Origin of the sequence: Nonomuraea sp. NPDC048882 (genome assembly GCF_040649755.1) — a bacterium.
GTDB classification, from domain to species: domain Bacteria; phylum Actinomycetota; class Actinomycetes; order Streptosporangiales; family Streptosporangiaceae; genus Nonomuraea; species Nonomuraea maheshkhaliensis.
On the sequence record NZ_JBEZGB010000007.1, the window covers coordinates 239,528 to 295,831 of the forward strand.

Consider the following 56,304-nt stretch of genomic DNA (forward strand, 5'->3'; position numbering starts at 1 on the left):
CCCGCGCCGCCGGTCGCCGACGACGTCCACGACGCGGTCCTGCGCCGGCTGACCGAGCTCGGCCGGCTGCACCAGTCCGGGGTGCTGACGGACGAGGAGTTCACGACGGCCAAACAAGCCATGATCCGCCGCCTCCAGGAGTCCTGACCCGCCTCCAGGAGTCCTGACCCGCCCGCACGGGCCATGATCCGCCGCCCCAGGAGTCCTGACCCGCATGTTGTGGGCCTCTCGTGGCAGTCTGGTCCCCTCACGGGCAGAACCGTGAGACCCGGATCCACCCCGAGGAGCGAACGACACCGTGACCCACGACGAGGAGAAGCTGCTGCACCGCGCGATCGAACTGGCCGCGCAGGCCAGGGCCGGCGGCAACCCGCCGTTCGGCTCGCTGCTGGCCGGCCCCGACGGCGCCGTACTGGCCGAGGAGCGCAACAGCTCGCTCACCGACCGCGACATCACCGCCCACCCCGAGCTGAAACTGGCCCGCTGGGCCGCCCGCGAGCTCACCCCTGAGGTGGCGGCGGCCACCACGATGTTCACCAGCTGCCAGCCCTGCGGCATGTGCGCGGGCGCCATCGCCCGCTCAGGTCTCGGCCGCGTGGTCTACGCGCTGTCCGGTGAGCAGCTCGACGGCCTCAAGCCGCCCGGCACCGGCTTCACCGACGCCCCGGCCGAGGGCCCGGCCCTGTACGACGAGGCCCGCATCCCGGTCGAGGGTTACTACAGCGAATAATCGATTTCCCCCTGGCGACTCTCCGCGTACGATCGGCAACGGAAAGTGATCGTCGATCTCTGGTCCAGGAGGGGCAATGTCCAAGGGAATGCGCATCACGGCGGCCGTGGCCGGGTCCGTCGCACTGCTGTCGGCGGGGCTCACCGCACCCGCCACAGCGGCGGCGGCCACGGTGCTGCACTGCGACACCTTCGTCCACCACAACGACAACTACGTCGGCATCGCGATGTGCTCCAACCCCACCGGCCAGACCTGGAGGTTCCGGGCCGTCGTCACCTGCGGCTGGGCGCCGGACGTCGTCGGCGAGTGGGTGACGCTGCGGCCACGTGACTCGGGGCAGTCGCAGGGCGCCTGCGGCCGCCTCGGCACCGGCGTCGGGGCCGTCGGCGTCGACGAGCGCCTCGTCTGAAGCTCGTCTGAAGCGGCGGGAACGACAACGGGCACTGTCCAGAAATTGGACAGTGCCCGGTGGCGATGATGGGTGCGCCGCCAGGGACTCGAACCCCGGACCCGCTGATTAAGAGTCAGCTGCTCTGACCAACTGAGCTAGCGGCGCAACAAGGGAAACTCTATCAGCCGCCAGACAGTGCCCGCACCGCGTCAGCCCGATCGCTCGGCTCGCGCGAACGAGCGTCAGCCCAGGCGCACCGCCAGCTTCTCGTACGCCCCCACCACCAGGTCCCAGAACGCCGGCACGTCCACGGCGGTCGCCACCAGCGCGTTGGCCGTCCGGTCCCCGACCTTGAAGTCGGTCACGGTCATGCCCCTGGTGAACTGCCCGGCGGTCTCCACGTTCACCACCGCAGGCACGCACGTGAACAGGGACGGATCGACCACGTACGCCACCGCGCACGCGTCGTGGACGGCCGGCCCGCTCACCTCGGTGACCACCCCGTAGGACTGCGCCGCGGGCACGAGCAGCTCGGACAGCCGGCCGAGCGGCCGCATGCGGTCCAGCACGGCCGAGGTCACCGCCGCCGTCAGCGTCACGTCGAGCCCCAGCATGGTGACCGTCCACCCGGCCTCGAACACGATCGCGGCGGCCTCGGGGTCGGCCAGCATGTTGAATTCGGCCGCCGGGTTGTGGTTGCCACGGGTGTAGGAGCCACCCATGATCACCAGGTCGCGGGCCCATTCGACGACGCGGGGCTCACGGCGTACGGCGAGGGCGAGGTTGGTCAGCGGGCCGACGGCCACCAGCGTGATCTCACCGGGGGCGGCCCGCAACGTCTCCACGAGGTAGTCGACCGCGTGCCCGTCAGCCGGGCCCCGCTCAGGAGCGGGCAGCACCACGTCGCCGAGCCCGGTGGCTCCGTGAACATGGGTGGCCCTGACCGTGTGCCGCAGCAGCGCGCCCGCGCTGCCCGGCGTCACCGGCACCTCGCCCAATCGCAGGAACTCGCGCAGCGCCAGCGCGTTCGCGGTGGTCAGCTCCAGGTCGACGTTGCCGCCCACCGTGGTCACACCGACGAGGTCGAGGGTGTCGGAGCAACCGGCCGCCAGGGCGAGGGCGAGCGCGTCATCGATGCCGGGGTCGCAGTCAATAACTATCTTCTTCACATAACCGGAGGATACGCATGGATCGGGCCGGGCAGTTCCCCCAAAGCTGCCCGGCCCGATCGGCGGCGGTCCAGGTCGGCGCTTTCCCCCAAAAGCACCGACGGGCCCGCACTCGCGAACCGCGGTCCCCCTCCGCGTCCGCTTCGGTGAAGGTCTCTGGGCCAGTCGCAGTGCTCCTGACCTGCTACAACGCTACCGAGACGAATGCAACGGTCGCGTCATAACGGGGTCGAATATCTGTTTAATCCGCCTACGGAAGCTCCAATCGAACCTCCGTGCCCTCTTCCAGCGACCTGCTCACCGTGCAGTACTTCTCGTGCACCCGCGCGGCCACCGCCCGGAACACCTCGTCGGCCTCCTCCGACGGCAGCTCGACGTCGTAGGTGACCGTGACCGGGCCCAGCCGGTTCGGCTCGACCTTCTCCGCGCCGACCGTCATGGCCAGCCGCACCAGCCGATGCCCTCGTTTGGCGGTCAGCGGCTCGACGGTCACGATGTTGCACCCGCCCACCGCCGCCAGCAGCAGCTCGACCGGGGTGAACACCCCTTCCTGGTCGCCGCCACCGATCGCCACCTCGGCGCCTCGGGCGTTCGTAGCCCGGAATCCGCCCTCTTCAGTCCGCTCGACACGCACGTTAGCCATGTTTCAGACCCTACTCAGAATGCTTTCATGTTCGTTCAGCAAGGTAAAAGCATGGCTAGCGAGGCGAATGCTCATCAGGGTCCGATCCTCTTCTGGTCCGGGGTCGCGGTCGCCGAGTTCGGCGCGATCCAGCCGGGTTTCGGCTATCCGCAGACTCCGGCCGCCTACGCGGCCGTGGCGCTCGTCGTGGCGCTCGGCTGGCTCAGCGTCAAAGCGGCCGACCTCCTGCGTACGGAGGAGGCCGGGCAGCGGCTGCGGCTCGGGAGCTACCTGGCGGGCGCGCTGCTGGTGGCACACCAGTTCAGCTCGACCGCCTCGATGAACAGCCCGCTCCGGGTGGGCGCGCTCGTGCTGTACACGCTGGCCGCCGTGATGGCCGTACGCAGCCACCGCGCCCCCGTCACCGGGCGGCCCGTCCTGCTGATCGCCACCGGGCTCGACCCGCGCGCGTTGCGTGAGCGCCTGGTCCCGCAGGCCGGGGCCACGTCGGACATCGTGGCGGTCTACCGCGCCGACCGCGCCACCGCCGAGCTGCGCGAGCTGGAGTCCCGCTTCGGTCTCATCCTCGTCGTGGGCGACGAGCATGATCCCGCGGTCAAGGAACGGGTGAGCGCCTCCGGGCTGCGCCGGCAGATCCCCGACATCGCCGAGCGCGAAGTGGTGGTGGCCGGGCCGCGGCAGTTCAAGCGGTACGTGGCCGGGGCGTTGTCACGCCTGGCCATCCCGAAGTCACAGATTCATTTCGAAATCGGCCACCGGGTTTAGGCCCACCATACGGCCGGTCTGAGAGCGTGGACGCCGGACAAGGAGGCACGATGACGATCTCTCATGACGCCGGGTCCACGACGACCGCGTCCATAGCGAGTTCCGACGTCGCGGAGCCCGCGACGGTCTTCCCCGGCAGTGCCCGGGTGGAAATGGTCATGGGTATGCCGGTCAGCGTCGACATCCGCACGGCCCTGCCGGCCCGCGAGCTGATCCCCCTCCTCGACGACGCGTTCGCCTGGCTGCGCTGGGTGGACGACACCTTCAGCCCGGTCAAGGAGGACAGCCAGATCGGCCGGCTCAACAGCGGCCGCACCATCAGGCAGATTCCCGAGCTGGTCGAGGTCCTGCACCGCTGCGACGAGCTCAGCGAGGCCACCGAGGGCTACTTCGAGGCCCGCATCAACGGCATGATCGACCCGTCCGGCTACATCAAGGGCTGGGCTCTCGAACGGCTCTCCCGCGCTCTGTCCAACGCCGGCGCCGGCGACCACCGCATCACCGCGGGCAACGACATCAGGGTGCGCGGCTCGGCCAGCCCCGGCATGCGCTGGCGCGTCGGCGTGCGTGACCCGCGCGACGGCGTCGTCCGCAAGGTCGTCTGCGCCCACGACCTCGGCATCGCCACCTCGGGCGGCGCGCCGGTGGTCAACCCGCGCACCGGCGAGGTCCAGGACGGGCTCCGCGCGGTCACGGTCATCGGCCCCGATCTCGGCCTGGCCGACGCCTACGCCACCGCCATCTTCGCCATGGGGCCCATGCCCGGGCGCCGCTTCGCCGCCGACCTGGCCCGCTCGGGGCCGTACGAGACGATGATCGTCCTTCCGGACGGGCAGGAGGTGACGACGCCCGGCTTCGCCGACCACGGCGGCGCACAATCCCGCCTGGCCGGCTGACCGCCCGCGCGTACGCCACCGGGGATCTCGGGACGCGGGAGGGTCAAGCGTCGGGATGCTTGCGCAGATAGTCGATGTAGATCGGCCGCAGCGCCTCGCCCAGCTTGCCCTCGCCGGCCGCGAGCGCGTCGCTGAGGAGCGCCGAGACCTTGCTGAGGTCGTTGGCGCTCTCGTTGGGGTGACCGCTGGCGGCCTCGGCGGCCGGGATCACCTTCAGCAGCTCCCACAGAAACCCCAGGTCCCCGTGGCGTACGGCGTAGCGCACCGCCCGATCGTGCAACTCGGCGGCCGGCATCGTCTCAAGCCCGTTGGCGTCCATCTCACTCCTCCCCTGCAGCCTCTTCCCCGATGGACCCACCATAACCAGCGACTACGCACGGTAACCGATGGGCATCGTAGTGACGGCACCCCTATCGAGCGGCGAGCTCCAGTGGGAGGATCATCCAGCGTGAGATTCATCATCAGAACCATCGCAGCGGCAGTGGCCCTGTGGGTGGCCATCCAGTTCATCGACGGCATCGACGTGAACGCCCCCACCAACACGGCCAGATACTGGGGCGTCCTGCTGCTCGTGGCCTTGATCTTCGGCCTCATCAACGCGATCGTCAAACCCATCGTGAAGGCGCTCGGCTGCGCGATCATCGTCTTGACGCTGGGCCTGTTCCTGCTCGTCATCAACGCGGCCATGCTGCTGCTGACGAGCTGGATCGCGGGCGAGCTCGACATCCCCTTCCACGTCGACAACTTCTATCCGGCCGCGTTCTGGGGGGCGGTCATCATCAGCGTCGTCAGCTGGCTGCTCGGCCTGTTCATCCCCGACAACGACTGATCCTCCAGTGGAGCTCGACGGCGCCGGCCTGACCTGCGCGAAGGTCCACCAGGCCGGATACGACGGCGCCCGGGTCACGATCGCCTCCCTCGATCGGGCCCGGGCCGCGTGGGCCGTCGCGCAGGGGCTGACCGGCCCGGTGTACGGCAGGAGCACCGGGGTGGGCGCCAACAGGGACGTGGTGATGGAGGGCGCGGGGCTCGACCTGCTGCGCAGCCACGTGTGCGGGGCCGGGCCGCCGATCGAGCCGGCCAGGGCCAGGGCGATGCTCGTGGTCCGGCTCAACCAGCTGCTCGCGGGTGGCTCCGGCGTGGACCCGGCCGTCTGCCGGGCGCTGGCGTACGCGATCAACCACGGCTACACCCCGCCGCTGCGTACGTACGGCGCCATCGGCACCGGCGACCTCACCGCCCTGGCCACCACGGCCCTGTGCCTCCACGGCGAACTCCCCTGGCACCACGAACCCCCGGCCCCCACCACCCCGCCCGGCACCCCGCCCGGCACCGCCGGCCCGCCCGAGCCTGTCCATCCCGGAGAGCCCCGCCGGCCCGGCGGGACGGCCGGCCCTTCCGCGTCCGGCTGGGATGGCGGGGCGCGGCATCACACGCCTGGCCGGCCCGGTGAGGCGCGGCATCAGACGCCCTCCGAGCCGCCGCACCATGCCTTCGCCTCCGGTGACGCGCTGCCGTTCATCAGCTCGGGGGCCGCGACGCTCGCCGACGCGGCCATCGCCTGCCACCGGCTGCGCCGGCTCCTCGACGCCGCCATCGACGTGGCCGCGCTGTCGTTCACCGCCGTGGACGCCTCCGCCGAGCCGCTGGCCGCCGTCGTCCAGGAGGCCCGCCCGCATCCCGGTCAGGCCGTCGTGGCCGCACGGCTGCGCGGGCTGCTCGCCCACGAGCCGACCACCCGCGTCCAGGACCCGTACGGCTACCGTGCCTTCGCCCAGGTGCACGGCGCGGCCATGGACGCGCTCGACCGCGCCACCACCACGGTGGAGATCGACCTGAACGCCTCCACCGAGAACCCGCTCTTCGCCGAGGGCCTGGCCTGGCACAACGGCAACTTCCACGCCGCTCCCGTGGCGCTGGCCCTGGACGCGCTGCGGGCCGCGCTCGTGCAGACGGCCCAGCTCAGCACGGCCCGCCTGGCGACCCTCATGGACCCCGCCTACACCGGCCACCTGCCGTTCCTGGCCGACCGCCCGGGGGCCTCGGGGGTGCTGATCCTGGAGTACGTGGCCCAGGACGCCCTGGCCGAGCTGCGTCACCTGGCGAACCCGGTGACGACGGGCACGGCGGTGATCTCGCGTAGCGCGGAGGACCACGCCGGTTTCGCCACGCAGGCCGCCCGGCACGCGCTGCGCTGCCTGGAGCCGCTGGAGATCGTGCTGGCCTGCGAGCGTACGGCCGCCACCCGCGCCCTGCACGCCTCGGCCCCCGACCGCCCCCTCACCGCCGACCTGGAGACCTCCCGCCAGGCCCTGACCCGCCACCTCTGACCGGCCACCTCTGACCGGCCCAGCGGGTTTCGGAGCGGAGGGTCAGGAGGTCAGGCGGGTGACCGAGCCCCGTTCGCGCAGTGTCGGGGTCTGCATGACGCGCCGCCGGCGGGTGCCGCCGTCGGCCGCCGCCGAGATGAGCCGGACCGCCGCGCGGACGATGCCGTCGATGTCCCAGTCGACGGTGGTGAGCCCCGGCGTAAGCAGGCCCGACATCGGATGGTCGTCGTAGCCCATGACGGAGACGTCGTCGGGCACCGCCAACCCCAGCTCCTGCGCCGCCGCGTAGACCCCGTAGGCGATCGAGTCGGCGAAGCAGAAGACGGCGCTCGGCCGCTCGCGGGTCAGCAGCTCGCGGGCCGCCGCAGTGGCTCCGGCCAGCCCGTGGGGCGCGGTGGCGACCTCGATGTCGAGCCCCAGCCGGTCGGCCTCGGCCGTGACGTGCACGTCGGCGGGCCGGTCGGGCGTGCTGGCCCCGGTGGAGGTCAGGACGGAGATGCGCCGGTGACCGGAGGCGCGCAGGTGCTCAAGGGCGAGCGTCACCCCGCGCCGGTTGTCGAAGACGACCTCGCCCGCCGTGCCGGCGATGGAGTCGCCGATCGCGACCACCGGCACCGACTCGCACAACTCGGACCAGAACGCCGCCGCCGGATCGATCGACTGCACGATCAGCCCGTCGACACGCTGGTCACGCAGTTGCTGGGCCAGCGCCCGCTCCCTGGCCGGATCGCCGACCGCGTCGAGGATCAGCGCGTAACGGTCCTTCTCCCGCAGGCTCCGGCTGATGCCGACGGCCAGCGCCTGCTGCCACAGGTCCTCAAGGGAGCCGCAGAGCAGGCCGATCATCCCGGTGCGTCCGCTGGCCAGCGCCCTGGCGATGGGGTCGGCCTCGTAGCCGAGCTCGGCGGCCGCCGCGCGCACCCGCTCCATGGTCTCCTCCGACACCTGCAGTCCGCGTAGCGCGTAGGAGACGGCCGCCGGTGACAGGCCGGTGGCCTGGGCCACCTCACGAATGGTGGCTCTCTTGCGAGGCATTACGCCAGCTTATTGCGTGGCACCGACAGAAGCCGATTTCCCGTCACCCGGCTGTCGGGTTTCCGAGCTGGGCCGGCCGTTGACAAGACCCTTGTGAAGCGGTTCACTGAACCGTATCAGTGAAACGGTTCACCTCCAAAGCGACACAGCGTAGAGCGTTTACATGTATTGTGAGTAGGAAATAGCGGAAGAGGGGAGGCCGCCATGAGCATCGACGTGCATCAGCACCTGTGGACCAGCACGTTCGTCGATGCTCTGCGCGCCCGTACCAAGCCGCCCTACCTCGACGGCTGGACGCTCATCCTCGACGGCGAGCCCCCGTACGAGGTCGATCCGGTCGATCACGAGCACCGCGACACCACCGGGCTGGAGCTGGCGCTGGTGTCGCTGTCGAGCCCGCTCGGCATCGAGTTCCTGCCGCCCGAGGAGTGCTGGCCGCTGATCGACGCCCACCACGACGGCGGCCTGTCGCTGGGCGACCCCTTCGGGGTGTGGGCGGCCACCTGCCACAGCGAGCCCGACCCCGACCGCCTGGCCAAGGACCTCGACCGCGGCCTGGCCGGCCTGCAGATCCCGGCCACCGCGACGCCCGACGACCGGCTCCTCGAAGTGCTGACCGCCAGGGACCTGCCGCTGTTCGTGCATCCCGGCCCGGCCCCCGCACCGGCCTTCGCGCCGGCGGGGACGCCGTCGTGGTGGCCCGCGCTGGTGCCGTACGTGCAGCAGATGCACGCCTCGTGGCACTACTTCCACGCCGTCGTCCGGCCGCGCCATCCCCGGCTGCGGGTCTGCTTCGCGCTGCTCGCCGGGCTGGCGCCGCTGCACTCCGAGCGCCTGATCGCCCGTGGCGGCGGGGGGCGCGGCCTGGTGGACCGCGACTTCTTCGTGGAGACCTCCTCGTACGGGCCGCGCGCGATCGACGCGATCGTCCGCGAACTCGGCATCGACGTCGTCGTCAACGGCTCCGACGCCCCCTACGCCACCGCCCCCGACCCCGGCCTCGGCGCGGCCGCCGCCCACGCCATCAGGACCGTCAACCCAGCCCGCTTGCTTGGCGAGGGAGTGCCGTCGTCTGGAGGAGCGGAGGGAGCGCAGCGACCGGAGCGGGGGAAGACGGCGGCATCTGGCGACCGAGCCCGCCGCCCGCAGGGCGGCAAATCAGACGCTGACAGCAAACGCGAAGGGAGACTCCGTAAGTGAGCACCACCACTGACCAGATCCAGGGCGGGAGTACCTGTGCGGGGCTCCCTGAGCGCACTCTCGACCGTCGCGAGCTGCGCGACCTGGTGAACGACCTGGCCGCGCACCCCGAGGAGTGGCGTGACCAGGTGGACTTCCCCGCCGACGGCGGACGTCACTACGCCTCGCTCTACCGCGACGCCTACGTGGACGTCTGGCTGCTGTGCTGGCGTCCCGAGGACGACACGGGCTGGCACGACCACGACATCTCCTCGGGCGCCGTGCACGTGGTGCGGGGCGCGCTGCGGGAGTGCAACCCGCGGATCGGCGGCGAACATCTGGAGACGGTGGTGCCGGCGGGGGAGTCGTTCTCGTTCGGGCCCGACCACATCCATCGGCTGACGGGCGCGGTGGACGAGAGCGTGTCGATCCACGCCTACTCGCCGCCGCTGTGGCGGCTGGGGCAGTACTCGATCGACGGGACCGGCGTCATGCGCCGCGTCTCGGTCAGTTACGCCGACGAGCTGCGCCCGATGGACGACCCGATCGGCTCGGTGGCCTGAGGTTTTGCCGCTCTACCGCTCGCGATGGGGCGGCAGCAGGACGCAGCAGCTGCCGCAGGGCTCCACGTCGGGCAGGGTGATCCACAGGCAGCAGGTCCTGCGGAAGTAGTCGTCGCCGGCGGGCTCGATGAGCCCGTCGACGGGCCGGCCGAGCTCGTGCAGCAGTCTCATGTAGTCGCCGGGCACGATCGAGGTCAGCGGGTGGGCGATCGCCTCCGCCGTGGAGCCCCACAGCGTGCGCTCGCCCACCTTGGCCAGGGCTCCGATGGCCTCGACGAGGGGCCGCTGCGACTCCTCCAGCGCTCCGGAGATCGCGGCGGCGCCGGCGTCCCAGCGCACGCGCGTGGCCGCGATCGTGACCCCGGCGCCGGACTCCTTGAACCACGTGTCGGCCAGGCGCATGATCGGCACCCGCCCGTCGAGCGCCCAGCCGAGCGCCATCGGCAGCGTGTGCCAGTAGCTGTAGGTCTTCCAGAACAGCGCCGCGCCGACGTGCCGTGGCGCGTTCCAGCGCGCGGCGGTGTCGTCGATGAGCCGCCCGAGCAGCGGGTACGGCTCCCGCAGCAGCTCTTCGGCCCGGGTCCAGCTCTCGTCGGGCGAGATGACCAGGCCGGGCTCCACGCCGAGCACCCCGCCGCGCGAGTCGGCGAGCCGCTGGAGCGTCTCGGTCAGCACGCTGCGTCTCCCGGGAAGGCTAGGGGGCGGACCTGATCAACGTACCAGGGCGTCCGGCGAACCAGCCGGCCACGAGCTGCACCCCGACCACCCCGAGTCCCACGACGAGGGGCATCGTCCAGGACCCCGACACCTGCCGCAGAAACCCGAACAGCAGCGGCCCCAGCGCGGCGATCACGTACCCGACCGACTGGGCCACGGCCGACAGCGCGGTCACCTCTGTGGGGTCGGCCGGGCGCAGCGCGATGATCAGCAGGGCCAGCGCGAACGAGGCCCCCTGGCCGATCCCGAGCACGATCATCCACAGCCACGGCACGGTGGTCGGGGCCAGCAGCACGCCCAGGTACCCGAGGACGGTCAGCACGCCTGCGCCCATCACGTACGGCACCTGCGAGGCGCGCCGCCCGGCCAGTACGGGCACCGCCAGGGAGGTGCCGACCTGGACCAGGTTCGTCAGGCTGAGCAGGTAGCCGGCCTGGTCGGCGGCGAGGCCGGCTTCGAGGTAGATCGTCGGCAGCCAGGCGAGCATGACGTAGAAGGTCAGGGACTGCAGGCCCATGAGGGCGGTGACGTACCAGGTGACGCGGCTGCGCAGCACCGCGCCGAAGGGGCGGGGGCCGTTCTGCCCGCCGGGCCGCCCGCGCAGCGCCTGCGGCAGCCAGAGCAGCGCCGCCAGCAGAGCGGGGACGGCCAGGAGCGCGGAGACGCCGCGCCAGCCGTACCCGGTGGTGTGCTCGATCGGGACCACGAGAGCGGACGCGGCCGCGGCGCCGGCCACCACGCACGAGACGTAGACGCCGGTCATCAGGTTGATCCGGTCGGGGAAGTGCTGTTTGACGATGCCGGGCATGGAGACGTTCATGACCGCGATGGCCGTGGCGGCCAGGGCCGAGCCGAGGTAGAGCACGGGCGCACCGTCAAGGCCGCGTAGCGCCAAGCCGGCCGCGATGACCAGCAGCCCGGCCAGCAGCGTGCGGTCGAGCCCCACGCGGCGGGCGAGCACCGGCGTGAGCGGCCCGAACACCCCGAGGCAGACCACCATGACCGTGGTGATCGCGCCGCCACCGGCGGGGGTGAGGCCCACGTCGTCCATGATCTCGTCGAGGAGCGGCGAGAGCCCCGCGATGGCCGGTCGCAGGTTGAGCGCGGCCAGGGCGAACCCCGCCACGAGCAGAGCGGATCTGAACGACATAGAGGACCACTCTCGCATAACCTGTTGACAACGTTGTCTATCGGCCCTGATTAGGGAATGATCCAGGCGTGAGACCGACGATGAAGGACGTGGCCTCGGCGGCGGGCGTGGCGCTCAAAACCGTCTCGCGCGTCGTGAACGGCGAGCCGGGCGTGCATCCGGAGACGGCCGAGCGGGTGCGGGCGGCCATCGACCGGCTGGGCTACAGCCGCAACGAGAGCGCTCGGGTGCTGCGCAGGGGCACGACCGCCACGATCGGGCTGGTCATCGAGGACGTGGCGGACCCGTTCTACGCGGGGCTGAGCCGGGCGGTGGAGACCGTGGTGATCGACCACGGCTGCCTGCTGCTGAGCGGGTCGTCCGGGGAGCAGCCCGGCAGGGAGCGCGAGCTGGTCGAGACCTTCTGCGCGCGCCGCGTGGACGGGCTGATCATGGTGCCGGCCGGGGACGACCACACCTACCTGCGCCCCGAGCTGGAGGCGGGCACGCCCGTGGTGTTCGCCGACCGGCCGCCGGGAGCGGGCATCGACGTGGACACCGTGCTCAGCGACAACGTGGGCGGCGCCAGGCAGGCGGTGCGCCACCTGCTGAGCCACGGTCACCGCAGGATCGCCTTCCTCGGCGACGATCCGGCGATCTTCACCGCGGCCGGGCGGCTGCAGGGCTACAAGGAGGAGCTGGGCGGGCTCTTCGACCAGCGGCTGGTCTCGATGCGGACGCCCACGCCCGAGGCGGTGCGGGCGGCCGTGGACCACATGTTCGACCTGGACGACCCGCCGACGGCGGTGTTCACCGGCAACGGCCGCTGCACCGTCACCACCCTGCGGGTGCTGGACGGGCGGCGGCCCGCGCTGGTGGGGTTCGACGACTTCGAGCTGGCCGACCTGCTCGACCCGGGGGTGAGCGTGGTGGCGCAGGATCCGTCCTGGATGGGGCGGGTCGCGGCCGAGCTGCTGTTCCGCCGCCTGCGCGGCGACACGGGACCGTCGGAGCACATCGAGCTCCCGGTACGCCTCATCCCGCGCGGCTCGGGCGAACTCACCCCCGGAGACCTGTAGACACCCGCACGAGCGCCGACCGGCGCCACCGCACAGGCGTCGCGCACGGGCTTCAGGCCGGGAGCCGCACCGGCGCTAAGCGGGGAGCCGTGCGGGCTCGGGTGCCGGGCGCAGGACGCGGGCCAGGGCGAGCGCGACCACCACCCCCGCCGCCCCCGACAGGGCGATGGCCTGCCCGGGCGCGACCACCTCGCCCAGCACGCCCACCACCGCGGCCCCCGCCGCCTGCCCCGTCATCAGCCCGGCGGACTGCAGCCCGAACGCCTGCCCCCGCACCTCCTCGGGCACCGCGTCCACGAACCGCCGCTGCAACCCGAGCTGGTACGACAGCCCGGCCGCCCCGATCGCCGCCAGCACGGCCGCCCAGGCGACCCCGGGCGAGAGCGCGAACGCCAGCCAGGGCACCCCCAGCAGCACCGCCAGCGGCAACGACAGCCGCTCCCGCAGTCCAGGGGCCGCGAACCGCCCCACGGCGAACTCGCCGGCCGCCATCCCGCAGGCCGCCACCGCGAGCACCACCCCCGCCTGTCCCTGCCCGCCCATGTACGGCACCACCATGGCCTCGGCCCCCGCCAGGCACACGCACGGCAGCCAGCCGGCCAGCAGCAGCCCGCGCACCCGGCCGTCGGCCAGCAGCCGCCGGTTGACCCGCAGCGTCTGCCGGACCGCGCCACGCCGGGCCCCGCCCCGCGCCGCCCGGTACGGCAGCCCGAACCGCAGCACCAGCGCGGCCACCACCGACAGCCCTGCCGTGACCGCGAGCGCGCCGCCCGGCCCGGCGAAGGCGAGGAACGCGCCCCCGGCCGCCAGCCCGACGACCTGCGCACTGGCCGAGGCCACGTTGAGCATCGAGCGCCCGAGCACGAACGCGTCCCCCGGCAGCACCTCGGGCAACATCGCGGCCCGCGCCGCGAAGAACACCGGCGAGAACACCCCCGTGACCAGCACCAGCGCCAGCATCGCCCAGACCGGCAGCCCGGCGTAGGCCAGCAGCAGGCACGTGACGGCCCTGATCAGCTCGCCCGCCACCATCAGTGCCCGCGGCGCCAGGCGGTCGGCCAGCGAGAGCAGGAACAGCCCGCCCACGATGAACGGCAGCCACCCGGCCATGTACGCCGCCGCCGACAGCCCGGGTGAGCCGGTCCGCGTGTAGACCAGCACCGACAGGGCCAGCATCTTGATCGAGTCTCCGCCGACCAGCAGCACGAAGCTGCCGAACAGCACCCGGAACTCCCTGACGGCGAACACCTCACCGAACGTCGCACCCTTCACAAGGCCCGATGGTGCTGGCCCCCTCCCACCCGACGCGACTTATTCGGATATAACCGAAACATGGTGACGATTGACGTCGTACCTCAGGACGTGATGGCGAGCAGGTTCGCGATCTCACCGCTCATCGAGACCATGCACTCCCAGTGGGTGCTGGCCGGCCGCTACCCCGCCGGCGCCAACGGCCCGTGGGCGGCGCGGTGGCGCGAGACGTACCACGGGCTCGTACGGGAGCATCCCGTGCTGCGGGCGGCGGCCACGATCAGCGGCAACAGGGGAGACGCCAACGTCGACTTCATCGCGCCCCCGCCGACGGCCGTGGACGTGCCGTTCGAGACGGAACTGGCGGCCATGCGCGCGACGCCGCTGGAGACCGCGCACGGCGAGATCCGGCAGGCGCTGGCCGGCCGGCCGCCCGTGGCGGACTGGATCAGGGAGCTGCTGCTGGGGCCCGAGGTGGTGTGGCTGTTCGCGGCGGCGTACGAGGCGTTGTGGCGCGAGATCCTCTCCCACGAATGGCCCCGCTTCCGCGCGGTGCTCCAGCGCGACGTGGCGCAGCGGGCGGGGCGACTGGCCGCGTACGGCTGGCAGGCGGCCCTTGAGGACCTGCGCCCGAACGTGCGCTGGCACCGCAGCGGCCGGATCGAGGTCAAGCTGACCAGCAGGGGCGGGACCCACCGGCTCGACGGCAAGGGCCTGCTGTTCCTGCCGTCGGCGTTCATGAGCACCATCGGCTGCTATCTGGAGGACGCCTGGCCGTACGCGCTGGTCTACCCCGCCAGAGGCATCGCGGCCGCTCCCCCCACGCCTGACGCGGACCTGGCGGCGCTGATCGGCCGCAGCCGGGCCCGCATCCTCGCCGAGCTGGCCGAGCCGGCGACCACCACCCAGCTCGCCGCCCTGCTCGGGCAGAGCCTGGGCACCACGGGCGGCCATCTCGCGGCGCTGCGCAGGACGGGCGTGATCGCGGGCACCCGCGTCGGCCGGAGCGTCCTGTACGCGCGCACCCCTCTGGGCGAGGCCTTGATCAACGGCTAGCCTGGGCACGCAGGTATAGTCATTGGGCATCAGTTCTGCAACTTTGTTCACAAGCCGTATCAGGAGCGCGCGCATGAATGCCGCCGACGTCGCCCCCGAGGCACAGCCGAGGTTCCCTCCCGAGCTGATGTACGCGGCGGCCCAGCAGTACTACATGGAGGACGCCACCCAGGGCGACATCGCCGGGCGCCTGGGCGTCAGCAGGGCGACCGTGAGCCGGCTGCTCACCGAGGCGCGCAAGCAGGGCATCGTCGAGATCAAGGTGCACCGGCCGGCCGCGCTGGCGGAGGGCCCGCTGGCCGACGAGGTGGCGCAGGCACTCGGGCTGGAGCGCGTCTACCTCGTCCCCAAGGTCAACGGCCCCACCCTGGGTCCGTGGCTGGCTCCCGGCGTGACCCGCGCGCTGGCCGCCGTCGGCCTGGAGTCGGGCGACGTCGTGCTCGTCTCCTCGGGCACCACGGTGTACGAGTGCGCCCGCGAGGGCCTGGGCCAGTATCCGGGCGTCACGATCGCCCCCGCTGTGGGCGGCCAGGAGGAGCCGCAGCCCTGGTTCCAGACCAACGAGACCACCCGCATCCTGGCCGAACGCTCGGGCGGCGTGCCCGCCTACCTCTACGCCCCCGCGCTGCCCGGCCCCGAGCTGTTCTACTCGCTGCAGCACGAGCCGTCCGTACGCCGGGTGATGGACCTGTGGGCGCACGCCAAGTGCGCGATCGTGGGCGTCGGCTCGGCCCCGCTGATGCGGCAGATGGTGCCCTCCCTCATGCCGCGTGACGCCGAGAGCCTGCGCCAGGCCGTGGGCGACGTCTGCATGCGCATCTACGACCGTGACGGGGCCCCGGTGACCTATCCGGGCAGCGAGCGCCTGGTCGCCGCGAAGCCGGAGGACCTGCGCCGCATCCCCCACACGATCGCCGTCGCCGTCGGCGCGGAGAAGGTGCTCTCGATCGTCGCGGGAGCCAGGGGCGGCTACTTCAACCAGCTCGTCACGGACACCCCGACCGCGGAGGGCCTGCTCGCGGCAGCTCACCAGCTCTGAACACTTTTGCTGGACAAAGTTTCTGAACGCGCGCTAACGTGAGCCGCACCACGGGACATGCCCTCCCGTGAGGGCGTGTCCCCGTCTCGGGGGCCAGCGAGCGTCAAAGAACCTAAGGAACACCCGTGAACAGAGCTAAGATGCGGACCTCCGCGTTCGCCGTGGCAGCAGTGCTCGCAAGCTCGGTGCTGGCCGCGTGCGGCGCAGGCTCCGGCGGCAGCGGCGGGAGCACCACCGCCGGCGGTGGCGGCGACCTGCAGAACGCCAAGGTCGCCTTCCTCATGCCCGACCTCGCCTCGACCCGATACGAGCTGCAGGACAAGCCGCTGTTCGAGGCCAAGATGAAGCAGCTCTGCCCGACCTGCGAGGTCATCTACCAGAACGCCGACTCCGACGCGGCCAAGCAGCAGCAACAGGCTAATTCCGCGCTCGCCCAGGGCGTCAAGGCGATCGTGATCGACCCGGTCGACTCCGCCGCCGCGGCCACCATCGTCAAGTCGGCCCAGGCACAGCAGGTGCCGATCATCGCCTACGACCGGCCCATCCCGGCCACGCCCGCCGACTACTACATCTCGTTCGACAACGAGAAGATCGGCTCGCTGATCGCCCAGTCCCTCGTGGACCACCTCAAGGCCGAGAAGGCCGAGGGCGGCATCCTCCAGGTCAACGGCTCCCCGACCGACGCGGCGGCCCAGCTGATCAAGAAGGGCATCCACAGCGCGGTCGACCCGAGCGGGTTCAAGCTGCTCGCCGAGTACGACACCCCCGACTGGCAGCCGGAGAAGGCCCAGACCTGGGTCAGCGGCCAGATCACCCAGTTCAAGGACCAGATCGTCGGCGTGGTCGCGGCCAACGACGGCACCGGCGGCGGCGCGATCGCCGCGTTCAAGGCCGCGGGCGTGAAGGTGCCGCCGGTCACCGGCAACGACGCCGAGATCGCCGCCGCGCAGCGCATCATCAACGGCGACCAGTACAACACGATCTCCAAGCCCATCAAGATCGTCGCCGAGGCTTCGGCCAACGTGGCCTGGGAATTCATGCAGGGCAAGAAGCCCGCCGGCAAGACCACGCTCTACGAGACGCCCTCCGAGCTGTTCGTCCCCACGGTCGTGACCAAGGAGAACACCAAGGAAGTGCTGTTCGACAGCGGCATCATGAAGGCCGCCGACGTGTGTACGGGCGCGTACGCCAAGGGCTGCGAAGAGCTCGGCATCAAGTAGGAGCATCCGATGACCGTCCTGTCGCTGCGCGGCATCAACAAGACCTTCGGCGCCGTAGCCGCGCTCACCGACATCGAGCTCGACGTCGCGGCCGGCCAGGTCGTCGCCGTCGTGGGCGACAACGGCGCGGGCAAGTCCACGCTGGTCAAAATCCTGTCGGGGGTGCATCCGCCCGACTCGGGCACGATCACGTTCGAGGGCCGTGAGGTGGAGATCCCGACGCCGGCCGCCGCCCACAAGCTCGGCATCGCCACCGTCTTCCAGGACCTGGCGCTCTGCGAGAACCTCGACGTGATCCAGAACCTCTTCCTCGGTCAGGAGATCCGCCCGCTCCGGCTGAACGACGTGGCCATGGAGACCCGCTCGTGGGAACTGCTGCGCCAGCTCTCCGCCAAGATCCCGAGCGTGCGGGTGCCGGTGGCGGCCCTGTCGGGCGGCCAGCGGCAGACGGTGGCCATCGCCAGGTCGCTGCTGGGCGACCCGAAGGTCATCATCCTCGACGAGCCCACCGCCGCGCTCGGCGTGGCCCAGACGGCCGAGGTGCTCAACCTGGTCGAGCGGCTGCGTGAGAACGGGCTGGGCGTCATCATGATCAGCCACAACATGGCGGACGTGAAGGCCGTCGCCGACACCGTGGCGGTGCTGCGGCTCGGCCGCAACAACGGGGTGTTCGCGGTGGACCAGGTCTCCACCGAGGACATCATCGCCGCCATCACCGGTGCCACGGACAACGTGGTGTCCCGCCGCAACCAGAGGGGGCAGCAGTGAGCGCCGTGACCACCGACCGCCAGGACGAGCGGTTGAAGAACCGTGACGGATGGCGCGGCGCGATCACCGACGTGGTCGAGCGGGCCCGTGGCGGCGATCTGGGAGTCATCCCGGTCGTCGTCGGGCTCATCGTCATCTGGTCGGTGTTCCAGGCGCTCAACCCGATCTTCCTGTCCAGCGCGAACCTGGTGAACCTCACCCTCGAATCGGCCGCCGTCGGCGTGATCGCGCTCGGCATCGTGTGCGTGCTGCTGGTGGGCCAGATCGACCTGTCCGTCGGCTCGGTCAGCGGGCTGTCGGGCGCGGTGCTGGCCGTGCTGTTCGTGAGCGAGGGGCTGCCGGTCTGGGTGGCCGTCCTGGCCTCGGTCCTCATGGGCGCGGTCATCGGCTGGCTGTACGGGCAGCTGTTCAACCGGTTCGGGGTGCCCAGCTTCGTCATCACGCTGGCCGGCCTGCTCGCCTTCCTCGGGCTCCAGCTGTACGTGCTGGGCGCCAAGGGGTCGATCAACCTGCCGTTCGACTCGGGGCTGGTGAACTTCGCCCAGCTCGACTTCGTCCCGGCCCCGCTGTCGTACGCGTTCGCCGTGATCGCCTCCGCCTGGCTGTTCCTCAGCGGCTACCTGCACGCCCAGGAGCGGCGCAAGGCCGGGCTGTCGGCCAAGAGCCTGTCGACGCTGGTCGTCAGGAGCGTGGCGCTGCTGGTGGTGCTGGCCTTCGTGGTCTGGTACCTGGGCCAGACGCGCGGCGTGGGCTGGATGTTCGTCTTCTTCGTGGCGCTCGTGCTGATCATGCACTACCTGCTGTCGCGGACGAAGTGGGGCCGCGCGGTCTACGCCGTGGGCGGCAACGTGGAGGCCGCGCGCCGGGCCGGCATCAACGTCAAGGCGATCTTCACCTCCGTGTTCGTGCTCTGCTCGACGTTCGCCGCGGTCGGCGGCATCCTGGCCGCGGCCCGGCTGGCGGCGGCCAACCAGAGCAGCGGCGCGGGCGACGTCAACCTCAACGCCATCGCGGCGGCCGTGATCGGCGGGACGAGCCTGTTCGGCGGGCGCGGCACCGCGTTCGGCGCGCTGCTCGGGATCATCGTCATCCAGTCCATCTCCAGCGGCCTGACCCTGCTCAACCTCGACTCCTCGATCAGGTTCGTGGTCACGGGAGCCGTGCTGCTGCTCGCCGTGATCGTCGACTCCGTCTCACGCCGGTCGCGAACGTCCCACGGCAGGGCCTGATGGCGATCATCTGCGTGGACGCGGGCACGACGGTCATCAAGGCCGTCGGGTACGACTCCTCCGGCGCGGAGACGGCCGTGGCCCGGCGCGAGACCGTCGTGTCCAGGCCCGCTCCCGGCCACGCCGAGCAGGACATGGGCGCGGTCTGGGACGCGGTCACGGCCACCGTGCGCGAGGTCGCCGCCCAGGTGGGCGGCGCCGACCTGGTGGCGGTCACGGCCCAGGGCGACGGCTGCTGGCTGGTGGACGCCGCCGGCCGGCCGACCGGCCCCGCGATCCTCTGGAACGACGCCAGGGCCGCCTCGTACGTGGACGCCTGGACGCGCGACGGGCTGGCCGAGGCCGCCTTCCGGCGCAACGGCTCCGCCGCGGCCTCCGGGCTCCCGCACGCCATCCTCACCTGGCTGCGCGCCCACGACCCCGACCGGCTCGCCCGCTCTCATGCGAACCTGACCTGCGGCGGCTGGATCTTCTCCCGGCTCACCGGCGAGGTGGTGGCCGACGAGTCCGACGCGTCGGCGCCGTTCATGGACCTGCGGACGCGGGCCTACGCGCCGGAGCTGCTGGCCATGTTCGGCCTGGAGCAGGCCGAACGGCTGCTGCCCCCGGTCCGGCCGTGCCCGGTCGCCGAGCTGACCCGCGAGGCCGCCGCCGCGCTCGGCCTGGCCGCGGGGACGCCGGTCGTCATGGCCCCGTACGACATCGCCTCGACCGCGCTGGGCTCGGGAGCGGTGTCGGCGGGGCAGGCGTGCGGCATCCTCGGCACCACGCTGTGCACCGAGGTCGTCGTGGACGCCCCCGACCTGGACGGCGCGCCGACCGGCATCACCATCGCGCTGCCCGGCGGCTACCTGCGGGCCTTCCCCACGTTCGCCGGCACCGAGGTGGTGCAGTGGACGTGCCGCCTGCTCGGGCTGGGCGGCCCGGCCGACCTGGGCGAGCTGGCGCTGGAGAGCGAGCCGGGGGCGGGCGGGCTGGCGTTCCTGCCTTACCTGTCGCCCGCCGGTGAGCGGGCGCCCTTCTCCGACCCGCTGGCCAGGGGATCGCTGCTCGGCATGTCGTTCGAGCACGGCCGCGAGCACGTCGCCAGGGCCGTGCTGGAGGGGCTCACCATGGTCATCCGCGACTGCCTCACCGCCACCGGAGCCGCACCCACGGAGCTGCGGGTGTGCGGAGGCGGCTCGGCCAGCGCCACCTGGCTCGCGCTCATCGCCGACGTCACCGGGCTGCCCGTGCGGCGCTCGGCCGACACCGAGGTGGGGGCGCGCGGGGCCTACCTGGTCGGGCTGGCCGCCACGGGCGCCGCGCCGTCCATCGCCGCGGCGGCCGGGCAGCACGTACGACTGCGCGAGGCGGTCGAGCCCGACCCCGCGCGGCGAGCCTTCTACGACCGGCTGTTCGCGGACTTCCTGACCTTGCGCGCCAACAACGCGGGCACCTGGCCGCTGCTCGGCGCGATGAGAGGCCGTACATGAGCGTGTGGATCGGCATCGACCTCGGCACGCAGAGCGTGCGCGCCCTGGCCGTCACCGGCGAAGGGCGGGTAGTGGGCGCCGCGAGCCGCCCCCTGACCAGCCACCGCGACGGCCCCCGCCACGAGCAGGACCCCGAGCAGTGGTGGCGCGAGCTGGCCGCGGCGACCCGCGAGGCGCTGCGCGGCGTGCCGGCCGGCGAGCGGGTCGAGGGCGTCGCGGTGGACGCGACCTCTGGAACGATCCTCCTCACCGACCCCTCGGGCCGGGCTCTCACCCCTGCTCTCATGTACGACGACCGCCGCGCCGACGCGGACCGGGCGAACGAGGCGGGCGCGGCCGTGTGGGAACGGCTCGGCTACCGGCGCATGCAGCCCAACTGGGGGCTGCCGAAGCTGCTGTGGCTGCTGCCCGGCGCTCCCGCCGGCGCCCGCCTGGCCCACCAGAGCGACTTCGTCAACCGCCGCCTGGTGGGGCGCGAGGTGGCCACCGACATGAGCAACGCGCTCAAGACCGGTGTCGATCTGATCGGCGAGCGCTGGCCGGCGGAGGTGTTCGACGCGCTCGGGGTGCCCGCGGAGATGCTGCCCGACGTCGTACGTCCTGGCGCCCGCCTGGGCGAGGTGTGCGCGGCGGCGGCCGAGGAGACCGGCCTGCCCGAGGGCACCCCGGTGATCGCCGGCACCACGGACGGCTGCGCGGCCCAGCTCGGCGCGGGCGCGCGGCAGGTGGGCAGCTGGAACTCGGTGCTGGGCACGACGCTGGTGCTCAAGGGGGTCACGAAGGAGCTGATCCACGACCCGCTGGGCGTCGTGTACTCCCACCGCGCCCCCGACGGCTCGTGGCTGCCCGGCGGGGCGTCCAGCACGGGCGCGGGCGTCCTGACCCGCGACCTGCCCGGCCGCGACCTCGACGCCCTGAGCGCCCAGGCCGCCACCCGCTACGGTCCCCAGCCCCACCACACGACCCGCCGCACGTCCGGCCGCGCCGCGAACCCGGGCGTCCCCGGCGCGAGCTCCCCAGGCGCGGGTGTCTCGGGCGCGAGCCTCCCGAGCGGGCCGCCGGTCGTCACCTATCCGCTCGTCTCGCGGGGTGAGCGGTTCCCCTTCGCCGCGCCGGACGCCGAGTCGTTCACGCTCGGGGAGCCGGCCGACGACGTCGAGCGGTACGCCGCGATCCTGCTCGGGGCGGCCTTCGTCGAGCGGCTCTGCTTCGACTACCTCGACCTGCTCGGCGCCCCGGTGGACGGCGAGATCATCCTGACCGGCGGGGCCACCAGGAGCGCGTACTGGACCCAGCTCAGGGCTGACGTCCTGGAGCGCCCGGTGACGCTGCGGGAGAACGCCGAGCCCGCGCTGGGCATGGCCGTGCTGGCGGGCGGCGACCCGGCCCGCATGATCAGGACCCGGGCCGTGGTCGAGCCGTCAGGGGCCTCGCTGGGCGAGGCGTACGTGCGTTTCGTCACCGAGCTGGAGCGGCGCGGCTGGCTCGACCCCGAGGCCGCCGCACACGCCCGCGAGCGGGCCACCCCATGACCGGCCCCACGACCGGCCCCATGACCGGCCCCACGACCGGCCCTATGACCGGCCTCACGACCGGGGCCACGCTCGTCCGCGAGAGGACCCCCTCATGACCGACCTCGTGCTCGTCCGTCACGGCGAGACCGTCTGGCACGCCGAGAACCGCTACGCGGGCATCAGCGACATCGAGCTGACCCCGCGCGGCCACGAGCAGGCCGCTCAGCTCGCCGGATGGGCCGCGGGCGCGGGCCTGGCCGCCGTGTGGGCCTCCACGCTCAGCCGGGCCCGCATCACCGCGCAGGCCGCCGCCGACCGGGCCGGACTGCCGGTACGGACCGACGCCCGGCTCCGCGAGCTGGACTTCGGCCAGGGCGAGGGCCTCACCTCGGCCGAGATGGCGGCCCGCTTCCCCAAGGCCCGCGCCGCTTTCGAGGCCGACCCCGCCGCGAACCCGCTGCCGGACGGCGAGGGCCCGCACGAGGCCGCCGCCCGCTTCGCCGGCGCGCTGCACGACATCGCCGCAGCGCATCCCGGCGGACGCGTCCTGGTGGTCGCGCACACGACGGCCATCAGGCTGACCCTGTGCCGGCTCATCGGGGTGCCGCTCGGCGAGTATCGGCGGCTGTTCCCGCGCCTGGACAACTGCGCCCTGACCGAGCTGCGCCTGAAGGCCGGCCGGGTGGCGCTGCTGCAGTACAACTCCCCGATTGGAGCCGTTCGTTGACCATCCGGATCCTTGCCGCCGGCGATCACTTCGTCCGCAACAGCCTGTTCGGCGACGCTCTCAGACGCGAGGTCCCCGGTGAGGTGGACATCAGCGAGCTGACGCTGCCGTGGCCGGTGCAGCCGTTCGGCCGGGTGGGGGAGGTGGACGAGGCCTCCGACGTGGAGGACGAGCTGATCGAGGCGCTGCGCGGCGTCGAGGTGTGCGTGACCCAGATGGCGCCGCTGACCAAGCGCGTCCTGGACGCCTCCCCCGACCTGCGGCTGTTCTGCGTGAGCCGGGGCGGCCCGGTCAACGCCAACCTGGAGGCCGCCGCTCAGGCGGGGGTCGCGGTGACGTACGCGCCCGGCCGCAACGCCGTCGCCACCGCCGAGCACACTCTGGCGATGCTGCTGGCCGCCACCCGCCGCATCCCGCAGACCCACGCGGACCTCGCGGGCGGCGTGTGGCGGGGCGACTACTACACCTACGACAACGTCGGCCCCGAGCTGGACGGCAGCACCGTCGGCCTGGTCGGTTACGGCGCGATCGGCCGCCGCGTGGCCCGCATGCTGGAGGGCTTCGGCGCGGAGGTGCTCGTGCACGACCCGTACGTGGACGTGCCCGGCAAGGTGGAACTGCCCGAGCTGCTGCGGCGCTCCCGGTTCGTGTCCCTGCACGCCCGCGCCACCCCCGAGACGGCCGGCATGATCGGCGCCGCCGAGCTGGCCGCCATGCCCAGGGGCTCGGTCCTGGTCAACTGCGCCAGGGGCGCGCTGCTCGACTACGACGCCCTGTGCGACGCCCTCGACTCCGGCCACCTGTTCGGCGCGGCGACCGACGTCTTCCCCGAGGAGCCCATCCCGGCGGGCTCCCGCCTGCTCACCACGCCAAACCTGGTCATGACCCCGCACCTGGCCGGGGCCAGCAAGGAGACCGCCATGAAGGCGGCCTCGATCGTGGCCGCGGACGTGGCCCGCTACGTACGCGGCGAGCCACTCGCCCATCTCGCTACCCCCTGAAGGGGGTCCCGACAGGGGGGCGCGGCGGGGGCGCTCGGGGGTCGCTGTGGGGTCACCCCTTGAGCGCTCCCGCCATCAGCCCGCGCATGAAGAACCGGCCCAGCACCACGTAGATCACCATCGTGGGGATCGACGCCAGGATGGCCGCCGCCATCTGCTGGCTGTACGGGGTGGCCTGCGCCCCCGCGATGTTGTTCAGCATCACGGTCGTGGGCCAGCTCGTCGGCCCGGTCAGGAAGACGGCGAACAGGAAGTCGTTCCAGAGCGAGGTGAACTGCCAGATGATGACCACGGCGATGGCCGGCGCGGACACCGGCAGCACCACCGACCAGTACGCCCGCAACATCCCGGCCCCGTCGACCCGCGAGGCCTCGATCAGCTCGTCGGGGATGGTCACGTAGTAGTTGCGGAAGATCAGCGTGCAGATCGGGATGCCGTAAACGACGTGCGCCAGCACCAGGCCGGGGATGCCGCCGTAGAAGACGCCCTGCAGCCCGGCCTGCTCGTCCACCCACACCAGCAGCTGCACCAGCGGGATCATCACCCCCTGGTACGGGATGAACATGCCGAACAAGAACAGCGTGAACAGCACGTCCGCCCCGGGGAAGCGCCACTTGGACAGCACGTAGCCGTTCATGGAGCCCAGCGCGCACGACAGCAGGGACCCGGGCACCGCCAGCAGCACGCTGTTCCACAGCCCGGGGGCCAGCTTCTCCCAGGCCACCCGCCACGCCTCGGTCGTCCACGTCTGCGGCAGGTTCCACGCCTGGCCCGGATCGGCCTCGGTGAGCGGCTTGAAGCTGGTCACCAGCAGCACGTAGATCGGGATGAGGAAGACGAACACGAACAGGATCAGCAGGCCGAACTTCGTCCAGCCGAACACCGCCGCCCTGCGCCCGGCCACCGCCGTCATGATCGCCTCTCCTTACGCACCGACCAGACCAGGTACGGGATCACGAAGATCGCCACGCTGAGCACGATGTAGGAGGCGATCGTGGCCCCCTTCGCCGGGTCGTTCGAGTCGAACACCGCCACCCACATGAACACGGCGGGCACGTCCGTGATGATCTGCTTGCCGGACACCGCCACGATGAGGTCGAAGACCTTGAGCGAGATGTGCCCCAGGATGATCAGCGCGGAGAGCGTGACCGGCCTGAGCAGGGGCAGCACCACGTGCCGGTAGACGCCCCACTCGGTGCAGCCGTCCACCCGCGCGGCCTCGCGCAGTTCCTCGGGCACGCCGCGGAACCCCGCCAGGAAAAGTGCCATGACATATCCGGACATCTGCCAGATGGCCGGAAGCGCCATCGCGGCCATCCCCCAGTCCGGGTCCCGGAACCACTGCCACTGCGGCAGCCCGATCCAGTCGAACAGCCGGTTGAGCCCGACCGCCCGCTCCCCGGTGCCGGAGTTCATCAGCCACCGCCACACGATCCCCGTCGCCACGAACGAGATGGCCATCGGGAACAGGTAGATCGCGCGGAAGGTGCCCTCGCCCCTGACGCCCTTCTCCATGAGGAACGCCAGCAGCCACCCGAGCAGCAGCGCCCCCAGGACGAACACGACCGTGAACATGATCGCGTGGTTCACCGACAGGTGCCACCGGGGCAGATCCCAGATGTCGACGAAGTTCTGCAGCCCGACGAACTTCCCCTCGGACACCGCATCGTGCTGGTCGGTCATGGCGACCCGGAAGTTCCAGCCGAGCATGCCGTACACGAAGACGCCGATCAGCACGATCGACGGCGTGACGAGGAGGAGTCCGGGCAGCCACGTACGCGCCCGCCTCACAAGCATTCCCTCTCACGGATGCGGCAGGCGCGCACCGGCGCCCGCCGCATCCTGCAGTGATCCTGCGGTTTCACCGACTTACTGGGCGTTGGCCGTGGCCGCGTCCGCCAGGCCCTGCTGCAGGGCCTTGATGTCCTTGCTGCCGATGAACAGCCCGACCGCCTCGTTGATCGCGGCCAGCCACGGCTGGTTCACCGCCACGCCGTGCTGGATGGAGCCGGCCAGCTTGTTGCTGGACCAGTCCTTCAGCGCGTCGCCCAGGTAGTCGGTGTAGAGCGCCTGGTCGGCGTCCTTGCGGGCGGGGATGGAGCCCTTCTTCGGGTTGAAGGCGTCCTGCCCCTCCTTGCTGGCCGCGACCTTGAGCCAGGCCAGCGCACCCTCCCGGTTCTTGGCGCCCTTGGGCAGCGTGAAGCTGTCGGACAGCCACAGGTACGTGCCCTCGGTGCCGGGAGCCGGCGCCCAGTCGAAGTCGGTCTTCGACGTCTTGCCCAGCCCGCCCTCCGGCGGGTTGTGGAAGTAGCCGTACGCCCAGTCGCCCATGATGTTGAACGCCGCGTCGCCGTCGGCCACCTGCTTGGCGGCCGGCTGCCAGTCGTCCTGCGGGTCGCCCGCGTACGACAGGATCTTGGCGAAGTTCTCCAGCGCCTTCGTCACCTCGGGGCTGTTCCAATTGGCGCCCGGCTTGAACAGCGCGTTGTAGGCGTCGGTGCCGAGAGATCCGAGCAGCACGCTCTCCATCAGGTGGGTGACCGTCCACTCCGACCCGATGGACAGCGGGACCTTGCCCTTGGCCTTGACCTTCTCCAGCGCCGCGATGAACTCCTCGATCGTCTTCGGCGCCGCGGCCACCCCCGCGTCCTTGAGCACGGCCGGGTTGAACCACAGCACGTTGGAGCGGTGGATGTTCACCGGCACGGAGTAGATCTTGCCCTCGACGCTGATCTGCTCGACGAGCTGCGCGGGGAAGGCGTCCTTCAGCTTCAGCTCGTCGTAGAGGGAGGTCAGGTCCTCAAGGTTGCCTGCCTTGATGTAGCCCTGCAACTCGGCGCCCGCGTGTCCCTGGAAGGTGTCGGGCGGGGTGCTGGCCTGCAACTTCGACTGCAGCAACGCCTTGGCCTTGTCACCCGAGCCGCCGGCCACCGCCGCGTCGAAGAAGGTGTAGTTCGGATTCTTCTCCTCGAATATCTTCCGCATGGCCTGGAGGCCGTCGGCCTCGCCGGGGCCCGTCCACCACGAGAAGACCTCAACCTGCTGTTTGCCGCCGCTCGCCGCGGGCGACTGTCCGGTCGCGGTGCTGCCGCCTCCGCCGCCGCAGGCAGCCAGGCCCAGCACGCTCACCATCGTGATCGATACGGCCGCTAACCACCGTCGCATCCCCACACCATCCCTTCGAAGCCCCCCGAAGTCGGTGATTTTGACAACGTTGTCAACAACGGCTATCAACCCACTTCCGGCAGCCGTGCGTCAAGGGATGAGCGGTAACAGCTCCGCATATTCCGGCCTCAGCGCGAAGAAAGGGCGGGGCCTTGAGAAAGAGGGGGGCCGGATGAAAGGGCGGGCTCGAGCCCTGCGCGGCCCGAGCCCGCTGTCACGCGCCCGGGGCCGGACCCCCACCCCTCCGAGAAGATCCGGCCCCGTGCGGACGCGTGACGTCCCCGACCGATCGGCCGCGACGCCCCCGACGCGAGGGGCGAGGAACGCGCGGTGCGGTCGATCACACGTAGAACGGTAGATGTGCAGAGAGCCGCGGCACATGCGCTGACATGGCCATTCGACGATGTAAGCGCGACAGGCGCAGCCATGTGTAGATAAGTGCGCAGGCCATGGAACGGCGTTCGTCCATACGACGATCTGTGTATGCAAACCCTTGTGCGTACGTGAAAGCCCGTGCCGGCGGGAACACTCACGACATGGCTGATGAGCCGCTCGAACTCGGCGAGATCTCCTTCTCCGACTGGTACGCCCACATGGACAAGCTCGCCGAGGTGGGCTTCCTCACCATCGCCCGCCGGTTGCCCGCGCTCGTCGGCCAGGCGATGCGCACCGCCTGGCGGGCCAGCCCGCGCGACACCGTGGCGACGATCTCGCTCAACCTCCTGACCGGGGTGTTCACCGCCTTCGGCCTGCTGGCCACCACGGGGGTGCTGACCGCGCTGTTCAGCCAGGGCCCGACCCCCGACCGCGTCATGGCCGCGCTGCCCAGCCTGGCGCTGGTGGCGGGCGCGGCGGTGCTGCGCACGGCGGCGCAGGCGGGCGCGGGCTGGGCGCAGGCCCGCCTCACCCCGCAGGTGAGCCGGCTGACGGAAGAGCGCCTGTACGGCCTCACCAGCCGCGTCGACCTGGTGGCCTACGACGACCCCGAGTTCCACGACGCGCTGCAGCGCGCCAGGCTGCGCGGGGTGGCCATGGCCGACGCGGTGGTCCGCAGCGCCATCGACCTGGTCACCGCCGCCGTCGGCATCGCCGCCGTGGCGGGCGTGCTGGGCGTGCTGCACCCGGTGCTGCTGCCGCTCCTGCTGCTGGCCGTACTGCCCGACGCCTGGGCGCTGGTCCGCAGCGCCAAGATGCGTTACGCCACCCTCTACGCCCTCATCCCCGTGCACCGCCGCAAGTGGATCGTGGCCGAACTGCTGGCCGACCGCGAACCTGCCGCAGAGGTGCGCTCGTTCACGATGCGCGGCTTCCTGCTGCGCGTGTACGACGCCGTCGCCCGCGCCGAGCAGGACGTCATGCTGCGCCTGGCCCGGCGGCAGATGACGGCCAGGCTGGTGGGCGAGGCGCTCGGCGGTCTAGGCGCCGCCCTGGTCTACGTCGCGCTCGGCATCCTGCTCGCCGTCGCCGCGATCCCGCTGGCGGTGGCCGGCACCGCGGTCCTCGCCATCCGCTCGGCCCAGAACTCCCTGGGCAATCTGGTGTACGCCACGAACGAGCTCTACGAGGAGGGTCTCTACTTCACCGACTTCGTCACGTTCTGCGAGGACGCGGAGGAACGGCTGACCGGCCCCAGGTCGTTGGCCGTCCCCGACTCCTTCGAGCGCATCACCGCCGAGGACATCACCTTCACCTACCCGGGCGCCGAGTCCCCGGCGCTCAGTGGTGTCTCGGTCGAGATCAAGCAGGGCGAGGTGATCGCGTTCGTGGGGGAGAACGGCTCGGGCAAGACCACCCTGGCCAAGATCCTGTCCGGCCTGTACGAACCCGGCACCGGCACCGTGCGCTGGGACGACACCGACCTGTCCCAGGTCAGCCCGGAAGAGCTGCGCACCCGCACCGCCGTCATCGCCCAGGACCACACCCGCTGGCCCCTGGCCGCCCGCTACAACATCACCATGGGCACCGACCGCGGCGAGAGCGCCCTGCACGCCGCCGCCACCGTCGCCGGCGCCGACGAGGTCATCGCCGAACTCCCCCACGGCTACCGCACCCTGCTCGACCGCCGCTTCAAAGACGGCTGCGAACTGTCCGGCGGCCAATGGCAGCGCATCGCCGTCGCCCGCGGCTTCCACCGCGACGCCGACCTGCTCATCTGCGACGAACCCACCGCAGCCCTCGACGCCCGCGCCGAACACGCCCTCTTCGAACGCATCCGCACCCACGCCGACGGGCGCACCGTCCTGCTCATCACCCACCGCCTGGCCAGCGTCCGCTACGCCGACCGCATCTACGTCCTCGACCACGGCCACATCACCGAACAAGGCGACCACGACACCCTCATGACCCTCAACGGCCTCTACGCCGAGCTCTACACCCTCCAAGCCGACGCCTACCGCTGACCCCCGCCGCCATGAGGGGCGGGCCCGGGCTCGGGCCGTCCGGCGCTCTCCGCGTCATCGGGCGTGGGCTCCGCGTCATCAGGCGTGGGCTCAGGCCAAGGCCGCCTCGATCATCGCGCGCGCGACCGCACCCACCGCGCCCGCGCGCTCCCCCGGCCGTTCCAGCACCACCCCGACCGCCACCTCGGGCGCCCGCGCCGGCGCGAAGGCCGTCACCAGCGCGTGTTCCCCGCCGCCCGGCACGGTCGCGGCGGTGGCGGCCCTGGAGGCCACCCGCACCCCCGGGATCGCCGCCCCCAGGCCCCTCGCGGGCGTCGCGATCGTCATCATCGCCGCCAGGTAGCGGGCCAGCACCGGCGGCACGGCCGTCCGGTACACCACGGGAGCGGCCCGGTTGATCATCGTGCCGTCGCGCAGCCGTACCTCCTCCACCAGATACGGCCGCATCAGCACCCCGTCGTTCGCCACCGCCGCCGACAGCATGGCCACCATCAGCGGCGTCACCCTGTTGTCGTGGTGCCCGACGGCCGCCAGCGCCGTCTGGGCCCGGTCCAGGGCGAGCGGGTACCGGCTCGGCAGCGCGACCAGCGGGATCCGCAGGCTCCCCCCGTTGAAGCCGAACGCCTCCGCCTGGTCCCTGAGCAGGTCCTGCCCCAGTTGCAGCCCGATGCCGGCGAACGCGGTGTCGCAGGACCTCCTGAACGCCAGCGCGAGCGTCGGCCGCCGGTGCGCGCAGTCACCCGGATTGCGCAGGTACGTCGGCGTTCCTGGAAGGCGCAGCCGGTCCGGCGCGTCCACCAGGGCCGTGGGCGTGTACTCCCCCGACGCCAGCGCCGCCGCCGTGGTGACCAGCCGGAACGTGGCCCCGGGCGGATAGAGGCGGTGCAGCGCCCGGTTGAGCAGGGGCTGCGCAGGAGCCTCCCGCAGCCGCCTGACCGCCTCCGCCAGCCGCGCCCGGTCGAACGTGGTCAGCACGTTGGGGTCGTAGGAGGGATAGGTGGCCAGCGCCAGGACCGCCCCGGTCGCCGGATCGAGCGCCACCGCCGCCCCCGGCACCCCCGCGGCGGCGAGCCCCTGGTAGGCCGCCCGCTGCACCCGGTCCCTGACCGTCAGCCTGATGTCGGCTCCCTCGACGCTGCCGTGCCTGACCAGCGACCTGACCCTGACCTTGGGGTCGTCCCCCGACAGCACCGCGTCCAGGGCCTGCTCCATCCCCGTCGAGCGGTGCAGCGACACGTGCCCGGTGAGCGCCGCGTACGGCTCGCCCTGTGGGTAGGCGCGCCGGTAGCGGTAGGGTCCTGCGCCGGTGGGCAGGCTGGTGGCGACGCGGGTGCCGTCGTAGGTGCGGATGTCGCCGCGCGGGTGGCCGTACCTGGCGATCAGCGGGCGCTCGTTCCTGCGGTCGGCGTTGAGCTGGTACGAGCCGAACGCCTGGATGAGCGTGATGTGCGCCAGGAGGACGAAGAGCATCGCCGCGCACACCCTGGCCACGCGGCCCAGGGGTACGTTGATCCACCTCGCCCTCGATCCAGCCATGGATCTTGGTCTACCCGCCAGGGCGCAAAGGGGGAGCTAGAGGACGCTTCGGTAGTAGGAAATCTTGTTCCTGATGTACTGCTGCCGCTCGACGAGGTTCTGGAGCTGCCCCTGAACCTGCTGGTCGTGCTCCTCCAGCAGCTTGATCCGGTCGGGGATCGTGTGGTCGCCCGCGCGGACCAGCTCGGCGAAGCGCAACATCTGAGCGATGGGCATGCCGGTGTCGCGCAGGCACTTGATCGTGCCGAGCCAGCCGATGTCCTCCTGGCTGAAGCGGCGCTGGCCGGCCGCGTTGCGCCCGACGCGCTCCAGCAGGCCGATCTTCTCGTAGTAGCGGAGGGTGTCGATGCTGAATCCGGTCTCCTCGACGACCTCGGCAGGGGTATAAACGCTCACACCCCAAAGTATCCGACCTGGAGTCCACTCCAGGTCAACCGGATCCCGGCACCTCGCCCCCGCCCCGCCGTCCGTCCTGGCCCGCGCACCCGGCCCAGCCGCTCGATCCGGGCGCTTGACATGGAGCGCGCTCCAGCTCGCACAGTCGGCTCATGAACATCGCACTCGGCACGATTCCGTTCGGCACCACCGTCGGCACGCGGGAGACCTTCGCCATCCTGGACCGGTTCCTCGACGCCGGCGGCACCATGCTCGACACGGCCAACAACTACCCGTTCTGGGTCGAAGGCCGCTCGGGCGACGAGAGCGAGGAGACCATCGGCGCCTGGCTGGCCGCGCGCGGCGTACGGGACCGGGTCTTCCTCAGCACGAAGGTCGGCGCGAGGCCGACCGTGCCCGGCGACCTCACCCTCGGCTCGGCCGAGGGCCTGGCCGCGGCGACCATAGCGAAGGGTGCGGAGGACAGCCTGCGGAGATTACGGACGGACTACATCGATGTGTATTGGTCGCACATCGAGGACCGCTCCGTCTCGCTGGAGGAGACCCTGGGGGCGTTCGACCAGCTCACCGGGGCCGGCAAGGTGCGCGCCATCGGGGCCAGCAACATCGCCGCGTGGCGGCTGGAACGGGCCAGGAACGTCTCGGCGGCGCACGGCTGGACGCCCTACACCTACATACAGCTGCGGCACACGTATCTGCGCCCGCGTCCCGGCGCCAGGCCGGCCGAGGCGGGGCACACGCTGGTCTCGGACGACCTCCTCGACTACCTGGCCGCCGAGCCTGACCTGACGCTGTGGGCGTACAACACGCTGATGTTCGGCGCGTACACGCGGCCCGACCGCCCGATCGCCGAGATCTACGACCACCCGGGCACCACCCGGCGGCTGGCCGCGCTGCACGAGGTGGCCGGCGAGCTGGGCGCGACCGCGAACCAGGTCGTGCTGGCCTGGCTGATGACCGACGGCGTCGTCCCCATCGTGGGCGTCTCCACGATGGAGCAGCTTGAGGAGGCCATCGGCGCCGCGGACCTGAAGCTGGACGCCGACCTGCGCGCCCGCCTCGACGACCCGAGCTGAGCCGGACGGCCGGGCGCGGCGCCGGCCGCCCCGGTCAGGGGCACCGGGGTCAGGACAGGTGACCGGCCAGGTAGCGGTGGACCAGTTGCTTGCACTCGGCGATGAGCCGGGGATCGCCCGCCGGGTCGGCCCTGAAGGCGAGCTTGAGCACCGCGTCCGCGGCCTCGACGGCCACCAGCAGGGCCCGGTCGAGCCCTGGGCCCATGGGGGCGTCCAGGAAGTCCATCGTCAGCGCACGCAGGCGCTCGGCCACGACGACATTGTTGTCCTGCGTCCCGTCGAGCGCCTGCTTGCTGCCTGCGACGGTGGGCCCGCCGGGGGCGAGGAGCACCTCGCCGAAGTCCACCACCGCGAACCCGGGCGTGGTGCGCTTCATGTCGACGAACTCGTCGATCGCGAGATCGACCAGGTCGGTCCAGTGGCCGAGCGCGGCCTCGGGGATGCGTTCGACGATGCGCTGGAGGAACGCCTCCAGGTTGCGCCGCGCCAGGGCGCGTACCAGGCCCTGCTTGTCGTGGAAGAACTGGTAGAACGTGCCGATCGGCACCTCCGCCCGGCGTGCGACCTCTTTCGTGGTCAGCGCCTCGTAGCCGACCTCGTCGAGCAGGTGTGCGCACTCGTCGAGCATCCGTTCCACCCGCTCGACGCTCCGGCGTTGCGCGGGCCGGCGGCGCAGGGTACTGGTCATGGCCCCATCCTGTCGCATACCGGGGACCTTGAGTCAGGGGGTTTGAGCACGATTAACATGAGCCTTACTCGCGTGAGAGGAAGGCCGAGCATGTTCCTCTGGGGTACGGCCACGGCGGCTTACCAGATCGAAGGCGCCGCCGGGGAGGACGGCAGAGGCCCCTCCGTCTGGGACACCTTCGCCCACGAACCGGGCCGCGTCAGAGACGGGCACACCGGCGACGTGGCGTGCGACCACTACCACCGCTGGCCCGAGGACGTGGCCCTGATGGCGGGCCTCGGCGTGAACGCCTACCGCTTCTCCATCTCCTGGCCGCGCGTGCTGCCGACGGGCGCGGGCGAGGTCAACCGGCGCGGCCTGGACTTCTACGACCGCCTGACCGACGCCCTGCTGGCCGAAGGGGTGCAGCCGGTGCCGACGCTGTTCCACTGGGACCTGCCGCAAGCGCTGGAGGAGCGCGGCGGCTGGATGGACCGCGACGTCTCCGCCCTCTTCGCCGAGTACGCCGCCACTGTCGCCGCCCGCCTGGCCGACCGCGTCCCGCTGTGGATCACGCTGAACGAGCCGTTCGTCCACATGGCCTTCGGCTACGCCATGGGAGTGCACGCCCCCGGCCGGGTGCTCATGACCGGCGCCCTGCCCGCCGCCCACCACCAGTTGCTCGGCCACGGCCTGGCGGTCCAGGCGCTCAGGGCGGCCGGCGCCCGCCAGGTGGCGCTCACCAACAACTGCACCCCCGTCTGGCCCGCCTCCACGCGGGAGCAGGACGTGGCGGCGGCCGGCGCGTACGACATCCTGCACAACCGCCTGTTCAACGACCCCGTGCTGCTCGGCGCGTATCCCGACCTGTCCGCCTACACCGGCTCCCTGGAATTCGTCAGGGACGGCGACCTCAAGACCATCTCGGCCCCGCTGGACGCTCTCGGGATCAACTACTACAACCCCACCCGGATCGCCGCCCCGACCGGCCCCCCGACCGACACCGGCCTGCCGTTCGCCGACGCGGGCATCACCGGCTACCCGACCACCGCCTTCGGCTGGCCGGTCGTCCCCGACGGTCTGCGCGAGCTCCTGACCGGCCTGAAGTCCCGCTACGGCGCGGCGCTGCCGCCGATCCTGATCACCGAGAACGGCTGCTCCCAGCCGGACGAGCCCACCGAGCGGGGCACGATCGAGGACGAGGCCCGCGTCGACTTCCTCGACCGGCACATCGCCGCCATGCGGCAGGCCATGGCCGAGGGCGTGGACGTGCGCGGCTACTTCGTCTGGTCGCTGCTGGACAACTTCGAGTGGGCCGAGGGCTACCACCAGCGCTTCGGCCTGGTGCACGTGGACTTCGCCACCGGGCGCCGCACGCCGAAGCGGTCCTACCGCTGGTTCAAGGGGTTCCTGGAGGGTCAGAACACCGACACGTGAACGTGGTCGTAGTGGTTGGCGGTCACGCCGCCGCGGTTGGACATCGGGTCCCAGCCGCCGCCTGAGCGGATGTCGTAGTAGCGCTGCTTCCAGATGATGTACATGACGCCGAGCCGGCCGCCGTTCTTGATCAGCCAGGCGGCCAGCGCGTCGCCGTTGGCCGCGTTGTTGCCGCCGGCCATGGTGCCGCCAGGCGACATCATGAAGTCGCAGGCCCGTCCCTTGCCGTGCTCGCCGGGGTCGCCGGGGCGCAGGCAGCCGACGCCGTACTTCATGGGGAAGTTCGCCATGATCTCGGCGCGTACGGAGATCATGCGGGGCGTCAGGCCCTCGGCGCCGCCGGGCTGCTGGAAGCCGTACTTGGCGAGGAGCTTCTCGATGTCCTTGCGCCGGCTCTGCATCTGCCTGATCTCTTTGCGCAGCTTCTCGATCTTCTCGTTGGCGTTGAGCTTGGCGTCGTTGGACTTGGCGATCAGCTTCTTGATCGCCTCGACCTTCTTGGCCCGCTCGTTGGCCATGAAGGTGAGCGTGGCGGCCTGCCCGAGCATCTTGTACGGGTCGTCGCTGGGCGTGAGCAACTGGGTGTTGTCGAGCGGGCCGACCATGTAGGCCGTCTGGGCGATCCGGCTGACCTCGGCCTGGGCGGCGCGGAGCTGGGCCTGGAGGCTGCCCGAGGTGTCGGTGGCCTTCTTGGCCTGAAGCCTGATCTCCTCAAGGCTCTGGATCTGACCCCGGTAGCGCTCGCTCAGCTGGGTCGCCTGCCGGGTGAGTTTGCGCAGCTCGGCGGGGCTGGGATCGGCCACGGCCGGAGTGGGTGCGAGCAACCCGAGCAGCCCGGCGAGGACGGTGACAAGAACGGCGGTCCGCCAGATCCTCACACCCGCCCCCTCCCATCATAGACGGACCGAAACTATAGAAGATGATCTTGATCTCTGTCATCCGAACGACCGAACTGCTGCCCCTTTGGCGAAGTTTTGTGTTTTTGTCCGACTTAATACGGGCCCAAAAGTTGGGTCTTGTCTGAAACGCTCCAACCGTCTGAGATGGCGATCGTTCTCCGTCTCTGCGAAGGGGCAGACCGTGTCTCGAACTTTGACCCTCGCCGCGGCCGTCATCCTCGGCTTAGGCACCTCTCTCGTGGCCTCCACGGCCGAAGCCTCCGTGGATCCGCTACCGGCCCACGACCGGCTGGAGCTCTACCAGCTCGAAAGCCCGCCCGGCACCGCGCAGGCCCTCAGGGAGAAGGGCTTCGACGTCGTACAGCAGCAGAACAAGGGCGACAAGGAGCACATCGAGCTGACCGCGGCCCAGACGGACCTCGCCGCCCTGGCCAAGCTCGGGCACAAGCCGGAGCCCGTGCGCAACCCGCAGGGCCAGACCCAGCTGGAGGCGGCCAGGGCGCAGGCGGCGGGCGGCTACACCGTCTACAAGTCCTACTCCGAGCGCGGCGGCATCGCCGACCAGCTCAAGGCGATCGCGGCGGCCAACAAGGACGTCGTCAAGCTGCAGTCGATCGGCAAGACGCTGCGCGGCCAGGACATCCTGGCCGCCAAGGTCTCCACCGGCGCCAGGGTCCTGCCCGACGGGCTCAAACCCGCCGCCCTCTACTCGGCCACCCAGCACGCCCGCGAGTGGATCGCTACTGAGGTGGACATGCGGCTGCTCAAACACGTGGTCGCGAACAAGCGCGCGCTGCGGGACCTGCTCAACACGACCGAGCTGTGGTTCGTCCCCGTGGCCAACCCCGACGGCTACGACTTCACCTTCACCGAGGGCAACCGCCTGTGGCGCAAGAACCTGCGCGACAACAACGGCGACGGCCAGATCACCGGCGGCGACGGCGTCGACCCGAACCGGAACTTCCCCACGAACTTCCACTACGACGAGGAAGGCTCGTCGAGCATCCCCAGCAGCGAGACCTACCGCGGCGCCGGCCCGGCCAGCGAGCCGGAGACCAGGGCCATGGACGGGCTGCTGCGCCGGGTCAAGTTCGAGACCCAGCTCAACTACCACTCCTACGGCCCGCTGCTGCTCTACCCGAGCGGCTTCCAGATCGCCACGGAGACCGCCGACAACCCGATCTACGAGGCCCTCACCGGCGACGACGTCAAGCCCGCGGTGCCCGGCTTCGACCCCGACCTCGGCGCGGAGCTGTACACGACCAACGGCGACACCAACGACCACGCCCACGCCCGCTACGGGACGCTGTCGTGGACGCCCGAGCTGAACGAGGGCTGTGACGGCTGCGGCTTCGTCTTCCCCGACGACGAGGCGCTGGTGCAGGCCGAGTTCGAGAAGAACCTGCCGTTCGCCCTGGACGTGGCGAAGTCAGCGGTCAACCCGGTCGAGCCGGTCACCCACCTGGGCAACAGGACGCCCGACTTCGTCACCGACCCGTTCGAGATCAGCCACGGCAAGGAGCAGGTCGTCGAGGTCAACGCCAAGCGCAAGCTCGGCCCGGTGTTCCTGAACTACCAGGTCAACGGCGGCCGGACCAAGACCGCCACGACCGCCGAGTGGAAGGGCGGCGAGCGCTACGGCGCGGGCTACGACCGCTACTACCACCGCCTCCGCGGCAAGATCACCGGCACCAGGCCCGGCGACAAGGTCAAGGTCTGGTTCAGCTCGATCGGCAGGAAGAGCGCCGACTTCACCTACACGGTCGCCACCGACATCGGCGGCAAGGTGCTGGTGCTGGCCACCGAGGACGTCACCGGCCTCAGCCCGGCGCAGGGCGTGAGCGAAGCCCAGTACGCCGACGAGTACGCCGCCGCCCTCCAGGCCGCCGGCTACAGCTCCGACGTGTACGACATGGACAAGGCGGGCCGCAAGGCCCCGCACCCGCTGGGCGTGCTCAGCCACTACAAGGCCGTGATCTGGGAGACCGGCGACGACGTCATCCCGAGGTCACAGGGCCAGGTGCCCGGCACCACCTCCAAGGGCGGCGTGGACACCGAGCTGGCGGTCCGCGACTACCTGAACGAGGGCGGCAAGGTGCTGCACGCGGGCAAGTACCCGTCGTACGCGGCCAACTTCAACGGCTCCTACTACTACGAGCCCGACCAGCCGGAGAACCCCGAGTGCACGGTGGACGACGATCCGCCCTGCATCCCGGTGTTCAACGACTTCCAGCAGTACTGGCTGGGCGCGTACGTCTTCTTCGACAACGCCGGCACCGACCAGGCCACCGGGCAGCCGTTCGCGCTCCAGGGCAGTTCCGGCGAGTTCGCCGGCTTCGACGGGACGATCGCGCCCGACCACACCCAGTCGTTCGTGGCCACCTCGGCCATCCTGCCCAGCGCCCAGTTCCCCAGGTTCGCCAGCTCGGCCCCGGTGAAGTGGGCGCGTCCCGGCGGCCCGTTCGACCCGCACACCGGCTCCTGGGACGTCTACAGCGGCATCGCCGACGTCTCCTGGAAGCGGCTGACCAAGACCATCGACCTGACCGGCAAGTCGAGCGGCGACCTGTCGTTCTGGACCTCGTACGACACCGAGTTCCACTGGGACTTCCTGGCGGTCGAGGCGCGCACGGCGGGCGGTGACGACTGGACCACCCTGCCCGACGCCAACGGGCACACCACGCAGGAGGCCGGCGACAGCTGCCTGACCGAGAACAGCGGCGGCTGGCGCACGATCCACCCGTTCACCCAGCGCTACCAGGGCGAGAACTGCGAGCCGACGGGCACCTCCGGCGCCTGGCACGCGGCCTCGGGCAACTCCTCGGGCTGGCAGCAGTGGAAGATCGACCTGACCCCGTACGCGGGCAAGCAGGTCGAGATCTCCATCTCCTACATCAGCGACTGGGGCACCCAGGGCGCGGGCGTCTTCCTGGACGACTTCGCCGTCACCCTGGACGGCGCGGCGGCGGAGACGACGTCGTTCGAGACGGACCTGGGCGGCTGGACCGTCGGGGCCGCGCCCGAGGGCAGCTCGCCGTCGATCAACAACTGGTTCCGTACGGACCAGGTGTTCGAGGAGGGCGCCGGCATCGTCACCGAGGACACCGTGTACCTCGGTTTCGGCGTCGAGTCCATCACCGACCCGGCCAAGCGGGCGGACCTGCTCAAGCGGTCCATGCAGCACCTGCTCGGTAAGCGTCACTGACGAGCGCGTGAGGGGCGCGGCACGTGCTGCCGCGCCCCTCTTGCGTGTCCGGACAGAACATGATTCGGTCACCTTGAGGACTGCACAGGGCAAGCAAGCATTCGGTCAAGTGAGAGGCTCCACGACATGCGCCGGCACGACAAGCTGTTCATCGGGGGCGAATGGGTGGCCCCTGCGGGCACCGGAACGATAGAGGTCATCTCCCCCCACACCGAAGAGGTCGTGGGCAGCGTGCCCGAAGGCACCACCGAGGACATGGACCGCGCGGTCGCCGCCGCCAGGCAGGCGTTCGACCACGGGCCCTGGCCGCGGATGACCTTCGCGGAGCGGGCCGAGGTCATCGGCAGGCTGGCCGCGATCTACAACGAGCGCCAGGGCGAGATGGCCCAGCTCATCACCGAGGAGATGGGCTCGCCGATCTCCTTCTCCAACCTCGCGCAGGCGCCGCAGCCGCTCGGCATGCTGCAGTACTACGCCGAGCTGGGCACGACGTTCGAGCAGGAGGAGCAGCGGCCGGGCCTGTTCGGGCCGATCACCGTGCGCAGGGAGCCCGTCGGCGTGGTGGCTGCCGTGGTGCCGTGGAACGTGCCCCAGTTCGTGACCATGACCAAGGTCGCCCCCGCGCTGCTGGCCGGTTGCGCCATCGTGCTCAAGCCGGCGCCCGAGACGCCACTGGACGCGTACCTGCTGGCCGAGTGGGCGGCCGAGGCCGGCATCCCGGCGGGCGTGCTCAACATCGTGGTCGCGGGCCGCGAGGTGGGCGAGCACCTCGTCTCCCACCCCGGCGTGGACAAGGTCGCCTTCACCGGCTCGACGGCCGCCGGCCGGCGCATCGCCGCCGTCTGCGGCGAGCAGCTCAAGCGGGTCAGCCTGGAGCTGGGCGGCAAGTCCGCCGCGATCATCCTGGACGACGCCGACCTGCCCGCCAGCATGGGCTTCCTGACCATGGCCTCCCTGATGAACAACGGGCAGGCGTGCGTCGCGCAGACCCGCATCCTGGCCTCGCGCAACCGCTACGACGAGGTCGTGGACGCCGTCGCGGGCATGGTGAACGGCCAGGCCGTCGGCGACCCCGCCGACCCGGCGACCGGCATCGGGCCGCTGGTGGCCAAGCGGCAGCAGGACCGGGTCGAGGGCTACATCAAGATCGGCATGGACGAGGGCGCCAAGGTCGTCGTGGGCGGCCTCGACCGGCCGTACGACCGCGGCTGGTACGTCTCCCCCACCGTCTTCGCCGGGGTCTCCAACGACATGCGCATCGCCCGCGAGGAGATCTTCGGGCCTGTGCTGGCGGTGATCCCGTACGAGGACGAGGCGGACGCCGTACGCATCGCCAACGACAGCGACTACGGCCTGGCCGGAACGGTGTGGACGGCCGACACCGAGCACGGGATGGACGTGGCCAGGCAGGTCCGTACGGGGACGTACGGGGTGAACTGCTTCATGCTGGAGACCAACGCGCCCTTCGGCGGCTACAAGGCCAGCGGCGTCGGGCGCGAGCTGGGCCCCGAGGGGCTGAACAGCTACCTGGAGTACAAGACGATCGCCCGCCTGGGCTGAGCCGCACACACTCCTGAGCAAGGGTGAGAAAAAGGGCCCCGCATCCCCTGCGGGGCCCTTCACGCGGGATGGGCACCCAGCGCGCCCCCGCGACGCTGGGCAACCGCCCGACTACAGCAGTATGTCCCACGTCCACCGCATCGACGGTTTTCTTTCCCCAGGGACTTACGCCCTAGGTAGACGTTTATTGCTCAGGAAAAGTTCGAAGAGATCCATTTGCCGATTTTGCGGATGAGTTCGGGGGTGGCCGCGGCCTCCGCGTGACCGTATCCGGGCTCGATCCAGAGCTCCTTCGGCTCCTTCGCGCCGGCGTACAGCTGCTGGGGGTGATCCAGCGGGAAGAACGCGTCGGCGTCGCCGTGCACGATCAGCAGCGGCGTCGGCGAGACGAGCCCGGCGGCCTCGTACGGAGGCATCGGGATCGGGTCCCACCGGCCGCGGGCGATCCGCGTGCGCTTGGCCCACCGCGCCGCCCACCGGCCCAGCGGCCGCTCGATCGCCCAGTGCACCTGGCGCATGGGCTTGGTGCCCCGGTAGTACCAGCGAGCCGGGCCGCTCACCGCCACCACCGCGTCCACCCCGCCGCGCAGCCCGGCGTGCCGCACCGCCACCGAGGCCCCCATGGAGAAGCCCACCACGGCGATCCTGGAGTAGCCGATCACGCGGGCGTGCCTGACCGCGGCCTCCACGTCGAGGATCTCCAGGTCGCCCACCGTGGTCTCGCCGCCGGAGCGCCCGTGGCCCCTGAAGTCGAACGCGACCACGCCGCCGTAGCCACTCAGCACGTGCACGATGCGGCGCGCCGTGTGATCCCGCCACGAACCGGTGAAACCGTGCGCCACGACGATGCCGACGTCCGTACGGGCGGACGGGGTGTGCGCGGCGTCGATGCGGACCCCGTCCTCGGTTCTGAGCATGACGGGGAAGCTGGGCGCGAAAGGCATGGGATCGAGCTTAGGGTCGCCCCCCGATCACCCAGCGCCCGGACACCCCGCACCCGCTCACCCAGCCCCCGGTCACCCCGCGCCGGGCCTTCCCGCGACCGGTCACCCCGCGCCCGGCCCGCCCGGTCGCGGCCTTCCCGCGACCGGACGCCCCGGTCGTGATCAGCGGCCCGACGGGCACGACGGCGAGGCGCCGCTCAGGTCCGCGACGCTCATCACGATCCGTACCCGCGACTCCTCGGCCGCGTCGAGCGCCCGCTGGACGTTGGAGATCATCACCCGGGCCGCGCTCTCCTGGATGCGGTCCCGCAGCGTGGCCTGGTCGAGGTCGACCGGCAGGGGCCAGGCGACGCCGTCGGCCGCGATCACCGCGTGGGTCGCCACCAGCAGGTCGGGGCCGACGGGCAGGCAGATGAGCACGGTGTCTCCAGCGCGCACTCCCTTGTGCCGCAGCCGGACGGCCGCGACCGCGGACCTCTCGTCCAGCTGCTCCTCGGTGAGCTTCAGGCCGGTGCCCGAGTCCACCATCACGATGCGCTGATCCATGGGGCCCACCGTAAAGAGGGCATCTCTGGCACACATGGGGCGGAATATGCAGATCCCTATGCAGAAGCGCGCGCCTACCCGGAGCCGTTCGAACGCTCGGCCGCCCACACCGCGATCTGCGCCCGGGAGGTGTAGCCGAGCTTCTCCATGATGTTGGCGATGTGCCGTGCGACCGTCGCCGGGCTGATCACCAGCTCACCGGCGATGCCCCGGTTCGACAGGCCCCGGGTGAGCAGGCCGGCGATCTCGCGTTCGCGGGCGGTCAGCACCGAGTGCTTGACCGGCTCGGCCGTCACCGGCGCCTTCGCCGCCTTCGGGGGCAGCCGCTCGCCCGCCAGCACCCGGCGGGCGGCGACGTCGGGGCACATGCCCCGCCCGCGCGACCACAACGAGGTCGTACGGCCGTCGCCCAGCTTCGTCCTGGCCCGCCCGAGCAGCTCTTCGAACCTGGTCGTGGCGGAGTGTTGCCCGATCGACTCGCGCAGCCCGGCGGCCGCGGCGGCGGCCAGCACCGCGCCCTCCAGGTCGCCCTCGCACTCGGCCAGCACCGACAGCCCCACCAGGCAGCGGGCCACGGCCTGCCGCTGCCCCGTCGCCCGCGCGATCTCCGTGCCGGCCGCCAGCCGCTCGCGCGCGGTGCCGAACTCGTGCAGCATCGCCGCGACCCGGCCGATCCTGGCCAGGCAGCGGGACAGTTCGAGGTCGCTGCCGAGCTCGCTCAGCCACGGCGCGGCCGTCTCGTACTGGGTCTTGGCGGTGGCCAGGTCGCCCCTGGCCTCGGCCACCGCGCCAAGCTGGACCGCGGTCCTGGCCATCAGCCAGCGGTGGCCGTGCTCGCCGGCCCGCGCCAGCGCCTCCTCCCCGTGCCGCTGCGCCTCGCGCAGCCGGCCGCGGATCAGCGCCACCGCCGACAGCCCGGCCAGGCTCGCCGCCTGGTTCCACAGGTCGCCGGAGCGGGTGGCGGCGGCCAGGCCCGCCTCCGCGTGGTGCGCCGCCTCCTCGGAACGGCCCATGCGCAGCAGCACCACGACGAGCAGGTTGTGCATGACGCAGCGCGGGAAGTCGTCGTCGGGCGCCATCTCGGCCAGGCTCCGCGTGGCCGTCTCCAGCGACCGGCTCAGCTCGTCCTTCGCCTCCAGGCCGTAGGCGAGGTAAGCCATGGCGTGGGCGATCTCCTCGGCGGGCACGCCGGTCGTATCGAGCGACAGCAGCCGTTCGATCCAGCCGACGATCTCCCTGAGGTTGCCGCCGAGCGGCAGCAGCCCCGTGCTGGTCTGGCAGAGGCGCAGGCCGAGCAGCACGTCGCCGGACTCGGCCGCCCATTCGAGCGCCACCCGCTGATCGTCGATCAGCTCACGGCTGGCCATCAGCGCCTCGGACCGGCGCGGCCAGGGCACGCCCGGCTCGACCACCTCGCACGCGAAGTGGCGTTCCTGCAGCGCGCAGAGCACGTGGAGGTGCCGCTCGCGCAGGACCTCCCGCTCGCCGGCCTGGCGCAGGCGCTCCAGCGCGTAGCGCTTGATGGTCTCCAGCAGCCGGTAGCGCCTGCGGCCCTCGTCGCACAGCACGAGCGACTTGTCGACCAGGCCGCCGAGCAGCTCGACGATCTCGCTCGGGGCGATGGGCCGCTCGGCGCAGACCTGCTCGGCCAGGACGAGGTCGAAGTCACCGGCGAACACCGACAGGCGGCGCAGCAGCACCTGCTCCTTGGCACAGAGCAGGTCGTAGCTCCACTCCACGGCCCCCAGCAGCGTGCGCTGGCGGGCGGGGGCGGTGCGCCCGCCGGTGGTGAGCAGCGAGAACCGGTCGTCGATGCGGTCGGCGATCTGGCCGGGACTGAGCAGACTCGTACGGGCCGCGGCGAGCTCAAGCGCCAGCGGCAGCCCGTCGAGCGCCCGGCACAGACGCACCACGTCGGGCAGGCTGACGGCGTCGAGCCTGGTGCCGGCGGCCGTGGCGCGGTCCATGAACAGCTGCACGGACTCGGCGTCGGCGGCGCCCTCGCCGGGCAGGTCGAGCGGCGGCACCCGCCAGATCAGCTCGCTGGCGATGCGCAGCGGCTCTCTGCTGGTGGCCAGCACCCGCAGCGCCGGGCAGCCCGCCACCAGCGCCGCGACCACCTCCGCGCACCTGTCGACCAGGTGCTCGCAGTTGTCGAGCAGCAGCAGGCAGCGCTGGTCGCGCAGCCGCGCCGTCACCGTGTCGAGCAGCGGCCGGCCGGCCTCCTCGCGCACGCCGAGCACGCGCGCGATCTCCTGCTCGACCAGCTCGGCCCGGCCGAACCTGGCCAGCTCGACCAGCCACACGCCGCCGGGGTAGGCGGGCACGAGCCGGGCGGCGACGCGCAGCGCCAGCCGGGTCTTGCCGATGCCGCCGACGCCGCACAACGTGACCACGCGCGTGTCGCCGACCAGGTCGTGCAGGTCGTCAAGGTCACGCTCGCGACCGACGAAGCGGTTGGGCTCCGCCGGAAGGTTGTGCCGGGGGGTATCTGGCATGTGCTCACCCTGCGTCGCGGAAGGATCACGCTCTTCCACAGTGTCGCACTTTTCACAGGCCAAGCGAGCTCACGACCGCCCTTTCGTCGACGACGCGCAGAAGTGGATTCCCGAGCAGCCTTCTGGCCAGGTCGTACGGCGCCACGACCACGGTCGCCCGGCGCTCCTGGGCCAGCACGCGGCAGCCGACCAGGCTCGGCTCGTGGGCGACCACGACGTGGGCTCCGGACATCATGGCTAAATCGATCACCCGCAGCCCGCGGAACGGCTCGCTCACCGCGCTGATCAGGACGTCGTCCTTGGCGATCACCAGCCGGGTGGCCAGCCTGTGCAGGTCGGTCGTCAGCTCGGCGTTGTCGAGCAGCCGCTCGCCGTCGAGCGTGAGCGCGGGCCCGGCGAGCGGCCCGAACTCGACGGTGCCGCTGGACAGCAGCTCGCCGAAGGGCCTCGCGCCCGGCGCGGGCAGGAACGAGAAGACCTGGTCGACCTTGGCCGCTGTGGGGTCGTGGCCCTCGTGGGCGATCATGAAGCGGGACGCCCCCGAGGCCGAGAGCACCGCGGTGCCGCCGGCCCAGGCCACGGCGTGCACCGCCACCGGAAGGTGAGTGCCCTGGGGGACGTCGACCAGCACCCGCTCGCCGTAACGCAGGCCGTGCGCGCGCAGGCCCGCCGCGGCGCGGGTGACCCGTCTCGCGAAGGCCGCGTAGGACAGCACGTCGCCGGTCCTCACGTCGCTCACCGCCGGCTGATCACCCTGCGTCGGAGCAGCGGACATAACCAGCTCAGTCCAGGTCATGCGCTCAATGTAAAGAGCCCGGCCGCGCCTGCCATGCGCAAGAATGTGCAACCGGCTATGTAGCCGCCCATGAACAGGTGCGGGCGGGCCCCTTGTCCCGCTCCTGCCATCAGAGGGGATCAACTAGACTTAGAGGGTCGCGACTTCGCGCGGCCGCCCCCACCGAATACAGAGCGAGACGTCATCATGCCTTTGAACAGCCGCGACGACCTGCGGAACATCGCGATCATCGCGCACGTCGACCATGGCAAGACCACGCTCGTCGACGCCATGCTCTGGCAGTCCGGGGCGTTCCGCGCCAATCAGGACGTCGACGACCGGGTCATGGACTCCAACGACCTGGAGCGCGAGAAGGGCATCACCATTCTCGCGAAGAACACCGCCGTCAAGCACGGCGGCATGACCATCAACATCATCGACACCCCCGGCCACGCCGACTTCGGCGGCGAGGTCGAGCGCGGCCTGTCCATGGTCGACGGCGTCGTGCTGCTGGTCGACGCATCCGAGGGGCCGCTGCCGCAGACCCGGTTCGTGCTGCGCAAGGCCCTGGCCGCCAAGATGCCGGTCATCCTGTGCATCAACAAGGTCGACCGCCCCGACGCCCGCATCAAGGAGGTCGTGGACGAGGTCTACGAGCTGTTCATGGACCTCGACGCCACGGAGGAGCAGATCGACTTCCCGATCGTCTACGCCTCCGCCAAGGCGGGCCGGGCCTCCCTGGCGCGCCCCGACGACGGCGGCATGCCCGACTCCGAAGACCTTGAGCCGCTGTTCGACATCATCAAGTCGACGATCCCGGCGCCCACCTACGACCCGAGCGCGCCGCTGCAGGCCCACGTCACCAACCTCGACGCCTCCTCCTACCTCGGCCGCATCGCGCTGTGCCGGATCCACCAGGGCGTCATGCGCAAGGGCCAGCAGGTGGCCTGGTGCCGCACCGACGGCTCGATCCAGCGCGTCAAGATCACCGAGCTGCTCATGACCGAGGCGCTGGAGCGCAAGCCGGCCGAGGAGGCAGGTCCCGGCGACATCATCGCCATCGCCGGCATCCCCGAGATCATGATCGGCGAGACGCTGGCCGACCCCGAGGACCCGCGCCCGCTGCCGCTGATCACGGTCGACGAGCCGGCCATCTCCATGACCATCGGCACCAACACCTCGCCCCTGGTGGGCAAGGTCAAGGGCTCGAAGGTGACCGCCCGCATGGTGAAGGACCGCCTCGAGAAGGAGCTCGTCGGCAACGTCTCGCTGCGCGTGCTGCCCACCGACCGGCCCGACGCCTGGGAGGTGCAGGGCCGCGGCGAGCTGGCGCTGGCCATCCTGGTCGAGCAGATGCGCCGCGAGGGCTACGAGCTGACCGTCGGCAAGCCGCAGGTGGTCACCAAGACCATCGACGGCAAGGTGCACGAGCCGGTCGAGCGGCTGACGGTCGACTGCCCCGAGGAATACCTGGGCGCGATCACGCAGCTGCTGGCGGTGCGCAAGGGCCGGATGGAACACATGACCAACCACGGCACCGGCTGGATCCGGATGGAGTTCGTGGTGCCGGCTCGGGGCCTGATCGGCTTCCGTACCGAGTTCCTCACCGAGACCCGCGGCACCGGCCTGGTGCACCACGTCTTCGACTCCTACGAGCCGTGGTTCGGCGAGCTGCGCACCCGTAACAACGGCTCGCTGGTGGCCGACAGGTCCGGCCCGGTGACCGCGTTCGCCATGCTCAACCTCCAGGAGCGCGGCACGCTGTTCGTCTCGCCGACGACCGAGGTCTACGAAGGCATGATCGTCGGGGAGAACTCCCGGGCCGACGACATGGACGTGAACATCACCAAGGAGAAGAAGCTCACCAACATGCGCTCCTCCACCAGCGAGGAGACGGAGAAGGTGATCCCGCCGCGCACCCTGTCGCTGGAGCAGGCGCTCGAGTTCATCCGCGAGGACGAGTGCGTGGAGATCACGCCCGAGCACGTGCGCATCCGCAAGGTCGTCCTCGACGCCTCCATACGGGGCCGCGCCGCCGCCCGCGCCAAGCGCGGAAACTGACTCCCTCGAAGGCCGCGTTCCGTCCGCTCGAAGCGGGCGGGGCGCGGCCTTCGTCCATGTACGCGCCTCGGTCCGGCCACCGGCGATCCCGGCGTTCGGCGGGATCGCCTGCTCCGTGTACGGGGGGTCAGCGGCGGCGGGGAAGTTCGCTGCCGCGTACGTTCGCGCAGAGCCACTCCACCAGCGGACCCGACGCGCGCCAGGTCCGCTCCACCCGGTCCCGGGCCCGTGCCGTGTGCACCCACTCGCGCGGCTCGAACCGCTTGGCCGCGTAGAGCGACTTGTGCCGGAGCAGGTCGATGCGCGGATGGTCCTCCTCGAACCCTCTCGGCCTGGTCTTCAGCCGCTCGCCGCGCAGCTCGTAGCCCTCGGCCGCCAGCGCGGCCGTGATCGACTCCAGCGGTTTGCCCGTCAGGTCCTCGTCCACGGCGGCGCGGAAGCGGGCCACCTGGTCGGAGGCGGTCGAGTAGATGCCGCCCGCCGCCAGCAGCCCGGCCGCGCTGAGCTCCACGTAGAACCCGATGCCGGGCATCAGGTCGACGAAGGCTCCCTGATGCGTCTTGTACGGCGACTTGTCCTTGGCGAAGCGCACGTCGCGGTACGGCCGGAAGAGCTGGGCCGTGCCGAACTCCGCCGCCAGCTCGTCGGTGAGCGCCAGCATGGGCGCCCGCACGGCCTGCTCGTAGAGCTCCTTGTGCCGCGCGAAGTACGTCTTCGAATTGTCCGCCTCAAGCCCTTCGTAGAAGATGAACGCCTCGTCGGGGAAGCCGGTGAAACCCATGTCACCAGGGTCCCACGAGGCGCGGGCGGCCCGGCGCCCCGGTCGGCGTCCGGCGTGCTCGCGACCCGGCGACCCGGCGGCCCGGTCAGCGTTCGGTGTACTTGCGGCCGGGCGCGGGCGTCCTGCCGTACAGCTCGGAGACGGTGACGAACGTGTAGCCCTTCCTGCCGAGCCGGTCGAGCATCTCCGGCACGGCGTCCACCGTCGTGCGGTGGATGTCGTGCAGCAGCACGATCGATCCCGGTTTGGCCTGGCTGGCGCGCTTGACCACGGTTGCGCTCTCCCGGTCGCGCCAGTCGAGGGTGTCGACGCTCCACAGGATCTGCGCGAGCCCTTCGCGGCGCGTCTCGGCCGCCACGGCCTCGTCCGTCGCCCCGTACGGTGGCCGCATCACCCGCATCCGCACCCCCGTGAGCCGCTGCACGATGTCCTCGGTGTGCTTGAGCTCGCGTTTGACCGCCTCGTGCGGCAACTCGGAGAGCGCAGGATGGCTCCAGGAGTGGTTGCCGATCTCGTGGCCGTCGCCCACGATGCGCCGGACGGTGTGGCCGCCCTTGTCGGCGGCCACCATCTGCCCGATGACGAAGAAGGTGGCCTTGACGTCACGCGTGCTCAGCATGTCGAGCAGCCGGCCGGTGTGCTCGCCGGGGCCGTCGTCGAAGGTGAGGGCCACGCACTTGAGCCGGGCGCAGTCGAACCTGCGGCTGCGCGGCCAGCCGGCCTGCATCGAGATCAGCCTCTTGGCCAGCGAGTCGGGATCGACGACGGGCCGCGTCAGCGGCACGACCGGCACCACGTACTGCTGCTGTAGGCGCGGCACCGACAAGGTGACACAGCTCACCAGGGCGAGCAGGGCCAGCGGCAAGGCCCATACGCGCATGCTTCCCCCCGAAACACCGCACGCGGGGGCCTACGGATAATCCTGGACCGGTGCCCCCCGCAGCTCCCTGGCCAGGTCGTCCCACCAGATTGGGATATCCGTCTGCAATTCCTGGTAGCGGCGCGCCACGCGCATGGCACATCCGACCGGATCTGTGCCCAGATGCCGACGTTTCACCGGCCCTTCCTGCCAGCGGTAAAAACCATCCCTATAACGCACGACCAGGCCGATCCATACCGAGATGGTCTCGTCGTCGCCCACTTCGTACGCGCAGGTGACGCCCAGACCATGAAGCTCGGCCATGAGCTTCTCCGTCGCCGCTCGGGCCTCACTCACACGCCACCCCCTGCCGACGTCGCGACATCCGCGGACGACCGCCGGAGCGGCCCGCCGCACACAAGGGATGTACCCAGCAACGGGCATCAGCCGTCCAAGACATGGAGTAATCATGAAACTCCACCGGGTGATCAGGGGGCCGTTCACGATATTTGGTCAGGGGCGAATGCGCGGCGTGGCGCCGGTCCAGGCGGACCGTCTCAAGCCGGGTCACGCGTCACACGCGGACTCGCGCGGCTCGGGCCGGGTCACGAGCCTCAGGACGGGTCGTGCGGCTCCCGCGGCTCGGCGACGACCATGACGAACCTGAGCTCCATCTCGCCCCTGTTCGCGTAGACGTGGGGCCGGTCGGCGGTGAAGAGCGCGGCGTCGTCCTCGCCGATCACATGGCTCTTGCCGTAGACCGTGAGCGTCAGCTCCCCCGCGAGCACGGTCAGCATCTCGCGGGTGCCGGGCGGATGCGCGTCGCCGTCGTGGTGCTCGCCGGGCGCGAGCCGCCAGTCCCATAGTTCGAGGATCATCGGCACGTCCGCGCCCACCAGCAGCCGCGCGCGTACGTCTCCCTGGTCGAACGTGACCACGTCCGCCTTGTCCACCACCCGCACGACCGGCACGTCGGCGACCTCGACCAGCCTGGCCACGGTGACGCCGAGCGCGGAGGCGATCCGGGTGAGGGTGGTGACGCTCGGATTCGTCCGGCCCTGCTCGACCTGGACCAGCATGCCCCTGCTCACTCCCGACCTGGCGGCCAGCGCGTCGAGGGTCAGCCCGCGGTGCGCGCGCTGGGCGCGCACGTTGCTGGCGATGGCCTGGGTGATCATCTCCGGATCTTCCATGGGAGTTCAGTGTAGTGAAGGAAAGGTACAAAGGACTGTACTCTGTCCGTTGTACCAACAGTGCAACACATTGAACTGAAGGGAAGCCCGGTGACGGTGATCCTGGCCACGGCCTGCGCGATCGTGTACGGCACCGCCGACTTCTTCGGCGGCCTGGCCACCCGCCGCGCGCAGGTGCTGTCGGTGGTCACGCTCTCCCAGCTCGCCGGCCTGGCGCTGATCCTCGGCCTGCTGCCGCTGCTGCCCGGCGCCTACAGCGATCCGGCCCTGGCCTGGGGCCTCGCGGCGGGCCTGTCGGGAGCGGCCGGGCTGGTGCTCTTCTACCGGGCGCTGGCCACGGGCGTCATGTCGGTGGTGGCGCCCACGACGGCGGTGACCTCGGCCGCGCTGCCGGTGGTGTTCGGGCTGGCCGCCGGCGAGCGCCCGCACGCGTGGGCGCTGGTGGGCGTGGCGCTGGCGCTGGGCTCGGTGCTGCTGGTGAGCCAGGACAAGTCCGGCGGCGGGCGCGGCTCGCTCGTCTCGGTGCTGGTGGCGCTGGCCGCGGGCGCGGGGTTCGGCGGGTTCTTCATCCTGCTGTCCATGGCGCCGCACGAGTCGGGGCTGTGGCCGCTGGTCGGCGCCCGCCTGTCGTCGGTGACCACGGTGGCCCTGCTGGCACTGCTCACGCGGCGCGCGCTCAGGCCGGGCCCGGGGTCGCTGCACATCATCGTGGCCGCGGGCGTGCTCGACATGGCGGCCAACGTGCTCTACCTGCTGGCCCAGCAGGAGGGCCTGCTCAGCCTGGTCGCCGTGCTGGTCTCGCTCTATCCGGCGAGCACGCTGCTGCTGGCCAACCGGGTGCTCGGTGAGCGGCTGCGGCCCGTGCAACTGGGCGGCGTCCTATGCGCACTGGCCTCGGTGGCGCTCATAGCCGTTGCGCAGCCCCTCTAGCGCTTGCTACGTTTCGCCCGTGCACCGTGAGCGGGCACGTTTCGATGAGGAGTCGTTGAAGCACGTCGCGGTGCCGTACGACTCCGATGAGTCCTTTCTGGACCTGATCGCGCCGCGCGTCCGCGCCGCCCTGGACGACGGCACGCGCGTGCTGGTCGTCACCTGCGCGGCCAAGCTCTCCCTGCTGGCCGAGGCGCTGGGCCAGGACGCGGGCCGCATCGACAGCCGGGTCTCCACCTCCTGGTACGACCACCCGTACCGGACGCTGGCCGCCTACCACGAGTACACGCGCGGCCGGCGCACCCTCGTGGTCGGCGAACCCGTGTGGACCGGCAGGAGCGAGCGCGAGATCAGGGAGCTGATCCGCTACGAGTCCGTGCTCAACGCGGCGCTCCGCCCGGCCGCCGCGACCATGTTCTGCCTGTACGACCTGCGCCACGTGCCCGACGAGGTACGCGACTTCAGCGCGATCAACCATCCGGTGCTGCTCGGCACGGACGGAGAGGTGACCAGCACCCGGTTCGTCGAGCCGCACGACCTGGTCCTCGACCACGACCGCGTCCCCCTGCCCGCGCCGGGGAGCCCGGCCGAGACGATCAGGTTCACCGCGCGGGAGCTGAAACGGCTGCGTCAACGCGTCGGCGACTACGCCAGGGCGGCCGGCATGGACGGCAACCTGATCACGTCACTGGTGATCAGCGTGTCCGAGATCGCCGCCAACAGCGTCGAGCACGGAGCCGGCTACGGCACGATCGCGATGTGGCCGGCCGAAGGAGAGCTGGTCTGCGAGATCACCGACCCCGGCGGCTCCCTGGACGACCCTTTACCCGGCTACATACCACCGGAGCCCGAATCCCCACGGGGATACGGGCTCTGGATCAGCAGGCAGCTCTGCGACCTCGTGGAGCTGCGCACGGAAGACGACGGGTTACGCGTCCGCCTCCATCTCCGGATGGAGCCCTGAAGGCGGGACGATCGGTCTAGGCGGCGTGCTGGGCCTGCACGGGAATGCGCAGTGCGCCTTCCTCGCGGGCGTACTCCTCCAGCATCACCCGAAGCTGGCGGCGGCCCCGGTGCAGCCTCGACATCACGGTGCCGATGGGCGTGCCCATGCGCTCGGCGATCTCCTTGTACGCGAACCCCTCCACGTCGGCCAGGTAGACGGCCACGCGGAAGTCCTCGGGCAGGGAGCGCAGGGCGTTCATCACGACGTTGTCGGGCAGCCGGTCGAGCGCCTCGGTCTCGGCGGAGCGCAGCCCGGAAGAGCTGTGCGACTCGGCGGCGTGCAGCTGCCAGTCCTCGATGTCCTCGGCGGCGGACAGCTTGGGCGAGCGCTGCTTCTTGCGGTAGTCGTTGATGAAGTTGTTGGTCAGGATGCGGTGCAGCCACGCCTTGAGGTTGGTGCCCTCGCGGAACTGGTGGTACGACGTGTACGCCTTCGCCACCGTCTCCTGCACCAGGTCCTCCGCGTCCGCGGTGTTACGGGTCAGGCGCATGGCGGAGGCGAAAAGCTGCGACGTCACGGGCACGACATCGCGCTCGAACCAGTCTTGACGCTGCTCATCGGTCATGGTGATCAATTCATTCCCCCTTGCGCTATCCCCCGTTTCGGCACAAGCCGCCTGATAGCGGTTCCATCATCGCAAGACCCAGGTAAGGGACGCGTTAGGGAGGTTCCGCGGTGATCAGAGAGGGGTTTCGTCCTACTGCTCGCGGCGTGCGTCATCACGTCCACGGCGGGACAAGTATCTTTATCATAACACTACCTATCCAATCCTGCAGTAATAGTGGCGAGAGTCACATGGGATAGCGTATGGACATGATTTCCGTGGACCGCCACGACGCTGGTGCACGCCGCTGGGTGGCTGAGGCCATCCGCAAGGTCGAGGCCGACGCCAATCGAAGTTGCGACACTCATCTGCACGTCTTCCCGCTTCCCTCGCATTGGGGAGTAAACCTCTACTTGAAAGACGAATCGGTGCACCCAACCGGTTCACTCAAACATCGACTTGCCCGGTCCCTGTTCCTGTACGGCCTGGCCAACGGCTGGATCGGCCCCGCCACGACGGTGGTCGAGGCGTCCAGCGGATCGACCGCCGTGAGCGAGGCGTACTTCGCCCGCCTGCTCGGCCTGCCCTTCATCGCGGTCATGCCGGCGTCCACGTCACCGGAGAAGATCCACCTCATCGAGTTCTACGGCGGCAAGTGTCACTTGGTGGACGATCCCGGCACGATCTATGACGAATCTCACCGCTTGGCCACTGAGACCGGCGGCCACTTCATGGACCAGTTCACCTACGCGGAGCGGGCCACCGACTGGCGCGGCAACAACAACATCGCCGAATCCATCTATTCCCAGATGTCCATGGAGCCGCATCCCGAGCCGGCCTGGATCGTGGTCGGCGCCGGCACCGGCGGCACCTCCTCCACCATAGGCCGCTACATCCGCTACCGCCGCCACGCCACCCGCCTGGCCGTCGTCGATCCGGAGGGCTCGGCCTTCTACCCGAGCTGGACCTCGGGCGACAGCGAGGTCACCGCTCCCGGCTCGCGCATCGAGGGCATCGGCCGGCCCCGCGTGGAGCCCTCGTTCCAGCCCATGGTGATCGACCGCATGATCGCCGTGCCGGACGCCCGCTCGATCGCGGCCATGCACTGGGCCCGCGAGGTGACCGGCCTCGACGTCGGAGGCTCGACCGGCACCAACCTGGCCGCCTGCGTGGAGCTCGTCGAGGAGATGCGCGCGGCGGGCGAGCAGGGCAGCATCGTGACACTGGTGTGCGACAGCGGCGACCGGTACAAGGGCACGTACGGCGATCCCCGCTGGCTGGCCGCCAACGGGCTCGACGTGGCGCCCCATCTGACGGAGCTGCGCGCATTCCTGACCGGCTAGGGTCTGGCCGGGTCCACGGTGAAGAACTCGGCCACGTCGTCCAGGATCGCGTGCGCGCCCTGGATGCCCACGGCGCTCATCCACGTCAGGTCGCCCACCTCGTGCTTGGCCCCCTTGAGCTTGCCCCACAGGGGGTTGGCGGTGAACTTCTCCTTCGGCCCGTCGCTCGACGGGTCCGGGTAGGTGGCCACGAAGATGTGCTCGGCGTCCAGGTCGGCGATCCGCTCCTGGCTCACGTCGACCGCGATGGCGTCCTGCTTGGCCGGCTGCCCCTCGGGACGCGGGAACCCGACGTCCTTCATGACCACGCCCGAGTAGGAGTTCTCCACGTACAGCCGGGTCGTGGGCTCGCCGGCGAAGCGCACGATGGAGATCGTCGGCATTTCGCCCTCCTTCTCCTTGATCGCGGCCCCGATGGTGCGCGCCCGCTGCTCGTACTCCTTGATCCGGGTCTCGGCCAGCTCCTCCTTGCCCAGGGCCCGGCCCATCAGGCGCAGGTTGTCCTTCCAGATCGCCCCCGTGGTCTCGCTGAACACGGTCGGCGCGATCTTGGCGAGCTTGTCGTACAGCGCCTCGTGCCGCACCTTGGCCGAGACGATCAGGTCGGGCTTGAGCGCGATGACCTTCTCCAGGCTAGGCTCCTCCAGGGTGCCGACCGGGGTCGCCTCCTTGCCGTACCGCTCGGCGACCGGCCCGAGGTAGCCGGGCAGCGTGGAGTCGATCGAGCGGTACGTCGTGTACCCCACCACCGGCGTCTCCAGCGTCAGCACGGCGTCCACGAAGCTCTGGTCGAGCGCCACCACCCGCTGCGGCCGGGTCGGGATGACCGTTTCGCCCATCGCGTGCTCGACCGTCCTGAAGGGGGCCGCACCAGTACCGGAGGTCGCGGAGGTGGCGGCGGGCTCCGGCGAACCGCAGGCGGCCAGACTCGCCATCAGCAGCGCCACGGCGAGCACGCGCGACGGTCTCATGAAGTACCTCTTCTCCAAAGTAAGGCAAACCTAAATTAGGTAAGCCTTAGCCTAACCTGGCATACTTCAGCGGAATCACGAACGTCGAGGAGGAGCCGGGTGAGCGCAACAGCCGTCGCCCCGCGTCTCCATGGGCTCCGCACCCGCCGGCTCACGATCCTGCTTGTCCTGCTCGCCTCGGTCGCCGTCGCGGTGGTGCTGAGCATCACGATCGGCTCCAAGTCCGTGCCGCCGGCCGACGCCTGGCACGCGCTCACCGCCCCGACCGGCACCGAGAACGACATCGTCATCCGCTCGCTGCGCATCCCCAGGACCGTGCTCGGCGTGCTCGCCGGGCTCGCGCTGGGCGTGGCGGGCGCGCTCATGCAGGGCCACACCCGCAACCCGCTGGCCGACCCCGGTCTGCTCGGCGTCACGCAGGGGGCGGCGTTCGCGATGGTGTCGTCGATCATCCTGTTCGGCGCGTCGAGCCTGCTGGTCTACATCTGGTTCGGCCTGGCGGGCGCGCTGGTGGCCAGCGTGGCGGTGTTCGCGCTGGGCATGGTCGGCGGCAGGGGCGGGCCGACCCCGGTCACGCTGGCCCTGGCCGGCACCGCCGTCAGCGCCCTGCTGTACGCCCTGACCTCGGCCATCGTGCTCCTCGACGAGCAGGCGATGGACGTGTTCCGGTTCTGGCAGGCGGGCTCCATCGCGGCCAGGGGCGGCGACGTGGTGTGGCAGGTGCTGCCGTTCATCCTGGCCGGTCTGGTGCTGGCGGTGGTGAACGCCCCAGGGCTCAACGCGCTCTCCCTGGGCGAGGACGTGGCCAGAAGCCTCGGCCAGAACATCGCCATGACCCGCACCATCGGCGTCGCCGCCGTCACCCTGCTGTCGGGCGCGGCGGTCGCCGCCTGCGGGTCGCTGGCGTTCGTCGGGCTCATCGTGCCGCACCTGGCCCGGCCGCTGTCGGGCACCGACCATCGGTGGCTGCTGCCGTTCTCGGGGCTGATCGGCGCGGCGCTGCTGCTGGTCGCCGACGTGATCGGCCGCGTGGTGGCGCCGCCGGGAGAGCTGGAGGTGGGCGTGGTGCTCGCGCTGCTCGGCGCCCCGTTCTTCGTCGCCCTGGTCCGCCGCAGGAAGCCCGTGCGGCTGTGATGACCACCCTTCCCCTGCGCGTCGGCGGCCTGTCCTGGCAGGTACGGCCGCGCGTCGTCGTGCTCACCCTGACCGGCGTCGTCCTGCTCGCCCTGCTCATGGCTTTGAACATGCGCATCGGCGAGCTCCCGATGACGCTGGCGGACGTCGTCACGGGCACGTTCGACGCCGCCAGTCCCGCGCACTTCGTCATCATGGAGCTGCGGCTGCCCCGCGCGCTCACCGGCGCCCTGGTCGGAGCCGCGCTGGCGCTGTCGGGCGCGATCATCCAGTCGATCGCGCGCAACCCCCTGGCCAGCCCCGAGATCCTCGGCGTTACCACCGGCGCCTCGGTCACCGTGGTGGCCGGCGTGGTGGCCAGCGGCAGCGCGTACGGCGGCGTCAGCGGCCTGCTGTCCACCCTCGGCATCCCCGCGCTCGCCCTGCTGGGCGGCCTGCTCGGCGCGGCGGTCGTGTACGGCCTGGCCTGGCGG

At 71.1% G+C, this 56,304-nt stretch carries 54 protein-coding genes and 1 tRNA gene (2 of these 55 only partly in view); 30 read left to right on the forward strand and 25 right to left on the reverse strand.

The genetic code is table 11. The features are described 5' to 3' along the window. From AB0C27_RS25935 to AB0C27_RS25945, 3 genes are all read left to right on the forward strand, one after another. Window positions 1-147 carry the final stretch of a DUF4429 domain-containing protein gene (locus AB0C27_RS25935; RefSeq protein ID WP_357848299.1) on the forward strand. The gene continues 708 nt to the left of window position 1, outside the view, so only the last 147 of its 855 coding nucleotides appear in the window; the start codon falls outside the window, past its left edge; its stop codon occupies window positions 145-147. A gap of 151 nt (window positions 148-298) precedes the next feature. Then, the gene (locus AB0C27_RS25940; protein ID WP_357848301.1) at window positions 299-730 is read left to right on the forward strand and encodes a nucleoside deaminase; all 432 of its coding nucleotides are present in this window, start codon (window positions 299-301) and stop codon (window positions 728-730) included. Between the two features lie 76 nt (window positions 731-806). Next, window positions 807-1,139, forward strand: a complete 333-nt coding sequence (locus tag AB0C27_RS25945; protein ID WP_346106110.1) for a hypothetical protein — start codon at window positions 807-809, stop codon at window positions 1,137-1,139. Window positions 1,140-1,212: 73 nt separating this feature from the next. Here AB0C27_RS25945 and AB0C27_RS25950 read toward each other — a convergent pair. From AB0C27_RS25950 to AB0C27_RS25960, 3 genes are all read right to left on the reverse strand, one after another. After that, window positions 1,213-1,286, reverse strand: a tRNA-Lys gene (locus AB0C27_RS25950). A 77-nt stretch (window positions 1,287-1,363) separates the two neighbouring features. Beyond that, complete coding sequence (locus AB0C27_RS25955) at window positions 1,364-2,290, reverse strand: nucleoside hydrolase (RefSeq protein ID WP_357848303.1); 927 nt, start codon at window positions 2,288-2,290, stop codon at window positions 1,364-1,366. Window positions 2,291-2,540: 250 nt separating this feature from the next. Continuing rightward, a complete protein-coding gene (locus tag AB0C27_RS25960; protein WP_357848305.1) occupies window positions 2,541-2,933 on the reverse strand; it encodes an OsmC family protein in 393 nt (130 codons plus the stop codon). A gap of 51 nt (window positions 2,934-2,984) precedes the next feature. On the opposite strand from AB0C27_RS25960, the gene AB0C27_RS25965 reads away from it, so the two are divergent. Both AB0C27_RS25965 and AB0C27_RS25970 read left to right on the forward strand, forming a co-directional pair. Then, window positions 2,985-3,698, forward strand: a complete 714-nt coding sequence (locus tag AB0C27_RS25965; protein ID WP_357848308.1) for a hypothetical protein — start codon at window positions 2,985-2,987, stop codon at window positions 3,696-3,698. Window positions 3,699-3,748: 50 nt separating this feature from the next. Beyond that, window positions 3,749-4,594, forward strand: a complete 846-nt coding sequence (locus tag AB0C27_RS25970) for an FAD:protein FMN transferase (protein WP_357848310.1) — start codon at window positions 3,749-3,751, stop codon at window positions 4,592-4,594. A gap of 43 nt (window positions 4,595-4,637) precedes the next feature. Here the strand turns inward: AB0C27_RS25970 and AB0C27_RS25975 are convergent, their stop codons facing one another. Continuing rightward, window positions 4,638-4,913 (reverse strand): hypothetical protein, encoded by a 276-nt coding sequence (locus tag AB0C27_RS25975; RefSeq protein ID WP_346106100.1) that lies wholly within the window; start codon window positions 4,911-4,913, stop codon window positions 4,638-4,640. A 129-nt stretch (window positions 4,914-5,042) separates the two neighbouring features. On the opposite strand from AB0C27_RS25975, the gene AB0C27_RS25980 reads away from it, so the two are divergent. Then, window positions 5,043-5,423, forward strand: a complete 381-nt coding sequence (locus AB0C27_RS25980) for a phage holin family protein (RefSeq protein ID WP_357848311.1) — start codon at window positions 5,043-5,045, stop codon at window positions 5,421-5,423. Between the two features lie 7 nt (window positions 5,424-5,430). Continuing rightward, window positions 5,431-6,924 (forward strand): aromatic amino acid ammonia-lyase, encoded by a 1,494-nt coding sequence (locus AB0C27_RS25985; RefSeq protein WP_357848313.1) that lies wholly within the window; start codon window positions 5,431-5,433, stop codon window positions 6,922-6,924. Between the two features lie 42 nt (window positions 6,925-6,966). On the opposite strand, the gene AB0C27_RS25990 is transcribed toward AB0C27_RS25985, so the two are convergent. After that, window positions 6,967-7,959, reverse strand: coding sequence for a LacI family DNA-binding transcriptional regulator (locus AB0C27_RS25990; protein ID WP_357848315.1), 993 nt, complete (start codon window positions 7,957-7,959; stop codon window positions 6,967-6,969). 204 nt (window positions 7,960-8,163) lie between these two features. On the opposite strand from AB0C27_RS25990, the gene AB0C27_RS25995 reads away from it, so the two are divergent. Together AB0C27_RS25995 and AB0C27_RS26000 are read left to right on the forward strand one after the other, a co-directional pair. After that, the gene (locus AB0C27_RS25995; RefSeq protein WP_357848317.1) at window positions 8,164-9,159 is read left to right on the forward strand and encodes an amidohydrolase; all 996 of its coding nucleotides are present in this window, start codon (window positions 8,164-8,166) and stop codon (window positions 9,157-9,159) included. Continuing rightward, on the forward strand, window positions 9,156-9,701 hold the full coding sequence (locus AB0C27_RS26000; protein WP_357848319.1) for a cysteine dioxygenase family protein: 546 nt from the start codon (window positions 9,156-9,158) through the stop codon (window positions 9,699-9,701). Before AB0C27_RS25995 ends, AB0C27_RS26000 begins: the two co-directional genes overlap by 4 nt. 12 nt (window positions 9,702-9,713) lie before the next feature. On the opposite strand, the gene AB0C27_RS26005 is transcribed toward AB0C27_RS26000, so the two are convergent. Both AB0C27_RS26005 and AB0C27_RS26010 read right to left on the reverse strand, forming a co-directional pair. Then, a complete protein-coding gene (locus tag AB0C27_RS26005) occupies window positions 9,714-10,376 on the reverse strand; it encodes a hypothetical protein (protein WP_357848321.1) in 663 nt (220 codons plus the stop codon). Between the two features lie 19 nt (window positions 10,377-10,395). Beyond that, window positions 10,396-11,568 (reverse strand): MFS transporter, encoded by a 1,173-nt coding sequence (locus tag AB0C27_RS26010; RefSeq protein ID WP_357848323.1) that lies wholly within the window; start codon window positions 11,566-11,568, stop codon window positions 10,396-10,398. Window positions 11,569-11,636: 68 nt separating this feature from the next. Between AB0C27_RS26010 and AB0C27_RS26015 the strand changes: the two genes are divergently transcribed. Next, window positions 11,637-12,626, forward strand: coding sequence for a LacI family DNA-binding transcriptional regulator (locus AB0C27_RS26015; protein WP_357848324.1), 990 nt, complete (start codon window positions 11,637-11,639; stop codon window positions 12,624-12,626). 75 nt (window positions 12,627-12,701) lie between these two features. Here the strand turns inward: AB0C27_RS26015 and AB0C27_RS26020 are convergent, their stop codons facing one another. Next, complete coding sequence (locus tag AB0C27_RS26020; RefSeq protein WP_357848326.1) at window positions 12,702-13,898, reverse strand: MFS transporter; 1,197 nt, start codon at window positions 13,896-13,898, stop codon at window positions 12,702-12,704. 60 nt (window positions 13,899-13,958) lie between these two features. On the opposite strand from AB0C27_RS26020, the gene AB0C27_RS26025 reads away from it, so the two are divergent. The 9 genes from AB0C27_RS26025 to AB0C27_RS26065 all read left to right on the forward strand — a co-directional run bounded on the left by AB0C27_RS26025 (window position 13,959) and on the right by AB0C27_RS26065 (window position 23,906). Further along, window positions 13,959-14,933 carry a winged helix-turn-helix domain-containing protein gene (locus tag AB0C27_RS26025; protein ID WP_357848328.1) on the forward strand — a complete coding sequence of 325 codons (975 nt, stop codon included), beginning with the start codon at window positions 13,959-13,961 and terminating at the stop codon, window positions 14,931-14,933. A gap of 73 nt (window positions 14,934-15,006) precedes the next feature. Continuing rightward, window positions 15,007-15,972, forward strand: coding sequence for a sugar-binding domain-containing protein (locus AB0C27_RS26030; RefSeq protein WP_357848330.1), 966 nt, complete (start codon window positions 15,007-15,009; stop codon window positions 15,970-15,972). Between the two features lie 125 nt (window positions 15,973-16,097). Beyond that, complete coding sequence (locus tag AB0C27_RS26035; RefSeq protein ID WP_357848332.1) at window positions 16,098-17,192, forward strand: sugar ABC transporter substrate-binding protein; 1,095 nt, start codon at window positions 16,098-16,100, stop codon at window positions 17,190-17,192. Between the two features lie 9 nt (window positions 17,193-17,201). After that, the gene (locus AB0C27_RS26040; RefSeq protein ID WP_357848334.1) at window positions 17,202-17,960 is read left to right on the forward strand and encodes an ATP-binding cassette domain-containing protein; all 759 of its coding nucleotides are present in this window, start codon (window positions 17,202-17,204) and stop codon (window positions 17,958-17,960) included. Continuing rightward, the gene (locus AB0C27_RS26045) at window positions 17,957-19,189 is read left to right on the forward strand and encodes a sugar ABC transporter permease (RefSeq protein ID WP_357848336.1); all 1,233 of its coding nucleotides are present in this window, start codon (window positions 17,957-17,959) and stop codon (window positions 19,187-19,189) included. Before AB0C27_RS26040 ends, AB0C27_RS26045 begins: the two co-directional genes overlap by 4 nt. Next, complete coding sequence (locus AB0C27_RS26050; protein WP_357848338.1) at window positions 19,189-20,664, forward strand: FGGY-family carbohydrate kinase; 1,476 nt, start codon at window positions 19,189-19,191, stop codon at window positions 20,662-20,664. Before AB0C27_RS26045 ends, AB0C27_RS26050 begins: the two co-directional genes overlap by 1 nt. Continuing rightward, window positions 20,661-22,196 (forward strand): FGGY family carbohydrate kinase, encoded by a 1,536-nt coding sequence (locus AB0C27_RS26055; protein ID WP_357848340.1) that lies wholly within the window; start codon window positions 20,661-20,663, stop codon window positions 22,194-22,196. Before AB0C27_RS26050 ends, AB0C27_RS26055 begins: the two co-directional genes overlap by 4 nt. A gap of 94 nt (window positions 22,197-22,290) precedes the next feature. Then, entirely contained in the window at window positions 22,291-22,905 is a 615-nt protein-coding gene (locus AB0C27_RS26060; protein ID WP_357848342.1) for a histidine phosphatase family protein, read from the forward strand. A 2-nt stretch (window positions 22,906-22,907) separates the two neighbouring features. Then, a complete protein-coding gene (locus AB0C27_RS26065) occupies window positions 22,908-23,906 on the forward strand; it encodes a 2-hydroxyacid dehydrogenase (protein WP_357848893.1) in 999 nt (332 codons plus the stop codon). A gap of 52 nt (window positions 23,907-23,958) precedes the next feature. On the opposite strand, the gene AB0C27_RS26070 is transcribed toward AB0C27_RS26065, so the two are convergent. The 3 genes from AB0C27_RS26070 to AB0C27_RS26080 all read right to left on the reverse strand — a co-directional run bounded on the left by AB0C27_RS26070 (window position 23,959) and on the right by AB0C27_RS26080 (window position 27,071). Next, window positions 23,959-24,819, reverse strand: a complete 861-nt coding sequence (locus tag AB0C27_RS26070; protein ID WP_346115385.1) for a carbohydrate ABC transporter permease — start codon at window positions 24,817-24,819, stop codon at window positions 23,959-23,961. Then, a complete protein-coding gene (locus AB0C27_RS26075; RefSeq protein ID WP_357848345.1) occupies window positions 24,816-25,697 on the reverse strand; it encodes a sugar ABC transporter permease in 882 nt (293 codons plus the stop codon). The genes AB0C27_RS26070 and AB0C27_RS26075 overlap by 4 nt, the downstream gene beginning before the upstream one ends. A 78-nt stretch (window positions 25,698-25,775) precedes the next feature. Next, window positions 25,776-27,071 (reverse strand): extracellular solute-binding protein, encoded by a 1,296-nt coding sequence (locus AB0C27_RS26080; protein WP_357848347.1) that lies wholly within the window; start codon window positions 27,069-27,071, stop codon window positions 25,776-25,778. A gap of 536 nt (window positions 27,072-27,607) precedes the next feature. Between AB0C27_RS26080 and AB0C27_RS26085 the strand changes: the two genes are divergently transcribed. Further along, window positions 27,608-29,470 carry an ABC transporter ATP-binding protein gene (locus tag AB0C27_RS26085; protein WP_357848349.1) on the forward strand — a complete coding sequence of 621 codons (1,863 nt, stop codon included), beginning with the start codon at window positions 27,608-27,610 and terminating at the stop codon, window positions 29,468-29,470. Window positions 29,471-29,560: 90 nt separating this feature from the next. Here AB0C27_RS26085 and AB0C27_RS26090 read toward each other — a convergent pair whose 3' ends face one another. Beyond that, entirely contained in the window at window positions 29,561-31,006 is a 1,446-nt protein-coding gene (locus tag AB0C27_RS26090) for a penicillin-binding transpeptidase domain-containing protein (RefSeq protein WP_357848351.1), read from the reverse strand. A 36-nt stretch (window positions 31,007-31,042) separates the two neighbouring features. Continuing rightward, window positions 31,043-31,402: a MerR family transcriptional regulator gene (locus AB0C27_RS26095; RefSeq protein WP_357848353.1), complete on the reverse strand. Its 360-nt coding sequence runs from the start codon at window positions 31,400-31,402 to the stop codon at window positions 31,043-31,045. A gap of 152 nt (window positions 31,403-31,554) precedes the next feature. On the opposite strand from AB0C27_RS26095, the gene AB0C27_RS26100 reads away from it, so the two are divergent. Beyond that, entirely contained in the window at window positions 31,555-32,478 is a 924-nt protein-coding gene (locus AB0C27_RS26100; RefSeq protein WP_357848355.1) for an aldo/keto reductase, read from the forward strand. 49 nt (window positions 32,479-32,527) lie between these two features. Here AB0C27_RS26100 and AB0C27_RS26105 read toward each other — a convergent pair whose 3' ends face one another. Beyond that, entirely contained in the window at window positions 32,528-33,166 is a 639-nt protein-coding gene (locus tag AB0C27_RS26105; protein ID WP_357848357.1) for a TetR family transcriptional regulator, read from the reverse strand. 90 nt (window positions 33,167-33,256) lie between these two features. On the opposite strand from AB0C27_RS26105, the gene AB0C27_RS26110 reads away from it, so the two are divergent. Continuing rightward, window positions 33,257-34,582: a GH1 family beta-glucosidase gene (locus AB0C27_RS26110; RefSeq protein ID WP_357848359.1), complete on the forward strand. Its 1,326-nt coding sequence runs from the start codon at window positions 33,257-33,259 to the stop codon at window positions 34,580-34,582. On the opposite strand, the gene AB0C27_RS26115 is transcribed toward AB0C27_RS26110, so the two are convergent. Next, window positions 34,564-35,460 (reverse strand): hypothetical protein, encoded by an 897-nt coding sequence (locus tag AB0C27_RS26115; RefSeq protein ID WP_357848361.1) that lies wholly within the window; start codon window positions 35,458-35,460, stop codon window positions 34,564-34,566. The two genes, AB0C27_RS26110 and AB0C27_RS26115, sit on opposite strands and share 19 nt — an antisense overlap. A gap of 202 nt (window positions 35,461-35,662) precedes the next feature. Between AB0C27_RS26115 and AB0C27_RS26120 the strand changes: the two genes are divergently transcribed. Next, entirely contained in the window at window positions 35,663-38,686 is a 3,024-nt protein-coding gene (locus tag AB0C27_RS26120) for a M14 family zinc carboxypeptidase (RefSeq protein WP_357848363.1), read from the forward strand. Window positions 38,687-38,812: 126 nt separating this feature from the next. Continuing rightward, on the forward strand, window positions 38,813-40,246 hold the full coding sequence (locus AB0C27_RS26125) for an aldehyde dehydrogenase (RefSeq protein ID WP_357848366.1): 1,434 nt from the start codon (window positions 38,813-38,815) through the stop codon (window positions 40,244-40,246). Window positions 40,247-40,437: 191 nt separating this feature from the next. Here the strand turns inward: AB0C27_RS26125 and AB0C27_RS26130 are convergent, their stop codons facing one another. From AB0C27_RS26130 to AB0C27_RS26145, 4 genes are all read right to left on the reverse strand, one after another. Then, complete coding sequence (locus tag AB0C27_RS26130; RefSeq protein ID WP_357848368.1) at window positions 40,438-41,190, reverse strand: alpha/beta fold hydrolase; 753 nt, start codon at window positions 41,188-41,190, stop codon at window positions 40,438-40,440. Between the two features lie 162 nt (window positions 41,191-41,352). Continuing rightward, window positions 41,353-41,736: an AMP-binding protein gene (locus tag AB0C27_RS26135; RefSeq protein WP_357848370.1), complete on the reverse strand. Its 384-nt coding sequence runs from the start codon at window positions 41,734-41,736 to the stop codon at window positions 41,353-41,355. A gap of 74 nt (window positions 41,737-41,810) precedes the next feature. Next, window positions 41,811-44,234 carry a LuxR C-terminal-related transcriptional regulator gene (locus tag AB0C27_RS26140; RefSeq protein WP_357848372.1) on the reverse strand — a complete coding sequence of 808 codons (2,424 nt, stop codon included), beginning with the start codon at window positions 44,232-44,234 and terminating at the stop codon, window positions 41,811-41,813. Between the two features lie 52 nt (window positions 44,235-44,286). After that, window positions 44,287-45,030, reverse strand: coding sequence for an AMP-binding protein (locus AB0C27_RS26145; protein WP_357848374.1), 744 nt, complete (start codon window positions 45,028-45,030; stop codon window positions 44,287-44,289). Window positions 45,031-45,216: 186 nt separating this feature from the next. On the opposite strand from AB0C27_RS26145, the gene typA reads away from it, so the two are divergent. Then, a complete protein-coding gene (typA, locus tag AB0C27_RS26150) occupies window positions 45,217-47,070 on the forward strand; it encodes a translational GTPase TypA (protein ID WP_357848376.1) in 1,854 nt (617 codons plus the stop codon). Window positions 47,071-47,197: 127 nt separating this feature from the next. On the opposite strand, the gene AB0C27_RS26155 is transcribed toward typA, so the two are convergent. The 4 genes from AB0C27_RS26155 to AB0C27_RS26170 form a co-directional block, all read right to left on the reverse strand. Continuing rightward, window positions 47,198-47,851 carry a DUF2461 domain-containing protein gene (locus tag AB0C27_RS26155; RefSeq protein WP_357848378.1) on the reverse strand — a complete coding sequence of 218 codons (654 nt, stop codon included), beginning with the start codon at window positions 47,849-47,851 and terminating at the stop codon, window positions 47,198-47,200. 85 nt (window positions 47,852-47,936) lie between these two features. After that, a complete protein-coding gene (locus AB0C27_RS26160; RefSeq protein WP_357848380.1) occupies window positions 47,937-48,731 on the reverse strand; it encodes a polysaccharide deacetylase family protein in 795 nt (264 codons plus the stop codon). 30 nt (window positions 48,732-48,761) lie between these two features. Beyond that, window positions 48,762-49,034, reverse strand: coding sequence for a hypothetical protein (locus AB0C27_RS26165; protein WP_346112943.1), 273 nt, complete (start codon window positions 49,032-49,034; stop codon window positions 48,762-48,764). A 290-nt stretch (window positions 49,035-49,324) separates the two neighbouring features. Further along, window positions 49,325-49,903 carry an XRE family transcriptional regulator gene (locus AB0C27_RS26170; RefSeq protein ID WP_357848382.1) on the reverse strand — a complete coding sequence of 193 codons (579 nt, stop codon included), beginning with the start codon at window positions 49,901-49,903 and terminating at the stop codon, window positions 49,325-49,327. 90 nt (window positions 49,904-49,993) lie between these two features. On the opposite strand from AB0C27_RS26170, the gene AB0C27_RS26175 reads away from it, so the two are divergent. Then, entirely contained in the window at window positions 49,994-50,833 is an 840-nt protein-coding gene (locus tag AB0C27_RS26175) for a DMT family transporter (RefSeq protein WP_357848384.1), read from the forward strand. 19 nt (window positions 50,834-50,852) lie between these two features. Next, the gene (locus AB0C27_RS26180) at window positions 50,853-51,797 is read left to right on the forward strand and encodes a sensor histidine kinase (protein ID WP_357848386.1); all 945 of its coding nucleotides are present in this window, start codon (window positions 50,853-50,855) and stop codon (window positions 51,795-51,797) included. Between the two features lie 16 nt (window positions 51,798-51,813). On the opposite strand, the gene AB0C27_RS26185 is transcribed toward AB0C27_RS26180, so the two are convergent. Beyond that, on the reverse strand, window positions 51,814-52,404 hold the full coding sequence (locus tag AB0C27_RS26185; RefSeq protein WP_357848388.1) for a sigma-70 family RNA polymerase sigma factor: 591 nt from the start codon (window positions 52,402-52,404) through the stop codon (window positions 51,814-51,816). A 248-nt stretch (window positions 52,405-52,652) separates the two neighbouring features. Between AB0C27_RS26185 and AB0C27_RS26190 the strand changes: the two genes are divergently transcribed. Then, window positions 52,653-53,726: a PLP-dependent cysteine synthase family protein gene (locus tag AB0C27_RS26190; protein WP_357848390.1), complete on the forward strand. Its 1,074-nt coding sequence runs from the start codon at window positions 52,653-52,655 to the stop codon at window positions 53,724-53,726. Here AB0C27_RS26190 and AB0C27_RS26195 read toward each other — a convergent pair. After that, entirely contained in the window at window positions 53,723-54,697 is a 975-nt protein-coding gene (locus tag AB0C27_RS26195) for an iron-siderophore ABC transporter substrate-binding protein (protein WP_357848392.1), read from the reverse strand. The genes AB0C27_RS26190 and AB0C27_RS26195 overlap by 4 nt on opposite strands. A gap of 99 nt (window positions 54,698-54,796) precedes the next feature. On the opposite strand from AB0C27_RS26195, the gene AB0C27_RS26200 reads away from it, so the two are divergent. Both AB0C27_RS26200 and AB0C27_RS26205 read left to right on the forward strand, forming a co-directional pair. Then, complete coding sequence (locus AB0C27_RS26200) at window positions 54,797-55,831, forward strand: iron ABC transporter permease (RefSeq protein ID WP_357848394.1); 1,035 nt, start codon at window positions 54,797-54,799, stop codon at window positions 55,829-55,831. Next, window positions 55,831-56,304, forward strand: the 5' end (the start) of a protein-coding gene (locus AB0C27_RS26205; protein WP_357848396.1) for an iron chelate uptake ABC transporter family permease subunit. 570 nt of this gene lie beyond the right edge of the window; 474 of the gene's 1,044 nt are visible here — the first part of the coding sequence; it begins with the start codon at window positions 55,831-55,833; its stop codon lies off the right edge, out of view. The genes AB0C27_RS26200 and AB0C27_RS26205 overlap by 1 nt, the downstream gene beginning before the upstream one ends.

Bases quoted from the DNA above. Each gene is read 5' to 3' on its own strand.
- AB0C27_RS26055 (WP_357848340.1), top strand. From the start codon at position 20,661: ATGAGCGTGTGGATCGGCATCGACCTCGGCACGCAGAGCGTGCGCGCC.
- AB0C27_RS26125 (WP_357848366.1), top strand. From the start codon at position 38,813: ATGCGCCGGCACGACAAGCTGTTCATCGGGGGCGAATGGGTGGCCCCT.
- AB0C27_RS26135 (WP_357848370.1), bottom strand. From the start codon at position 41,736: ATGGATCAGCGCATCGTGATGGTGGACTCGGGCACCGGCCTGAAGCTC.
- AB0C27_RS26165 (WP_346112943.1), bottom strand. From the start codon at position 49,034: ATGGCCGAGCTTCATGGTCTGGGCGTCACCTGCGCGTACGAAGTGGGC.
- AB0C27_RS25975 (WP_346106100.1), bottom strand. From the start codon at position 4,913: ATGGACGCCAACGGGCTTGAGACGATGCCGGCCGCCGAGTTGCACGAT.
- AB0C27_RS26010 (WP_357848323.1), bottom strand. From the start codon at position 11,568: ATGTCGTTCAGATCCGCTCTGCTCGTGGCGGGGTTCGCCCTGGCCGCG.
- AB0C27_RS25995 (WP_357848317.1), top strand. From the start codon at position 8,164: ATGAGCATCGACGTGCATCAGCACCTGTGGACCAGCACGTTCGTCGAT.
- AB0C27_RS26040 (WP_357848334.1), top strand. From the start codon at position 17,202: ATGACCGTCCTGTCGCTGCGCGGCATCAACAAGACCTTCGGCGCCGTA.
- typA (WP_357848376.1), top strand. From the start codon at position 45,217: ATGCCTTTGAACAGCCGCGACGACCTGCGGAACATCGCGATCATCGCG.
- AB0C27_RS26160 (WP_357848380.1), bottom strand. From the start codon at position 48,731: ATGCGCGTATGGGCCTTGCCGCTGGCCCTGCTCGCCCTGGTGAGCTGT.
- AB0C27_RS26110 (WP_357848359.1), top strand. From the start codon at position 33,257: ATGTTCCTCTGGGGTACGGCCACGGCGGCTTACCAGATCGAAGGCGCC.
- AB0C27_RS26185 (WP_357848388.1), bottom strand. From the start codon at position 52,404: ATGACCGATGAGCAGCGTCAAGACTGGTTCGAGCGCGATGTCGTGCCC.
- AB0C27_RS26085 (WP_357848349.1), top strand. From the start codon at position 27,608: ATGGCTGATGAGCCGCTCGAACTCGGCGAGATCTCCTTCTCCGACTGG.
- AB0C27_RS26170 (WP_357848382.1), bottom strand. From the start codon at position 49,903: ATGGAAGATCCGGAGATGATCACCCAGGCCATCGCCAGCAACGTGCGC.
- AB0C27_RS26030 (WP_357848330.1), top strand. From the start codon at position 15,007: ATGAATGCCGCCGACGTCGCCCCCGAGGCACAGCCGAGGTTCCCTCCC.
- AB0C27_RS26145 (WP_357848374.1), bottom strand. From the start codon at position 45,030: ATGACCTGGACTGAGCTGGTTATGTCCGCTGCTCCGACGCAGGGTGAT.
- AB0C27_RS25970 (WP_357848310.1), top strand. From the start codon at position 3,749: ATGACGATCTCTCATGACGCCGGGTCCACGACGACCGCGTCCATAGCG.
- AB0C27_RS26025 (WP_357848328.1), top strand. From the start codon at position 13,959: ATGGTGACGATTGACGTCGTACCTCAGGACGTGATGGCGAGCAGGTTC.
- AB0C27_RS25945 (WP_346106110.1), top strand. From the start codon at position 807: ATGTCCAAGGGAATGCGCATCACGGCGGCCGTGGCCGGGTCCGTCGCA.
- AB0C27_RS26100 (WP_357848355.1), top strand. From the start codon at position 31,555: ATGAACATCGCACTCGGCACGATTCCGTTCGGCACCACCGTCGGCACG.
- AB0C27_RS26195 (WP_357848392.1), bottom strand. From the start codon at position 54,697: ATGAGACCGTCGCGCGTGCTCGCCGTGGCGCTGCTGATGGCGAGTCTG.
- AB0C27_RS26070 (WP_346115385.1), bottom strand. From the start codon at position 24,819: ATGACGGCGGTGGCCGGGCGCAGGGCGGCGGTGTTCGGCTGGACGAAG.
- AB0C27_RS26155 (WP_357848378.1), bottom strand. From the start codon at position 47,851: ATGGGTTTCACCGGCTTCCCCGACGAGGCGTTCATCTTCTACGAAGGG.
- AB0C27_RS26105 (WP_357848357.1), bottom strand. From the start codon at position 33,166: ATGACCAGTACCCTGCGCCGCCGGCCCGCGCAACGCCGGAGCGTCGAG.
- AB0C27_RS25990 (WP_357848315.1), bottom strand. From the start codon at position 7,959: ATGCCTCGCAAGAGAGCCACCATTCGTGAGGTGGCCCAGGCCACCGGC.
- AB0C27_RS25960 (WP_357848305.1), bottom strand. From the start codon at position 2,933: ATGGCTAACGTGCGTGTCGAGCGGACTGAAGAGGGCGGATTCCGGGCT.
- AB0C27_RS26140 (WP_357848372.1), bottom strand. From the start codon at position 44,234: ATGCCAGATACCCCCCGGCACAACCTTCCGGCGGAGCCCAACCGCTTC.
- AB0C27_RS26060 (WP_357848342.1), top strand. From the start codon at position 22,291: ATGACCGACCTCGTGCTCGTCCGTCACGGCGAGACCGTCTGGCACGCC.
- AB0C27_RS26080 (WP_357848347.1), bottom strand. From the start codon at position 27,071: ATGCGACGGTGGTTAGCGGCCGTATCGATCACGATGGTGAGCGTGCTG.
- AB0C27_RS26090 (WP_357848351.1), bottom strand. From the start codon at position 31,006: ATGGCTGGATCGAGGGCGAGGTGGATCAACGTACCCCTGGGCCGCGTG.
- AB0C27_RS26050 (WP_357848338.1), top strand. From the start codon at position 19,189: ATGGCGATCATCTGCGTGGACGCGGGCACGACGGTCATCAAGGCCGTC.
- AB0C27_RS26130 (WP_357848368.1), bottom strand. From the start codon at position 41,190: ATGCCTTTCGCGCCCAGCTTCCCCGTCATGCTCAGAACCGAGGACGGG.
- AB0C27_RS25965 (WP_357848308.1), top strand. From the start codon at position 2,985: ATGGCTAGCGAGGCGAATGCTCATCAGGGTCCGATCCTCTTCTGGTCC.
- AB0C27_RS26190 (WP_357848390.1), top strand. From the start codon at position 52,653: ATGATTTCCGTGGACCGCCACGACGCTGGTGCACGCCGCTGGGTGGCT.